Below are 53941 nucleotides of genomic sequence, written 5' to 3' on the forward strand. Positions count from 1 at the left end.
CCCTTGAACGCCACCCCTTGAATCCTTTCCCGCTGATACCCGCTCACCGCCCTTGAAACCATGACTCCTGCCCATTGACGGGCATTTCCTCAAAGGAGTCAGTCATGACCATCACCGTTACCACCACGACCCTGGACCAGGCCGTCGCCCAGAAGCGTTTCGACGATGCCTGCCGCTATCTGCGCCAATCCGACCTGGCCAACTTCCTGATCGACGAACTGATCGCCGTCAAGGAAGAGCTGATCGTGGAAGTCACCAACTCGTCGGCAGCGGACAAGACCGACCGCTGGATTCCTCCGGCCGCCAACTCCACCACGTCCGCCGGACGCGTGGTGTGGAACCTCAAGTCCCAGGTGTACGCCATCGAGAAAAAATACAAACAGCCGGACCTGAGCAACTTCCAGAAATTCCTCGCGCTGTTCGCCAGTGACCGGGTCGAGCGCCTGTCCCCGGCCCTGGTGCTGATGCATGAACTGGGGCACGCCTGCCAGTTCCTCACCAACAAGGCCGAGTTCCGCAAGCAACTGGCGGACAAAAACATCCTCGAAGTGGAAAACATCAACGTCAATGCCATCGAGAACACCGTGGCCAAGGAGCTGACGGCGAAAAACAACAAGGAAGGCCTGCGTTGGGATTACCTCGACGCCCGCTGAGCCTTGTCCCCCGGCGATGCCCTGTCGCCGGGGTCCTCCCTGTGTTCATGTCGGGCCCTAGCGGCCTGCAAAAGGAGTTGCCCCATGTTGATTCTACGTTCACTGATCATCGGCCTGAGCCTGTTGGCCAGCGCCGCCCACGCCCTGGACACCACCAGCACCCCGGCCGAAACCCTGAAGGCCTACGCCGCCACCCTGGGGAGCACCGCCGGCAGCAGCCAATGGCAGCAGCTGTGGAAACGCGCCCGGGACCAGGGCGCTTTCAATACCGCGGGCGAACAACCGCGCTTCACCATCACCCAGGACAAACTGCCGGACATGGCTCGCACCACCTTGAGCAATGCCAGCAGCGTAACCGCGCAAAACACCACCCAGGCGCTGTACCGTCATGAGTTTGCCACGCCCATCGGCCAGGCCCGGGGCAAGTCCCTCAAGGCGCTGTGCCTGTTGGTGGATTGGCGTTCGCTGCCCACTGGCACCCGGCCCGATGACACCAGCCACATGGGCAGTGCGAGCCTGCTGCAAATCATCCCCTGCCCCTGAAACCGACAAACCGCCCAGGCCGTTAGCCTGGGCGGCAACGGCTCATGAAGCGATCTGCGAGCTCAGCAGATCGGCCTCCTTGCGCCGACGAGTGCCGTAGCTGTCGCCAAAATTGCGCAGGTTGGCCAGGGCACTCTTCCAGTCGCGGGCCACCACCTGGGCCCAGAACTTCGGCGTGCGGCTGGCCAGGTCGCCGTACTGAAAGGCCACCGAGGCGATCACGGTCTGCATCGGTGCCGGCAGTTGGGCGAAATCCACCCCGCTGGCCTTGGCGTAGTTCGCCGCCAGGCGATCGACAAAGGGCGCCTTGAACGCCTCATCGATCAGCTCGGCCTCGTCACTGCCGATGCTCAAGGGCTGGCCATCGAGAAACGCCTTGGCCTTGAGCCCCGTCAGGCCCAGGTAGGGCGTCAAGCGCCGCACCAGATCTGCCGGCAGATTGAGCGCCTGCAAATCCTTCACCCCTCGCTGCCCCAGATCGAAGCCCGTGCCCACCGTGACTCCGCTCTTGCTGTTGGCCGCATCGGGCACATAACCGCGGGTCATGGCACCGCCTTCCAGAGCGGCGATAAAACTGAAATCAATCGCATAGCGTGACATGGATATTTCCTCCTCCAGTTGAAGAAAATCCAGTGCATCACCAGCGACCGATACAACATCAGAATGTAATAGTTCCCTTTAATAGGGGGGAAATTTCCCACTGAACAGAGGACGACACACCTCCTTAGGATCGAACCAGCTGTATTCATAATTCCAAGGAGGTACCAAATGGACGTGAAAGACCTCAGTCTTATCGATATTCGCCAGCTACCCCATTCACTCCAGGCCCTCATCGACTGCATCGGCCTGGAAAACGCCTACCGCCTGACACGTGAATACGGCGGCCGTCCCAAGTACATCCCCAAGCACGCCGAGCGCACTTCGCTGGCGCTGATCCTGCCTCCCGATGCTCTCAACGCCCTGATCGAACGCTTCGCCGGACTGGCCCTGGAGATCCCCAAGGCCGACCACTTCTGCCGGCAGATCCGCAATCAGCACATCCAGCTGGAAAGCCTGGGAGGCATCTCCCGTAGCGTCCTGGCGGACAAGTACGGCCTGAGCCTGCGGCAGATCGGCAACATCCGCCGCCTGGAAGCCAACACTCACCGGTAATCGATTCCCGCTGAATCGGCGGCGCGGGCTTGCTTAAGGTGCAAGGGCGCAACTCGCGCATAAACGATAAGGAGATTGACCATGCCAGATATCGACAAGGGCTTGATCGGCGGCGTGATTGCCGCCCTGCCCCTGGACAAGATGATCACCGGTCCGTTGATGGCAATGATCCAGGCGCAGGTCGCCGCGAGCAAAGCCTATGCGGACTTCCTCATGGGTGTGTGTATCCAGAACGGCCAGGCGGTATCGGTGCAGTTCGACTACGACGAAACCCTGGTGGATGACCAGGGCGTCTACAAGGGTACGGTGAAGAAGTCGATGCGCATCCCGCTGCTGGCGGCCATCAGTCACCCCAACATCACCATCGAGGAAGGCTCCATCGAGTTCGAGCTGACCATCAGCCAGATGGCCGAGGACACCAGTTCCACTGAAGCCTCCGGCAGTTTCGAGGCGAAGATGGGCTGGGGCCCGTTCAGTGTTTCGGTCAAGGGTGCGGCGAGCCACAAATCCACGCAGACCCGCAAGACCGACACCCGGGCACGCTACGCCATCAGCACCAAGATCGTCCGCCAGGACCCACCGGAAGCCCTGATGCGGGTGATCGACTTCCTCACCGACGCCGCCACCAAACCGGTGATGCTGCCGAGCGCCACCGCCACCGACACCGACAAGCTGCCCACCGCCAACGCGCTGAAAATGCCCGATGCTCCGGCGCAAAACAGCGGCGACAAGCCCTGACAACCACGTTTGACCCACCCGCCCCGCCGCCACGGCGGGGCACTTCAGCCATCGAACAAGGAGCATGATCCATGGCGTTTTTTTCCCGTCGCAAGGAGCCCATGTCCGCCAGCGACCTGAGCCACATCACCCGTGGCATGCACCAGGCCGCCGCCGCGACCCACAACCTGATCGCCCAGCAATACATCAAGTTGTTCGACCAGTTCTTCGACTACAACGTCAACGACCTGGGTACGCCGATGAAGGCCAAGATGGTCGAGGTGGCCCTCAACGAACAGCACATCATCAACGTCCCGTTGATTGCCCTGGTCTCGCCCAAGGGCCTGGCCCTGCACAAGATGACCGTCGACCTATCGGTGCGCATGCAGGGCACCGAACTGCAGAAGGCCAGCCACGACCTGGAGAATGGCGAACTGCAGAGCGAGAAGTTTTTCGTCACCTTCGGCAGCGGCAAACGCGAAGGCCAGGAGCGCGACCCGGACGAAGTGCAGATCTGCATGGAGTTTCGCGACTGCGAGCCGCCGGAGGCGATCCAGCGCCTGATCGAGGAGTTCACCAATCTGATCAGTCCACAGCGGATCAATGAAGGTCCTGCGCCCGGCGCGCTGGCTCCCGCGGCACCCCCTCCCGCCGATCCGGACCTGCTGGCCCCCTGAGCCTGATCACCGGCCGCGACGGCCGGCCCCGGGGGCCGTCAGGGCTTGAGGTTTACCGAACGCCAGTCATTGGCCTCGATCATCCCGAGCATCTTCGGCGCCCCGTTGAGGGTATCGGTAGACACGAACAGCGAGGCGCCGTAACCCGGGGTCGGGGTCGACAGTTTCAGTTCCTGCTCCAGTTGGTCCATGCATTCACTGTGGGTCACCAGCACCAGATTGCGGCCAGCGACCTTATGCGCCAGCACGTCGCGCAGCAGGCCGTTCTTGCAGTTGTACAGCCAGTCATCGCCACTGCTGACCTTGCTGAACATATAGCCGGCCGTCTGCGCGGTGCGGGTCAGGGGGCTGTTATAGAGGTCGGTGCGTTCCAGGCCCAACTGCTCGAACTGCGCGCCAATGCTCACCGCCACCTCCCGCGCTCGATCGGTAATGCCATCGGCGGGCCCGAGACAGGTGGCACTGGAGCGATCGCAGCGCTCCACGTGACGCACCAGAACAATCATGTCGCCCTTGGCCCAACTGCGGGTCAAGGCCCTGATCCCGGCCACGTTGCCGTGGGCCAGGTCCGGCACCGCCGCCGGCTTGAGCAGGTACAGACTCAAGGGGAGTAGCAGCACCACGCCCAGCAGCGCCAGTGCGTTCTTGTAACGGACCAGGGAACGCCTAAAGGGCGGACGCTTGGCCACCGCCAGCACGAGTCTTGTAGCCACAGTCCTGTCGCCCTTTGAGAGTGATCCGGGGTTTTGAGCAGCGCGTAGCGAGGCTACAGAACCCGGATGACCATTGAGCGCGGCCGGGCACGCTGGCAGCAACCGGACCGACTCTAGGGCGCACACCGTGGGGGAGCGGTGAAATCAATGTGAAAAAAAGCTCAACGCACGGGTGGTTCATCCCGCAAAATAACCGTCCATCGCCGAAAACATTGTCTTGGGACAATGCGGACGAAATCGTTTCAGCTATGGCACATCCCGCCGATACACCCCCTACAAAACACCTTGCTGGTCACCAACAACAACAATCTTCCAGCCAACTCAAGATCAAGAAGAGCTACGTTCCTGGAGGAATTCAATGAGTAGTTGGTTTGCCAACATCAGCGTCAACCTTAAGCTGGGCCTGGGTTTCGGCCTGGTTCTGGCCCTCACCGGCATCCTGGCACTGACCGGCTGGACCAGTCTGGGCAACCTGATCGACCGCAGTAACTGGATGAGCGACATCACCCAGCTCAACAGCGGCCTGACCAAACTGCGGGTCACCCGCCTGCAGTACATGCTGGCCAACGGCGACGAAACCGCCGCCCAGGGCGTGCAGAAGACCCTGGATGATTTCAGCGCCCAGCAGAAAAAACTCCTGGCCACGTTCCAGAGCCCGGAAAACATCAAGCTCCTGCAAGGTCTGGGCGCCACCATCAGCGCTTATCAGGACTCGCTGAACAAGATGCGCAATGCCTACCGCACCGGCGACGCTGCGCGCCTGGCCATGAACCAGAACGCCGAACGCGCCAATGACCTGATCAATGGCATCAACACCTGGGTCAAGCAACTGCCCCTGAGCGACGCGCGCTTCGAACAGTTCCAGGCCATCACCCAGGCCAAGGAAGCCTTCCAACTGGCGCGCTATGAAGTGCGCGGCTACGTCACCACCAACAACCCGGACACCGAACAGAAAGCCGTCACCCAGCTCAACGCGGCCATTGCCGAAATGGATCAGCTCAAGAGCCATTTCAGCAGCACCCAGCGTGATGCCCTGCAACAGCTGGAAACCGCACTGAGCGGCTACCGCAGTTCGTTGCAGGCCTTCAAGGTCGCCTTCACCGACGCCGTGCAGGCGCGCAAGGAAATGACCGAACAGGGCGCCGACATCGTCAGCCGCAGCGACGCCCTGTACCAGATCCAGCTGGAGCGCCGCGACATCGAAAGCGCCCAGGCCCGCAGCCTGCAATTGATCAGCACCCTGCTGGCCCTGCTGGTGGGCGTACTGGCTGCCGTGATCATCACCCGGCAGATCACCCGTCCGCTGCGGGAAACCCTGGCCGTGGTCGAGCGCATCGCTTCGGGCGATCTCACCGAAAACCTGCGGGTCACCCGTCGCGATGAACTGGGCGTGCTGCAACAAGGCATCGTGCGCATGGGCGTGACCCTGCGCGAACTGATCGGTGGCATCCGCGACGGCGTGACCCAGATCGCCAGCGCCGCCGAAGAACTGTCCGCCGTGACCGAAGAAACCAGCGCCGGGGTCAACAGCCAGAAGGTCGAGACCGACCAGGTGGCCACCGCCATGCACGAGATGACTGCCACCGTGCAGGAAGTCGCGCGCAATGCCGAAGAAGCTTCCCAGGCCGCAGCCGCCGCCGACGGCGAAGCCCGCGAAGGCGACAAAGTGGTGGCCCAGGCCATCGAGCAGATCGAGCGCCTGGCCAGCGAAGTGGTGCGTTCCACCGACGCCATGACCGTGCTGCAACAGGAAAGCGACAAGATCGGCAGCGTCATGGACGTGATCAAGGCCGTGGCCGAACAGACCAACCTGCTGGCGCTGAACGCCGCCATCGAAGCCGCTCGTGCCGGTGAAGCCGGGCGTGGTTTCGCCGTGGTCGCCGACGAAGTGCGGGCCCTGGCCCAGCGCACCCAGAAGTCCACCGAAGAGATCGAAGAACTGGTGGCCGGCCTGCAGAACGGCACCCAGCAAGTGGCCACGGTGATGAACAACAGCCGCAGCCTGACCGACAGCAGCGTCGAGCTGACCCGCAAGGCCGGTGCCTCGCTGGAAAGCATCACCCGCACCGTGTCCAACATCCAATCGATGAACCAGCAGATCGCCGCTGCCGCCGAACAGCAGAGCGCCGTGGCCGAAGAGATCAGCCGTAGCATCATCAACGTGCGCGACGTGTCCGAACAGACCGCCGCCGCCAGCGATGAAACCGCCGCCTCCAGTGTTGAACTGGCGCGCCTGGGCGGCCAGTTGCAAATGATGGTCAGCCACTTCCGCGTCTGATTCGCGGCGGCCCCTTCGGTCCTGTAGCCGCTGCCGCAGGCTGCGACAAGGACCGAAGGGCCTTCCTAGGCCCTCAAGAGCGGCGTTCCCTTCGGGGCCGTTCGCAGCCTGCGGCAGCGGCTACAGAGGGTTGTTCGGCACCGTCGAGCAGCGCATCCACCACCGCCCGCGCCATCTCCACCGAATGAATCATCGACCAGATCAGCCCACGCTCAATGCCGCTGGCGCTGGTGATTTCGTCGGCCGTCTCTTCCGCGCACTTGAGCAGCAATGAAACGTGCAGCAGCGCCTCTTCGGCATTGACCCCTTCGCATACCGCAAACAGCGGACGGCCCTCGCCATCCCGACAACCAAAGCGGGTGCTGCCAGTGGCAGTGAAGTGCTCATGCAAAGGGGGCGAAAGCGCGGTGTTTTGCAGCGCCTGTAGCAAGGTCTTGTTGGGTTCTTCCAGCGCAGTGATCAACTCACGGCTGGGTTGCAGAACGGGTGGATCGGGAACGATCTTCTTCACGGCAAAACTCCTGGAGAAGTTGAACCGCCACGCATCGCTACCAAACGATCAAGGTGGCGGCCATACGCAGGTTGGTAGACCGGGACTCCAGGAAACCCAGCGCACACGAGGTGCCCTGCGCACAGCCGCCATAACACGTCGACAGATTAAGGCCTGTCGAAAGTCAGCGGCGCTTGTGCCTGAAGTGATGCGGGCTACCAAACCCGATCGCTGAAATGCAGCGACGGCCGAAGACTAGCCCTGGACATTCGATAGGCACAAGCCATGCAAACAGTTGAAATGTAACGGGTGGATTCTCGCGGAAATGCCCTACAAATCAAAGCGAAAATCCGCCATCAGAGGCAAACTTTATCGCATCCCTGTAGCCGCTGCCGCAGGCTGCGACAAGGCCCGCAGGGCCTTCAGAGGCCCTCAAGGGCGGCGTCCCCTTCGGGGCCGTTCGCAGCCTGCGGCAGCGGCTACAAGAAGCGGGGGCGCCGGCCATTTACAGCGCTTGGGGTTTGCCCTTACCTTTCCCGGTCCGCGTCCTGCTGTCCGAAGGATCTGTCACCAGGAATATCTCGATGCCCAGCCTCGGTTTTACCTCGGTCCCACCCTTGCTCAAATATCTGCTCTATGCCGAGCAATTGGGTATTGCCACGGCGCCGGCGCTGGCGGCGGCGGGGCTTGAGGCCGCGCAGTTGAACGACACCAGCCTGCGCCTGCCGGTGGAGGTGCATGAGCGGTTGCTCGACTACTTCTGCCAGCACTCCGGCGATCCGCTGTTCGGGCTCAATTCGGCGCGCTTCGTCAAACCCAGCTCCTGGAACGTGCTGGGCTACATCACCATGAACTGCGCGACCCTGGGCGAAGCCATGGGCCGCATCATGCCGTTCGAAAAACTGGTGGGGGACATGGGCACCAGCCGGGCCGAGGTGGCGGGCGATCAGGTGCGGTTGATCTGGAGCTGTCGTCATCGGCGCCCGGACATTCGCCGGCATCTGGTGGAAAACGTCCTGGCCTCCTGGCTGCTGTATGCGCGCTGGATCGCCGACTCGCAGCTCTCCCCCACTGCGGTGTGGTTCGAGCATTCGCGGCCGGAGTCGGCCGAGGTGGCGCAGTACGAGGCCCTGTTCGGCTGCCCGGTGCTGTTCGGGCAAGCCTGCTCGGCCCTGGTGGCACCGCTGCACTACCTGCAGTTGCCCTTGCGCCAGGCCGATGCGCGGCTGCTCAAGACCCTGGAGGATCACGCCCAGGCGATGATGGCCTCGTTGGCCGATGCGCCCCTGGCGTTGCAGGTGCAGAACGTGTTGCGCCAGTTGCTCAAGGACGGTCTGCCGCGCAAGGAGCAGGTGGCGGAGCAGTTGCAGATGTCCGAACGCACGCTGCAGCGCCAGCTGCAACAGGCCGGCACGTCCTACCAAAAGATTCTCGATGACTTGCGCCAGGAGCTGGCCGAGCACTATCTGTGCCACAGCGAGCTGTCGATCCAGGGGATCGCCGATTGCCTGGGCTTTACCGAATCCCGTTCATTTCACCGCAGCTTCAAGAGCCGCACCGGGTTGACCCCGGGACAGTTTCGTCAGGCCGCGCTAAGCGCCGGCAAGGCCTGAGCCCGCTCAGACGCTGATGGCGTTGGTGAACACCAGCCGATTGCCGAACGGATCGCTGATGGCCATGTCCTGGCTACCCCAGGGCATGGCCTGGATCTGCGGATGGGAAAAACGGTACTGCTTGGCCAGCAATTGCTGCTGGAAGGCTTCCAGTTCATCGGTCTCGATCCGCAGCGCCGCGCCCGGGGTGCAATCGCCGTGATGCTCGGACAGGTGCAGCACGCAATCGCCCCGGGACACCTGCATGTACAGCGGGAAGTTGTCCTCGAAGCGGTGCTGCCAATCGAGGTTGAACCCCAGGAAGTCCAGGTAAAACTCCCGGGCCTTGGCTTCATCGAAGATCCGCAGGATAGGGGTGGTTTTGCCAAAGCTCATTGCATGACTCCCTGACTGAAATAGGCCGACTCTACAGGCGGCGATTCCCAGCACTTCGGCGCCGCGCAAGGATTCTTTAATGGCACAGCGCCATCGCTGTGACGAAGATCATAGAATCAGACTGCGAATGTGAAGCCCCGGCGCAAATCCCCCTCCCTCGCTAAGAAACGTCCCGAGCGCTGACCGTTGGCCTGGCCCTCGGCGTAGCTGCGCACGCCATTGACCCAGACCCCGTCGATCCCTTGCGCGGCTTGCTGCGGGTGCTTGAAATCGGCCACGTCGCGCACCCGCGCCGGGTCGAACAGCACCAGGTCGGCCCAATGCCCCTCGCGGATTTCGCCGCGCTGGTGCAGGCCGAATCGCGCCGCCGAAAGCCCGGTCATCTTGTGCACCGCGGTGTGCAGCGGGAACAGGCCCAGGTCGCGGCTGAAGTGGCCCAGTACCCGAGGGAAGGCCCCCCACAACCGTGGATGAGGGAAGGGATCTTCCGGCAGGCCATCGGAGCCGATCATCGACAGCGGATGGGCGAGGATGCGCCGCACGTCGCTTTCATCCATGCCGTAGTACACCGCCCCCGCCGGTTGCAGGCGCTCGGCGGCGACCAGCAGGCTGACGCCCCACTCGTCGGCAATCTCGTTCAGATCACGACCGCCCTGTTCGGGGTGCGGCGTGGACCAGGTGATGGTGATGCGGTACGCATCGGTGACCTGCTTGAGATCCAGGGTCGAAGAGCTGGCGGCGTAGGGATAACAATCGCAGCCCACCGGATGATCCTGGGCCGCCTGTTCCAGGGCCGCCAGCAGTTGCGGGCTGCGTCCCCAGTTGCCGGCCCCGGCGCATTTGAGGTGGGAGACGATCACCGGCGCCCGGGCCGCGCGACCGATCAGGAAGGCTTCGTCCATGGCCTCCAGCACCGGCTCGAACTCGCTGCGCAGGTGGGTGGTGTACACCGCCCCGAACGCCGTCAGTTCCTGGGCCAGTTGCAGCACTTCATCGGTCTCGGCGCAAAACGCGCTGGCATAGGCCAGCCCGCTGGACAGGCCGAGGGCGCCGTCCTCCAGGCTTTCGCGCAGTTGCTCGCGCATGGCCGCGATTTCGCCTGCGCTGGCGGTGCGATGCAGGTCCGAAAGGTGGTTGCTGCGCAGCGCCGTGTGCCCCACCAGGGCCGCGACGTTCACCGCCGGGCGCGCCTCATCCACCGCCGCGCGATAGTCGCGAAAGTGCGGATAGACAAACATCGAGCGCTCGCCCAGCAGGTTCATCGGGTCCGGCGGATCGCCCTTGAGGCTCACCGGCGCAGCGCTGATCCCGCAGTTGCCGACGATCACCGTGGTCACGCCCTGGCTGAGCTTGGGCAGCATCTGCGGCTGGCGGATCACCACGGTGTCGTCGTGGGTGTGCACATCGATGAAGCCCGGAGCCAGGACCCGGCCGCCGGCATCGATCTCGTGCTCGGCGGTGGCCGCGGACAGGTCGCCGATGCGCTGGATGCGACCGTCGCCGATCGCCAGGTCGGCGGGATAGCCCGGGCGGTCGCTGCCGTCGATGATCAGGGCGTTGCGGATCAGCGTGTCGTAGCGCATGTCAGTCTCCCAGGGGCAGGCAGTCGTCGCCGCCCCGGTAATGGTCCAGGGCCAGCTTGATTCGCCGCAGGCGTTCCTGGCTGTCATCGGGCAGGGCCAGGGCCAGCTCGGTGGCCAGCACATCAATGGCCAGCAGCATGCCGTAGCGGGCCGCGGTGGGTTTGTAGATGAACGAGGTTTCGGCGCTGTGCAGAGGCAGCACCACGTCCGCCAGTTGCGCCAGGGGTGACTCGGGCAGGGTGATGGCGAGGATGCCGGCACCGTAGTTGCGGGCCAGGGCCACCGCGTCCAGCAATTCGGGGGTGATGCCGGTCAGGGAACAGGCGATCACCGCGTGTTGCGGCCCCAGGGCGGCGGCGGTCACCCGCATCATCACCGGGTCGTGGCAGGCGGCGATGGGGTAGCCCAGGCGCACCAGGCGCACCTGCAGTTCATCGCTGCACAGCGTCGAGCAGCCGCCCATGCCGAAGGCGTGGATCATCCGTGCGCGCCCCAGCAAGCGCACCGCATCGGCAAACTGCGTTTCCTCGAAACCGGCCAGGTGCTGATGCAGCGCAGACTCGATATCGCCCAGGATCTGCCGGTAGAAACCGGACTGTTCGGGCGCCCCCGCCGGGTCGAGAAAGCGGCTACCGACACCGCTGGCCTGGGCCAGTTGCAAGCGCAGTTGGCGCAAATCGCGGCAACCGACGCTGCGGGCAAAGCGCGACAGGGTGGCGGCGCTGACTTCGGCGCGCTGGGCCAGTTCGTCGAGGCTGGCGGAGGCGGCAAAGCCCACGTCGTCGAGCAGCAAGCGGGCGATCCGCCCTTCCCCGGCGCTGAAGTCATCCAGGCGCGAACGGATCTGATAAAGAATGTCCATCTACAACAGCTCCGCGAGTCCCAGGGTCAGGCCGAAGGCGATCAGCGAAATCAGCGTCTCCAGCACGGTCCAGGTCTTGAAGGTTTGAATGACGGTCATATTGAAGTATTCCTTCACCAGCCAGAAGCCACCGTCGTTGACGTGGGACAGAATCACCGAACCAGCCCCGGTGGCAATCACCAGCAGTTCCGGGTGGGGATACCCCAGGCCGACGGCCACCGGTGCCACCACCCCGGAAGCGGTGGTCAGGGCCACGGTGGCGGAACCGGTGGCGACCCGCATCAACACCGCAAACAGCCAGCCCATCCACAGCGGCGACAGCTGGAATTCATGGGCCAGGCCGACGATCTGCTCGGTGACCCCGGAGTCGATCAGAATCCGGTTCAGGCCACCACCGGCCCCCACCAGCAAGGTGATGCTGGCCGTGGGCGCCAGGCACTCGTTGGTGAACTTGAGGATCGATTCACGGTTGATCCCCTGGGCCAGCCCCAGGGTCCAGAAACTCACCAGGGTGGCCACCAACAGGGCGATCACCGAGTTGCCGATAAACAGCAGGAACTGATTGAGCCCGGTGCCGGGCTCGGCCAGCAGGTTGGCCCAGCCGCCGATCAGCATCAGCACCACCGGCAGCAGGATGGTGAACATGGTCAGGCCAAAGCTGGGCAGGCGCGCCCGGGGTTCGCGAGCAATGAACTGACGCTCCAGGGGGTTCTCGGCCGGCAGATGAATGTGCGGCACGATAAACCGGGCATACACCGGACCGGCGATGATCGCCGTGGGCACGCCGATCAGGATCGCGTACAGCAGGGTCTGCCCCACCGACGCCTGATAGGCCTGCACCGCCAGCATCGCCCCCGGGTGCGGCGGCACCAGAGCGTGGACCACCGACAGCCCGGCGACCATGGGCAGGCCCACCATCAGCAGCGACACCCCCACCCGCCGCGCCACGGTGAAAGCAATGGGGATGAGCAGTACAAAACCCACTTCGAAAAACAGCGGCAGCCCCACCAGAAAGGCGATACAGACCATGGCCCAATGGGCGTTGCGCTCGCCGAAGCGGTCGATCAAGGTCCGCGCCACTTGTTCGGCGCCGCCGGATTCGGCCATCAGCTTGCCGAGCATGGTGCCCAGGGCCACCACCAGGGCGATATGGCCCAGGGTCTTGCCGACCCCGGCTTCATAGGCACCCACCACGCCGGACGGCGGCATGCCGGCCATCAGCGCCAGGCCGACGGACACCAGGGTGATGACGATAAAGGGATTGAGTCGGTAGCGGGCGATCAACACGATCAACGCAATGATGGCGACTGCGGCGTAGCCCAGCAGCCAATAACCCGTTGCGGGAGCCATGGTGTTCTCCTTGAAAACAGCGTCACTTTCGAATGGTTGTGAAACTCTTTAATCACTTAAGGAGTTTTGTTTCAAACCAAGTGAAACTAATTTTCGTAAAGAGGCAGGCCTTGTCGCGAACAGCTATGCAAAAGCGCGAGGGATGAAAATCGGTGGTGGCTATTTTCATCCCCGCGCATTGAAAAACGGGCAAGCGCTGCCACTCGCCCCCGGGCCTCAGTCGTGTTGCACCCGGGCTCGTTTCAGCAGCTTCTTGCAGCGCTGCGACAGGTGCAGCACCCGCAGTTGCTTGCCGGCCTTGGCATAGCGCTCGCGCAAGGTTTTCAGGGCGGCGATGGCCGAGTAGTCGACAAAGCTCAGGTGGCGACAGTCGACGGTGACATGCTGTGGATCACCCGCCGGGTCGAACTGATTGAGAAACGGCGTGGTGGAAGCAAAGAACAAAGTGCCGTGCAACTGATAGCGCTTGCTGCCGTCGGCCTCCAGGTGAGCGTCGGCGTACAGCTCCCGGGCCTGCTGCCAGGCAAAGTTCAGCGCCGCGATCACAATGCCGCAGAACACTGCTATGGCCAGGTCGGTGAACACCGTGATCACGCTCACGGCGAGGATCACCAGCACATCGTTCATCGGCACCTTGTTGATCACCCGCAACGAGGCCCAGGCAAAGGTCTGCTGCGACACCACGAACATCACCCCTACCAGGGCCGCCAGGGGAATGCGCTCGATCAGCGGCGACAGGAACAGCACGAACAGCAGGATCAGCCCCCCGGCCACCACCCCGGACAAGCGCCCGCGGCCACCGGAGCTGAGGTTGATCACGGTCTGGCCGATCATCGCGCAGCCGCCCATGCCGCCGAACAGGCCCGAAACCACATTGGCCGCGCCCAGGGCCACGCATTCGCGGTCCGGGTAGCCACGGCTCTCGGTGATTTCGTCGGTGAGGTTCAGGGTCAGCAGGGTTTCCAGCAGGCCGACCATGGCCATCAGCAACGCGTAGGGCGCGATGATGCCCAGGGTGTCCAGGTTCCACGGCACCTGGGGCAGCGCCAGGCTCGGCAGACCACCGGCGATGTGGGCCATGTCCCCCAGGGTGCGGGTCGGCAGGCCCAGCAGGTACACCAATGCGCCGACGCCGAGGATCGCCACCAGGGCCGGTGGCACAGCCCGAGTCAGGCGTGGCAGCAGGTAGACAATGGCCATGGTCAGCGCCACCAGCCCGGCCATCAGGTACAGCGCCTGGCCGCTGAGCCAGTGTTCACCGCTCTTGAAATGCTCCAGCTGGGCCAGGGCAATGACGATTGCCAGGCCGTTGACGAACCCCAGCATCACCGGGTGCGGCACCATGCGCACCAACTTGCCCAGGCGCAGCAGGCCAAAGGCGACCATGACCAGCCCGCCCAGCAACACCGTGGCCAGCAGGTACTGCACCCCGTGCTGCACCACCAGGGCGACGATCACCACCGCCATGGAACCGGCAGCGCCGGAAACCATGCCCGGCCGACCACCGAACAGCGCGGTCAGGGTGCAGATGAAGAAGGCGCCGTACAGGCCCATCAACGGGTTGAGATGGGCCACCAGGGCGAAGGCGATGCATTCGGGGAGCAAGGCGAAGGAGGTAGTGAGTCCGGCCAGGACATCGGCGCGCAGACGTTTTGCTTTCATGGTTGACCTGATCGACGGACCGGCGGACGCGGTCCTGGGGGAGAGCGGAAAAAGGCGGGCAATGGTACGGAATTGAAGCGCCGCCGAACAGCCGCTCGTCGGCGCGTGAACAACAAAGGTAGGAGCTGGCTTGCCAGCGAAGCGGCGCTCGATCGGGCGCCAGGCTGACGGGCCCGTTCGCCGGAAAGCCGGCTCCTACAGCGGTTCAGCGGTTATTTGACGACCTTGCCGACGCCACGACCACGCGGGTCGGAAGCGGTTTCAAGCGCGGTGCCGTTGACCCGGATCGCCTGGATGTCGCCCATCTCCCAGCCCTGGTCTTCCAGGGTGTAGCCCATGGTTTTCAGCTCATCGGCGACCTTGCCGGTGAGCGGCGCATAGGCGTCGTAGTAGATCGTGTCCTTGGGCAACAGCTGGTGATGCACGCGCTGCGCGGCCACGGCCTTTTCCAGGGGCAGGTTGTAGTCATAGAGGTTGTTCAGCACCTGGAAGATCGAGGTGAAGATCCGCGAACCACCGGGGGTACCCAGCACCAGGGTGACCTTGCCGTCGCGAGTCACCAGGCTCGGGCTCATGGACGACAGCATGCGCTTGCCCGGGGCGATGGCGTTGGCATCGCCACCCACCACGCCGAAGGCGTTGGCTACGCCTGGCTTGGCGCTGAAGTCGTCCATTTCGTCATTGAGCAAGAAGCCTGCGCCCTTGACCACCACGCCACTGCCGTAATCCCAGTTCAGGGTGTAGGTGTTGCTCACCGCGTTGCCCTGGGCATCGACGATGGAGAAGTGGGTGGTCTGGTGCGGCTCAAGCCCGGGACGCACTTTCTCGGTGGCCGAGATAGCGTTGGGGTTGACCTCGGCGGCGCGTTTTTTCAGATAGGCCGGGTCGGTCAGTTGCTTGACCGGCACGTCGGAGAACGCCGGGTCGCCCAGGTAGTCGGCACGGTCGGCGAACACGCGCTTTTCGATTTCCGCCAGCAAGTGGATGTACTTGGCCGAGTTCAGCTCGACGCCCTTGAAGTCCGCGGCACGCTCTTCCTTGATGCTGATCAACTGCGCCAGGGCCACCCCGCCGGAGCTGGGTGGCGGTGCGGTGTACAGGGTGTTGCCACGGAAGCTGACCTGCAGCGGCTGGCGCCACTGGACCTTGTAGTCCTGCAGGTCCTGCTTGGTGATCAGGCCCTTGTCGGCCTGCATCTGCGCCACCAGCAAATCGGCGGTCTTGCCGCTGTAGAACTCCTTGGCGCCCTGGTCGGCGATGCGCTCCAGGGTCGCGGCCAGCTCCGGCTGACGGAAGGTTTCACCGGGTTTCATGCTGCCGAAGTAGTCGCCGAAGTTGGTGCTGCCGTTGAACAGCTTCAACGCATCCTCGCGGTACTGGTACTGCTTGTCCGCCACCTTGAAACCGTTTTTCGCGTAGCCCACGGCCGGCGTGATCAACTCGCTCCACGGCAACTTGCCGAATTTCTGGTGGGCTTCCCACAGGCCCATCACGGTGCCCGGCACCCCGGCGGCGCGGGCGCCCACCAGGCTCAGGTTCTCGATCACCTCGCCCTTTTCGTTCAGGTACATGTCCCGGGTCGCGGCCTTGGGCGCGGTTTCCCGGTAGTCGAGGAAGTAGGGTTTGCCGTCGACGAACATCGTCATGAAACCGCCGCCGCCGATGTTGCCGGCTTCGGGGTAGGTCACTGCCAGGGCGAAGGCCGTGGCCACCGCGGCGTCCACCGCGTTACCGCCTTTCTTCAGGATCTGCGCCGCGACATCGGCGCCGTACTGGTTGGGCGCTGCCACCGCGCCGCCTTCCAGGGTCACGGCGAACGCCGAACTGCTGGCGGCGATGGCGGCCGTCAGGGCCAGGGTCTTGAACAACAGGATGCGCATAAAGTCCTTCCTTTTCTTGTTTTTGAACGGCAAGAACATAGGCCTGCTATTGCATTTCGAGCAATCGCCAATCGCAGTACGTTCGTACCAACTGGGCTCAGCCCTGGAACTCGGGGCTGGCGTAGTCCGCGAGCTTGCCCTGGATGAAATCCAGGAAGCACTGGATGCGCAGGGCCAGTTGCGAGTTGCGGTAGTACACCGCGTTGATCGGCTGGCGGTAGCCGCTGTTGAACGAGGCCAGCACCGGTTGCAGGCGCCCGGCGCGGATGTCGTCGATGGTCATGAAATGCGACAGGCAGGCAATCCCCTGCCCCTCCAGCGCCAGGTGGCGCAAGGTCTCGCCGCTGGAGGCACTGATGCCCGGCTGGATCTGCCAGCGATCACCGTGCACATGGCGCAACGGCCAGTGGTTGAGGGTTTCGGTCTGGGTGAAGCCGAGCAAGGTGTGTTCGGCCAGTTCGGCCAAGCTTTGCGGCGTGCCGTGGCGGGCCAGGTAATCGGGGCTGGCCAGAATGTGCAACGGGCTACAGCCCAGGGAGCGGGCATGCAGGGTCGAGTCCGCCAGCACGCCGATGCGGATGGCGATGTCGGTGCTCTGCTCCAGCAGGTCGATGATCAGGTCGTTGCTGTTGAGTTCCAGCTGGATATCCGGGTACAGGCGACGGAACTCAGCCACATGGGGAACGATGGCGTGCAGCATGAAAGGCGATGCGGCGTTGATCCGCAAACGCCCGGACGGATTGCGCTGGCGCGAGGACAGGCGCTCTTCGAGCTCGTCCATCTGGTCGAGAATGCGCTTGGCCTGCTCGAAGAAATAGCGACCTTCTTCGGTCAGGTCCATACGTCGAGTGGTGCGGTTGATCAGCGTGGTGTCGAGCTTGGCCTCCAGCCGCGACAAGGTGCGACTGACCGCCGAAGGGGTCTGGGCCAATTGCTCGGCAGCGGCGGAAATCGAACCGCACTCGATGACGCAAACCAAGACTTGCAACTCGTCGGATCGGGCTTTCACAGGAGTCCTTTATCGGCGCGGGTGGGCCCTGGATAAACCGCAGGCCCGCTTCAAGGCGCTCAATAGTAGCCGGATTCAGCCCTGGAGATTGAACACCGCCTTGAGGTGCTCCGCGTAGCGCTGCACGTCGGCTTCGATGTTCGGGCGCTTCATCACGTCGACACAGAGGAAGGTCGGCAAGCCGCGCATGCCGAGGAACTGGTTGGCCTTGTGGAACGGGAAGTACACCGCGTCCACGCCCTTGGCTTCGAAGAAGTCGGTCGGGTCGTCAAAGGCCTGCTGCGGCGCGTTCCAGGTCAGCGACAGCATGTACTGCTTGCCCTGGATCAGGCCGCCGCTGCCGTATTTCTGCGAGGCGTCGGAACGGGTCCGGCCATCGCTGGCGTAGAGGCTGCCGTGGCCTTCGGTGAAGACTTCGTCGATGTACTTCTTGACGATCCACGGCGCGCCCATCCACCAGCCGGGCATCTGGTAGATGATCACGTCGGCCCAGAGAAACTTCGCCACTTCTTCCTGAATGTCGTAGCCCTCGTCGATATGGGTGACCTTGACCTCCAGGCCGCCGCGATCCAGCACCGCCAGGGCGGTGTCGTGCAGGGTGGCGTTGTAACGGCCATCGGAGTGGGCAAATTGTTTGGCGCCATTGAGCAGCAGTACTTTTTTCATGATCCGGCCTCATCGGGGACAGCCCATCGCGCATCGGCAGCGACGGGTTGTGAAGGTTGCAAACGATGGCGGCAGGTTAATCAGGCAGGACGCGGAGAATAAGCCCGGGTTGCTCAAAATACATTTGACTAAAACGCACGAATCGATAGCCGATCTTTGCCCTAGGATCTTCAGCACCTTCCCCGTCAATGAGTGCTTTGCGCATGTCCACGCCCCAGGCCTTTATCCTTCACGCCAAGACCCGTCCCGAGCGCGCCGACGCCTTCCAGGCGTTCTTCATGAGCCATGTCGCCGCCAGCCGCGCTGAAGCCGGCTGCATCGAGTACCACATGCTGCGGGACCGGGAAGACCCGAGCCTGTTCATCTTCTATGAGGTCTGGGCCTCCCAGGAGGCGCTGGATAGCCACTCTGGCCTGCCGCACATGCAGCAGTTTCTCGACGCGCGCATGGACTACCTGGAGCGCGACTTCGAGATCCGCGCCATCGACATGCTCAGCCCGGCCGCGGCTGGCCGCTGAGCCGAAGGTCTAGCCGCTGATCAACAGATGCCCGCCCAGCAGCCCCAGGCCGATGAAGAACACCCGCTTGAACAGCAAGGCGCTGATGCGCTGGCGCAACCATTGCCCCAGCCACATGCCCAACAGCGCCGGGGCCAGGGTCAGCAAGGAAGCCCCCAGCTCGGCGCTGCCCAGGGCGCCGCGCCACAGCAGGCCGGCGGCCAGGGCCAGGGTCGACACCGTGAACGACAGGCCCAGAGCCTGCACCAACTGATCCTTGTTCAAGCCCAGGGCCTGCAGATAGGGCACCGCCGGGATCACGAACACCCCGGTGGCCGAAGTGATGACCCCGGTGATCAGCCCGCATAGCGGCGCCAGCCAGCGCTCCTGGGCCGGCGACACGCGCAGGGTCGGCAACAGCAGGCCGCTCAGGGCATACAGCAGCAACGCCGCGCCCAACCCCCGCACCACCCAATGCCCGCCCTCGATGCCCAGCCACAATGACCCGGCGGCCGTGCCGACGAAGATCGCCAGCAACATCGGCCACAGGCGCTTGAGCAAGCCCGGCAGGTGCCCGCCAAAGGCCAGTTGCCAGAGATTGGTCAGGGTCGCCGGAATGATCAGCAAGGCTGCAGCCTGCGCCGGAGCCATAGCCAGTCCCAACAACCCCATGGCGATGGTGGGCAGGCCGAGACCGATCACCCCCTTGACCATACCGGCCAGTACGAAGGTGCCGATGACCAGCAGAGAAAGGGCCATGCCAAGATTCTGGTAAAACGCGAGAGAGCTGTTCATGGGCCTATCCTGCGCCCTGCACGCCGCGCTGAAAATCTGCCATATACTGAGCCAGCCTCTTGCCAGGCAATAGGCACATACCAAAACCTATTGCCCGTACCTCCGTAGGAGCTGGCTTGCCAGCGAAGGCGCACTCAAGCCCGATGCAAAATCCGAAGGCCTCTTCGCCGGCAAGCCGGCTCCTACAAAAACATCTGCACGGCCTCCGTAAGAGATCCCGTTCCCCGAGGAATGCCCCATGCACTTCGACCTGATCGACCTGCGGCTGTACCTGAACATTCTCGACGCCGGCAACATCACCGCCGGGGCCGCTCGCAGCCATCTGTCCCTGGCCGCCGCCAGCGCTCGAATCCGCGCCATGGAAGCCTCCCTGGGCATCGAGTTCCTCGAACGCGGGCGCCGCGGCATTCGCCCGACGCCCGCCGGCAAGGCCCTGGCCCAACATGCCCGGACGCTGTTGCTGTACGCCGAACACCTGCAACAGGACCTCGCCGAATACGCCAAGGGAATCAAGGGCCAGGTGCGCTTGCTGTGCAACACCACCGCCCTCAGCGAGTACCTGCCGGAGCTGCTGGCGGACTACCTGCACAACCAGCCCCAGGTGGATATCGACCTGCAGGAACTGCCCAGCCAACGCATCACCCACGCCCTGCGCCAGGGTGCGGCAGACCTGGGTATCGTCTCCGACGCGGTGGACATTCAGGGACTGATGAGCCGGCTTTTCCGTGATGATCCGCTGGTCCTGGTGATGCCCCAGGATCACCCGCTGAACCTGCAGCCCAACCCCAGCTTCAACGACACCCTGGCCCACGACTACGTTGGCCTGGCCAGCCATAGCGCCCTGGCGGTGTATCTGGAGGAACAGGCCCTGCACCTGGGACGACGCATGCAATTGCGCATCCGCGCCGAAGGTTTCGACGCCCTGCTGCGCATGGTGGCCCGTGGTGCCGGGCTGGCGCTGGTGCCCCTGGCGGCCCTGGAGCGCAACCGTCACCTGCCGTTGCAGTCGCGCCCGCTGAGCGAAGCCTGGGCCCGGCGCCGGTTGCTGTTGTGCGCCCGTGACTTCGCAACGCTGCCGCTGTATGCCCAAGGTTTGTGCGCGGCACTGCTGCCGCCTTGACTCTCCCCTTAGGGGCAGACTTTAGCCTTGGGGTTTATCCCTCAAGGACCACGGCAATGAGCAAACGCATCCTGGTGATTCTCGGCCACCCCTCGCGCAACAGCCTGTGCGCGGCATTGAGCGAGCGCTATGTGAAGGCGGCGCAGGAAGCCGGGCATGACGTGCGCCAGCTCAGGCTCGGCGAGCTGCGCTTCGATCCGGTGCTGCGCGAAGGCTACCGGCAGATCCAGCCTCTGGAGGAAGACCTGCAACGGGCCCAGGCCGACATCCTCTGGGCCGAGCACCTGACCTGGGTCTTCCCCATCTGGTGGGGCGGGATTCCAGCCCTGATGAAGGGCTTTCTCGACCGTGTGCTGCTGCCGGGCTTCGCCTTCAAGTACCGCCCCGGCAAGGCCTTTCCCGAGCAACTGCTCAAGGGCCGCACCGCCCACCTGATGGTGACCATGGACACCCCGCCCTGGTATTTCCGCTGGTTCTATCGCATGCCCGGCTTGCAGCAGATGCGCCGCACCACCCTGGCCTTCTGCGGCATCAAGCCGTTGCGCACCCTGACCTTTGGCCCGGTGCTGGACGCCAGCGAAGAACGCAAGGCGGATTGGCTGATGCAGGCGCAATACCTTGCCAGGCACTGAATCCACCGGATAATGCGCAAGGCTGTCCACCGCCCGAAATCAGTACTGAACAAGGAGTTTTCATGTACATCGGCCAAGCCGCGCAACTGTCCGGGACCACGGTCAAGAGCATCCGTCACTACGAAGCCATCGGCCTGTTGCCCGAAGCTCCGCGTCAGGGTCGCTACCGTCTCTATGACGCCCAGAGCGTCGAGCAACTGATGTTCATCAAGTGCGCGCAGCAGTTGGGTTTCAAACTCAAGGAATTGCAGCAGGTGTTCGCCACGCACCAGGGCCAGGCCTTTCCCTGGGACCGCGCACAGGCCGCCCTGGCGCAAAAGAGGCGCGAGCTGCAACAACAGATCGATGACTTGCAGCAGTTGCAGGGCCGGCTCGAAGTCTTCGAGACCAGCCTGCAACAGGCTCGCGAAGAGTGCCCCCTGGGCAGCCTCTAGCGGGTCGTTGAGAAAGGAGCAGAAAGGTGCATTCCGATAGAAAATTCAATTAATTAGTGACGCCAATCAGGCTCAGCGGCTCGCACGAACAAGTCCGCTGGCACCGTCCAGACCTCCGGACTCGCTCCACCAGCTCCGCCCTTAGACTTTCGGAGGCAACTTGGGGCACCAAACCAAACTGCGATGTGTTCCTCGGGGACATTTGGGTCCCCCTCAATGCCGACCACGACCGCAAGAAGGCCGTCCAGCTCGACTAAGTCACCACGTTGCCAATTTGTCATGCGCAGCACCTTTGAAGGTTTTGGATTTTCAAGTCGGCTCGTTCGTCGCAAGCGCGACACTCACCACAACTCATGTCGGGGATGGCTGCCACCACCCAGCGATTGCGCCCAGGCGGATCGCATTGTAAGCCGCTAAGGCCCAGGTGACCCAGCCTCGCAAGGTGGCGGGCCTCACCACCCTCCTTAGTCGCTCACTACGCACGCTATACACAACCTGCACCAGCGATGCCCGGAGAATCCGCTCAGACGGATTCGACGGCCGCCCAGCGTCCGCATGGCGGGTGTCCAGCAGATCGCTCAGCTCGCGGAGAATCGTATCGACCAGGATGCGAAGCCCATGAATGGGGTGATCGGCCGGTACACCGGCCTCCACGTATACGAGAACACGCCAAGCTGCTGGACATCCGGGAGGCGTGGCCTCAGACCTCGGACAGTCCTGCGACCGTCCTGGGCTTACGGAAGCACAGGTAGTAGACCAGGGTCAGCAACAGCAGGAAGGGTACCCCGAACACCAGGGTCATCTTGAACGCCTCGGTGAAGAAGGTGGTGATCATCACCGCCCCCATCAGCACCAGCCCCAGCAGGGTGCTGTAGGGAAACAGGCGCATGCGGAATGACAGTTGCTGTTCACCGTGGCGCTGGTGATAACGACGGAAGCAGTAGTGGGTGAGGAAGATCATGAACCAGGTGAAGATCGCGCCGAACATCGAGATCGCCATCATCAGGACGAATGAGCTCTCCGGGTACAGCACGTTGATCAAGGTGGCCAGGGCAATACCGGAGCTGGACAGCAACAAGGCATTCAGCGGAATCCCGGTCTTGCTCAGGGCGCCCATGGACTTGGGCGCAAAGCCGGCGCGGGACAGGCTGAACATCATCCGCGTGGTGATGTAGAGCTGGCTGTTCATCGCCGACAGGGCCGCGATCAGGATCACGAAGTTCATCACCCCGGTGGCCCCGGGAATGCCAATGGTCTGCATCACCGTGACGAACGGGCTCTGGGCCTTGCCCGCCTGGACCCAGGGCACGATGGCCAGCATCAGGGCCAGGGTCAGCAGGTAGAACACCACCAGGCGCACGATGGTGGCGCGAAACGCCTGCTTCACCGCGCGCTGCGGGTCCTTGGCCTCCCCCGCCGCCACCGCGATCATTTCCACGCTCAGGTAACTGAAGATCGACACGATCACCGCGATCCACATGCCCTGGAAACCATTGGGAAAGAAGCCGCCGTGGGCGCTGTAGTTGTGCACGCCGTAATCGGGGTTGCCGGAGCCGAACACCACATACACCGCAAGGATGATAAAACCGACGATGGCGGCGATCTTGATGGTGGAGAACCAGTATTCGAAGTTGCCGAAGGTCTTCACGCTGATGGCGTTAAGCAGAATCAGCACGCTGGAGAAGGAAACAATCCACACCCACTCCGGAACGTTGGCGAACCAGTACTTCATGTACATGGCGATGGCCGTGACCTCGGCGCCCACCGCCAGCACGATGGCCGCCCAATAGGCATAACGCACCAGGAATCCGGCCAGCGGGCCGATGTAGAACTCGGCGTAGGCGCCGAAGGAGCCAGAAGTGGAATGGGCCACGGTCATTTCCGCCAGGCAACCCATCAGCAGCAGAGTGATCAACGCGCCGATGGCATAGCTCAGCAGCACGCTGGGACCGGCATAGCCGATGGCATAGGCACTGCCCATGAACAGGCCGGTGCCGATGGCCCCGCCGATGGCGATCATGCTCATCTGGCCGGCGGTCAACTGCCGCCTGAGGCCGTGCTCGCGATTGGAAATCGCTTCGAAACCCTTGTTGGAGGTGGTCACTTTGAGTGCCTCTTTATTGTTGTGTGCACGTATGAATCGTTGTGACGGCCCGTCCTTGTGCCGCTGCCCTGGTTGCCGCATGCAGCAGCAACCAGGGGATAAAGCGCGTCTCAGGTCACGCTGTGACGCACCTGGAACTGCGCCTGGGCCCAGGTTTTCTGATCGAGGATTTCACCGAGAATCTGCACCGCGTCCCAGACTTCGCTGAAGCGGGTGTACAGCGGGGTGAAGCCGAAACGCATGATGCGCGGCTCGCGATAATCACCAATCACGCCCCGGGCGATCAGGGCCTGGATCACGGCATAACCTTCAGGGTGTTCGAAGCTCACGTGGCTGCCACGCTTGGCGTGATCGCGTGGGGTCACCAGCTTCAGGTCGTGGCCGGCGCAACGCTGTTCCACCAGTTCGATGAACAGGTCGGTCAGGGCCAGGGACTTGCGCCGCAGGCTCTGCATGTCGGTCTGTTCGAAGACCTCCAGGCCGCACTCGACCATGGCCAGCGAAGTGATCGGCTGGGTGCCGCACAGGTAGCGGGCGATACCGCTGGCGGGCTCGTACTGGGTGGCCATGTCGAACTGCCGGGCATGGCCGAACCAGCCGGACAGCGGCTGGGTCACCAGATTGCACAGGGCAGGAGCAACCCAGGCGAAGGCTTGCGAACCCGGGCCGCCGTTGAGGTATTTGTAGGTGCAGCCGATGGCGTAGTCGGCGCCGCTGCGATTCAGCTCCACCGGCACTGCGCCGGCCGAATGGGCCAGGTCCCAGAGGCTCAGGGCGCCGGCTTCGTGGATCAGTCCGGTGACGGCCTGCATGTCGTGCATGTAGCCGGTCTTGTAGTTGACGTGGGTGAGCATCACCACCGCCACGTCCTGGTCGATGGCGGCTGGCAGTTGTTCCGGGCTGTCTACCAGGCGCAGGGAATAGCCCTGCTCAAGCATCCGGGTCAGGCCCTCGGCGATGTACAGGTCGGTGGGAAAGTTGCTGCTCTCGGAAACGATCACCCGCCGCTCGGGGGCACGCTCGGCCTGCACCTGCAGGGCGGCGCTGAGGACTTTGAACAGGTTGATGGACGTGGTGTCGGTGATCACCACTTCGCCGCTGCCGGCGCCGATCAGCGGGGCCAGGCGGTCCCCCAGGCGCTGGGACAGGTCACGCCAGCCGGCGCTGTTCCAACTGCGGATCAGGCCGTCGCCCCACTCCTGCTCGATCACTTGCCGGGCCCGTTCCAGGGCGGCCACAGGGCGAGCACCCAGGGAGTTGCCATCGAGGTAGATCACCCCCTCGGGCAAGGCGAACTGTTGGCGCAGCGGCGCCAGTGGGTCCTGTTCATCGAGACGCAGGCAGTGGTTTTTATCGATCATTGGAAGTCCTGTCTTGGTCAAGGTCATGCCCGCCTGGAACAGGCCGGGCACGGGGTCTGGACGACCCGAAAACTCAGGAAATAATGGACGAAGCCAGCTAGAATTTTCGTGCAAAGTGCAGCGCGTTATCGTACTAATCTCGAATAAAATTCTAATCCTCCAATAAAAAACGCGGATTTATGCCAGCCATGACCCTCGACTCCACCGACCTGCGCATCCTCTACTTCCTGCAACAGGATGGACGTATCAGCAACCAGGAACTGGCGGAGAAAGTCGCCCTTTCACCCTCCGCCTGCCTGCGCCGCCTGCGCATGCTCGAAGGCGACGGGATCATCAGCGGCTATCGCGCCCAGCTCAACGCCGAGCGCCTGGGGATCGAGTTGGAAGCCATCGTCCATGTGTCCCTGCGCCAGGATGTGGAGGGCTGGCACGAGACCTTTATCAGCAAGGTCCAGCAATGGCCGGAAGTGGTGGCCGCCTACGTGATCACCGGCGCCAGCAACTACGTGCTGCGGGTGCAGGCGCGCAACCTCAAGCACTTCTCGGATTTCATCGTCAATCACTTGAACCGCGCGTCCGGGGTTACCGATATCCGCTCGGAAATCGTCCTGCAGAAGATCAAGGAACAGGACGGCCTGCTGGATCTGGTGCTGCGCAAGTAGTACGTCCTAGAACCCCACCGGGCGCCGTGCCTGGTGACGCTGGACTGTGGCGCTCGGCGCCTCGTCGAACAGCTTGCGGTACTCCGCGGAAAACCGCCCCAGGTGGGTAAAGCCCCAGGCCAGGGCAATCTCGGAAATATTGCGCGCCGCGCCGTGTTCGAGAATGTCCTGGCGCACGCCGTTGAGCCGATAGCGCTTGAGATAGGCCATGGGCGACAGGGCAAAGTACTTGCGGAAGGCCTCGAACAGCTTGAAGCGTGAAACACCGGCGGCGGCTTCCAGGTCCTCCAGGTGTACCGCCTCTCGGGCATGCTCGTGCAGGTACTGGCGGGCCCGCACCAGGTAATGCGGCAGCTTGACCCCGAGCATCGCCTGCAGCTCCGCAGAGTAGTTGTTGGGCTGGGCCAGGATCAGGCCCTTGATCAGGGAGCTCTCGATTTCTCGGGTGAAGGCCAGTTGCTCGTAAAGTTCGTTGCCCTGGGCCAGTTCGCCAATGAAGTGATGCGCCATGCGCCACCAGGCCGCGGCGGCGCCCTGCCGTGCGTCCATGGCAGGCTCGAAGCGCAGCGGCTGCTCGACCGGGCGTTGCAGCAATGCCTCCAGGGCTTCGCTCATGGCCGGCCGGGAGATCACCACCTGCAACTTGCGGCAGTCGCCGGAGATGGCCAGCACCTGGCTTTCGTTGGGAGCAACGATCACCCCCTGGTCCGGGTCCGAACGCAGCAGGCGACCGTCCTTGCTCAGCTCCTGCTCGCCGCACAGGGGCAGGCTCAGGCTGTAGCTGCTGAAGCGCTCGGTGTCCTCGATATCGACGACCACATCGGTGCCGTATTCGATGATGCCCAGGGTCGTGGCGCGTGACCTGAGGACGTTGGCACTGTGGTGGAAACGAATGCGTTCGGGGTTAGCGGTTTCCAGGCGGTGCGGCCCACAGATACCCGCCATCCAGTTCCTGGCCCCTTCAAGGTCATAGCGATCGATACGAATCTCGCGAAACAGCCCATCAGCCTTGCTATTCATCACGGCGCACCCACGGCAATTATTATTCAGCGCGCTCTGACGGCGCGTCTTGTGTGACAGGGCAAGTTTTGCGCCAGCCGGCAACGCTGCCAACCCAGTGGATAGCAATCGCCCACTAAGTGGATAACCCGCCCCCATCGTCCTCATCTGGCCGGGCCCACAGTAGCCCATCGGCGCCCCGTGGTGCAGCTGTCGATCGCCGATCCGCTCAAAGGTGGGTCGCAGCTGGGTCACAACTACCCAGGCAATTTTATGGATGGCCTTGGCCGACTAAGCGGATAGCCACCGGCGCCCCGCACTCTCTCTAATGACGGCACCCGATTGACCTGAATAAAAAAGGTACCGACTCATGAGTGGTGCAAGAAGCGTCGAGCAGTGGCAGGACTTCATCCACGGCTGCCTGGATTTTCGCCCCGCGGACGGAGTGTTCCGTATCGCCCGGGAGATGTTCACCGAGCCCGAGCTGTTCGATCTGGAGATGGAACTGATCTTCGAGAAGAACTGGATCTACGCCTGTCACGAAAGCGAACTGCCCAACAACCACGACTTCATCACCCTGCGCGCCGGGCGCCAGCCGATGATCATCACCCGCGATGGCGAGGGCCGGCTCAATGCCCTGATCAACGCCTGCCAGCACCGCGGCACCACCCTGACCCGGGTCGGCAAGGGCAACCAGTCGACCTTCACCTGCCCGTTCCACGCCTGGTGCTACAAGAGCGACGGGCGCCTGGTGAAGGTCAAGGCGCCGGGGGAATACGACGAAGGCTTCGACAAGGCCACCCGCGGCCTTAAAAAGGCCCGCATCGACAGCTACAAGGGCTTTGTCTTCATCAGCCTGGACGTGGCCGCCGACAACAGCCTGGAAGACTTCCTGGGCGACGCGCGGATCTTCTTCGACATGATGGTCGCCCAGTCCCCCAACGGTGAGCTGGAAGTGCTGCCGGGCAAGTCCGCCTACACCTACGACGGCAACTGGAAGCTGCAGAACGAGAACGGCCTGGACGGTTATCACGTCAGCACCGTGCACTACAACTACGTGGCCACGGTGCAGCACCGTCAGCAAGTCAACCGTGACAACGGCAGCGGCAGCAGCGCCACCCTGGACTACAGCAAGCTCGGCGCCGGCGACGCCAGCACCGACGACGGCTGGTTCGCCTTCAACAACGGCCACAGCGTGCTGTTCAGCGAAATGCCCAACCCGGCGGTGCGCTCCGGCTACGCCAGCATCATGCCGCGCCTGGTGGAAGAGCACGGCCAGGCCAAGGCCGAGTGGATGATGCACCGCCTGCGCAACCTGAACATCTACCCCAGCCTGTTCTTCCTCGACCAGATCAGCTCCCAGCTGCGGATCATCCGCCCCATCGCCTGGAACAAGACCGAGATCATCAGCCAGTGCATCGGGGTCAAGGGCGAGAGCGATGCCGATCGGGAAAACCGCATCCGCCAGTTCGAGGATTTCTTCAACGTCTCGGGCATGGGCACGCCGGACGACCTGGTGGAGTTTCGCGAGGCCCAGCGCGGCTTCCAGGGACGCCTGGAGCGCTGGAGCGATGTCTCGCGCGGCCATCACCGCTGGGCCACCGGCCCCACCGCCAACAGCGAGAACCTGGGCATCCAGCCGGCCATGACCGGCACCGAAATCACCCATGAAGGGCTGTACGTCAACCAGCACCGCAACTGGCAGAAATTCCTCCTCGACGGCCTGCAGCGCCAGTCCCTGAAACTGCGTGAGGTATGAACATGAATGCGCAATTGCAGTACCAGATCGAGCAATTCTTCTATCGCAAGTGCGAACTCTGCGACGCCCAGGACTGGGACGCCTACCTGCAGCTGTTCGCCGTGGACAGCGAGTTCCACCTGCCGCAATGGGACTCGGAACACGTCTACACCCGGGACCCGAAGCGCGAGATGTCGCTGATCTACTACGCCAACCGTTCGGGGCTGGAAGACCGGGTGTTCCGCCTGCGCACCGGCAAGGCGGCCTCGACCATTCCCATGCCGCGCACCCTGCACATGGTCAGCAACCTGCGCATCGCCGAGGGCGCCAACGGGCTGCTGCAGGTGCGCCTGAACTGGCACACGCTGTTCTATCGCCTGGCCACCTCCGAGGACTTCTACGGTCACGCCACCTACGACCTCAAGCCCCATGGCGACAGCTGGCTGATCCAGCGCAAGCACGTGCTGCTGCTCAACGACACGATCAACTCGGTGCTCGATTTCTACCACCTCTGACTCGACGGACATCCCTTCATGACGCACAAGGTCGCGTTCAGCTTTGCCGACGGCAAGACCCTGTTCTTCCCGGTCAAGGCCAATGAAATACTGCTCGACGCTGCCCTGCGCAACGGCATCAAGATCCCCCTGGACTGCCGCGAAGGCGTCTGCGGCACCTGCCAGGGCCGTTGCGAGTCGGGCCAGTACAGCCAGGACTACGTGGACGAGGAAGCCCTCTCGCCCCAGGACCTGGAGCAACGCAAGATGCTCACCTGCCAGACCCGGGTGCAGTCCGATGCAGCGTTCTACTTCGACTTCGATTCCAGCCTGTGCCACAACGCCGATCCGGTGCGACGCACCGGCTCGGTGATCGACGTGCGCCAAGTCTCGGACAGCACCGCCATCCTGCACCTGGACCTGGGCAGCAGCGAGGCACCGCTGGAGTTTCTCCCCGGCCAGTACGCGCGCCTGCAAGTTCCCGGCACCGACAGCAGCCGGGCCTACTCCTTCGCCAACCGGCCGGGGGCGGACAACCAGTTACAGTTCCTGATCCGCCTGCTGCCCGACGGGGTAATGAGCAACTACATCCGCGAGCGTTGCCTGGTGGGCGACAGCATCGAACTGGAGGCGCCACTGGGGGCTTTCTATCTGCGCCAGATCAGCCGGCCGCTGCTGCTGGTGGCCGGCGGCACCGGGCTGTCGGCGCTGCTGGCGATGCTCGAACAGATCGTCGAGCAGGGCTGCCAGCAACCGGTGCACCTGTACTACGGCGTGCGCCAGAGTGCCGATCTGTGCGAACTGGAGCGTATCCAGGCGCTGGGCGAGCGCCTGCAAGGTTTTCGCTTCACCCCGGTGATCAGCGACGTCGACCCGGATTGGTCGGGCAAGCGCGGCTACATCACCGAGCACTTGGACAGCAGCCAACTGCGCGACCAAGACAGCGACCTGTACGTTTGCGGACCGCCACCGATGGTCGATTCGATCCGAACCTGGCTGCAAGAACAGCAACTTAACCGCGTTCAGCTGTATTACGAGCGGTTTACCGAGAGTAATATCTGATCCCGTCAGCATTGAGCCGCGATCGGTCCCGTTCACCACGGGATCGGTCCTGATAACAACTAGAAGAGAGCGCACATTAGTGGATCAAACCTTGCAACAAGGTGAACTCAAGCGTGGCTTGAAGAATCGCCATATTCAGTTGATCGCCCTGGGCGGGGCGATCGGCACCGGACTCTTCCTCGGCTCGGCCGGGGTGCTCAAGTCCGCCGGACCTTCGATGATCCTCGGCTATGCGATTGCCGGATTCATTGCCTTCCTGATCATGCGCCAGTTGGGGGAAATGATCGTCGAAGAGCCGGTGGCCGGCTCCTTCAGCCACTTCGCCCACAAGTACTGGGGCGGCTACTTCGGCTTTCTCGCCGGCTGGAACTACTGGGTGCTGTATGTCCTGGTGGGCATGGCCGAGCTCACCGCGGTGGGCAAGTACGTGCAGTTCTGGTGGCCGGAAATCCCCACCTGGGTCAGTGCGGCGGTGTTCTTCGTGCTGGTCAACCTGATCAACATGATGAACGTGAAGTTCTTCGGAGAAGCCGAGTTCTGGTTCGCCATCATCAAGGTGGTGGCCATCGTCGGCATGATCGTCCTCGGTTGCTACATGTTGTTCAGCGGCAGCGGCGGCAGCCAGGCGTCGGTGAGCAACCTCTGGTCCCACGGCGGTTTCTTCCCCAACGGCGGCACCGGCCTGCTGATGGCCATGGCCTTCATCATGTTCTCTTTCGGCGGCCTGGAACTGGTGGGCATCACCGCTGCCGAAGCCGCCGAGCCGCGCAAAGTGATTCCCAAGGCCATCAATCAGGTGGTGTACCGGGTGCTGATCTTCTACGTCGGCGCCCTGGCCGTGCTGCTGTCGCTTTATCCGTGGGATGAACTGCTGGTGAGCCTCAACGCCGGCGGCGACGCCTACAGCAGCAGCCCTTTCGTGAAGATTTTCTCGCTGATCGGCAGTGATGCGGCGGCGCAGATCCTCAACTTCGTGGTCCTGACCGCAGCACTGTCGGTGTACAACAGCGGTGTGTACTGCAACAGCCGCATGCTCTATGGCCTGGCCGAACAGGGCGACGCACCCAAGGCGCTGATGAAGCTCAACAAGCAGGGCGTGCCGATTCTGGCCCTGGGCATTTCCGCGCTGATCACACTGCTCTGCGTACTGGTCAACTACCTGGCGCCCCATGAAGCGCTGGAGCTGTTGTTCGCCCTGGTGGTGGCTGCACTGATGATCAACTGGGCGCTGATCAGCCTGACCCACCTGCGCTTTCGCAAGGCCATGGCCGAGCAAGGCGTGGTGCCGTCGTTCAAGGCCTTCTGGTCGCCACTGAGCAACTACCTGTGCCTGGCGTTCATGGTGATGATCATCGGCGTGATGTGGATGATCCCGGGCATCCGCGCCTCGGTGTATGCGATTCCGGTGTGGGTCCTGGTGATTTGGGGCTTCTACCGCCTGAGTCATGCACGCAAGGCCGGACAGCCCGCCCTGCACTAAGCCTCAGGCTTGCAACACCCGAAAGCCCGGCCGGGATCAAGGCCGGGCTTTTTTGTCGGCGGCGCAAAAGCGGTCTGCCAATTAGGGTGAATGTGGCCTGAAACAACAGTCCGCCCTCTCTCTAGAATCGACTCCCTCCCGGCACCTGAGCCTGGGAGCCTGTTTCTGGATGGAGAACGGCTGATGAACAGAACGGCGACAAGCCTGCGCTGGACCGATGTTTTCTCGCCCACCGTGGCGGCGCTGATTTCAGTGCTGGTGAACTACGGCGGAACCTTTGTCCTGGTGTTCCAGGCCGCCGAGCTGGCGCGGCTGTCAGCGGCCCAGACCGCGTCCTGGGTCTGGGCAGTGTCGGTCGGTGTCGGCCTGACCGGGCTGTGGCTGAGCCTGCGTTACCGAGCGCCGATCATCACCGCGTGGTCCACACCCGGCGCGGCCTTCCTGGCCACGGTGATGCCCTTCACGCCCTACGCCGAGGTGATCGGCGCCTACCTGATCTCGGCCCTGGGGTTCATCATCCTCGGCGGCTGCGGGGCCTTCGACAAACTGGTGCGGATGATCCCCAAGGGCATCGCCGCCGGCCTGCTAGCGGGCATTCTGCTGCAGTTCGGGATCAATGCCTTTGGCGGCGCCAGCGCCGACCCGCTGCTGGTGATCGTGCTGCTGGTGTCCTACGCCTTGCTGCGGCGTTTCACCTCGCGCTTTGCCGTGGTGGGCATCCTGGTCATCGGCCTGGGGCTGCTCATCGCTCAGCAGCGGATCGACTTTTCTGCCGTGCACTTGAGCCTGGCCGTGCCGGTATTCACCGCGCCGCAGTTTTCCCTGCTGGCCTTGCTCGGAGTGGCCTTGCCGCTGTTCGTCATCACCCTCACCGGCCAGTACATGCCCGGCATGCTGGTGTTGCGCAATGACGGCTACGGCACCAGCGCCAATCCAGTGCTCACGGTCACCGGACTGGGTTCGCTGCTGATGGCACCGTTCGGCGCCCATGCCTTCAACGTGGCGGCGATTACCGCGGCGATCTGTACCGGCAAGGACGCCCATCCTGACCCGAAAAAACGCTACATCGCCGGTATCGCCTGCGGGCTGTTCTACATCCTGGTGGGCACCTTCGGCGTGACCCTGGCCAGCCTGTTCATGGTGCTGCCCAAGACCTTTATCAGCGCCCTGGCGGGCCTGGCGCTATTGGGGGCCATCGGCGGCAGCCTGGCCAATGCCATGGCCGACGCGGCCACCCGGGAAACCGCGTTGATCACCTTCCTCGCCACCGCGGCCAACGTCACCCTGCTCGGGGTCGGCGGTGCCTTTTGGGGGCTGGTGGCCGGCTTGACCGCGCACCTGCTGATCCATGGCCGGGCCACTCTGTTGACCGCCCGTACCGTCAAACCCTGAAGGCCAGCGCCTGGCTAGGCCTTTCTCAGGGCCTGGGCCAGGCGTGCCATGGTCGTTTCGATTTCATGGGCGCTGAGCGAGGCGTAGCCCAGCAACCAGCCTGGCTGCTTGTGCTCCCCGGCATACAGCCGGCTGAGCCCTGGTAACTGGATGCCGGCCCTGGCGGCTCGTTGCTGGGTCAACGCTTCGCTCCAGTCGGGCTCCAGCAGGCAAGGAATCTGCAACCCGCCCGGTGGCGGCAAGGCCACGGCAATGCCCTGCAAATGCCGCCCGATGGCATCGAGCATGGCTTGCCGACGCTCGGCGTACAGCTTGCGCATGGCCCGCACATGGGCGTTGTAGTGCCCCTCCTCCATGAACCGCGCCAAGGTCAGCTGGAGGATCTGCGGCGTGTGCCCGTCCATGATGCTGCGGGCCGCGCTGAAGGCGTTCACCAGCTCGCTGGGCAGGGCCATGTAGCCCATGCGCAGGCCCGGGTAGAGGGTCTTGCTGAAGGTGCCGATGTAAAGGGTGCGCTGATACGGGTCCAGGCCCTGGACACAGGCGGTGGGCAAACCGTCGTAGTGGAACTCGCTGTCGTAGTCGTCCTCGATGATCCATTTCTCCTGCTCGGCGGCCCAGCGGGTCAGTTCCAGGCGGCGCTCCAGGGACAGGGTGACGCCCGTGGGGTACTGGTGGGACGGCGTCACATAGACACAGCGGGCGCCACTGCGGTCGGCCCGCAGCAGGTCGGTGCGAATGCCCTGGCTGTCGACATCGATGGGCACGATGCGCGCCTCGGCGGCCTCGAATGCCTTGCGTGCGCCGAAGTAGCCCGGGTTCTCCAACAGGATCGGCTTGCCGGCGTCCACCAGCAGTTGCGCGCACAGAAACAGCGCCTGGCGGGTACTGCTCAGCACCAGGATCTGCTCGGGCTGCACCTTGGCTCCGCGTTCCAGGTTCAGGTAGGCGGCAATGGCCTTGCGCAGGGGCAGCGCACCCTGGGGATCGCCATGCAGCAGTACATTGGCGCGGTAATCCTTCAGCGCCTGGCGTTGCAGGCGTTCCCAGACATCCAGCGGGAAGCTGCGGGTTTCCGGCAGCCCGGTAGCAAAGGCGGTGACGGCCTGCTGATCGCTGACGCCGCCCCTTTGCAACAGCAGCGCGCCGCGCCGGCTCAGGCCCGCCCCAGGCTCTCGGCTGTGCCCAGCCTGCCCCTGCAACTGCTGGCGGCGGCGGACCGAACCGCGTAGCTGGGCACCGATGGCTTCACAAACATAACTCCCCGAACCTTCGCGGCGCTGGATAAAACCGTCGCGCTGCAACTGCACATAGGCGTTTTCCACGGTGTCCCGGGAGACCGCCAGCGACTTGGCCAGGGCCCGACTGGCCGGCAACTTCACCCCAGGCCCCAGGGCGCCATCGAGGATCAGCCCGCGCAATGCACGCTGGATGCGCTGGTGCAGGTCCAGAGGGCGGAACTCAGGGTCGCTGAGGCGCATCTTGAGGGTTTCAAGCTCGAAGGTCCGGGACATGTGGTCTGCCTGGGAGAGTAAAAAGTCTGCGCTGAAGGCAGCCACTTTATCTCCAGAGCGCAACTGTCGCCAATGCCTACCGCTCTGCAACGACCTCTGTAGCCGCTGCCGCAGGCTGCGCTAAGGTCCGCAGGACCTTCCAGACCTCAAGAGCGCGTCTGCTGCGCAGGCGATCGCAGCCTGCGGCTGCGGCGACATTAGGGATTCAGGCAATCAGACGCCGGCAGGCAAATGAAAACGCCCCGGCAGGCGGAGCGTTTTGCGGATCAGAGCGAGGATCGCACTCGCCACAACTCGGGGAACAGCACGGTGTCGAGCATCTTGCGCAAGTAGCCCACGCCTTCGGTGCCGCCGGTGCCAGGCTGGAAGCCGATGATGCGCTCCACCGTAGTCACGTGACGGAAGCGCCACTGGCGGAAGGAATCCTCCAGGTCGATGAACTTTTCCGCCAACTGATACAGGTCCCAATAGGCCGAAGGGTTGGCGTATACCTCGCGCCAGGCCGCCTCCACCGACGGGTCATGCTGAGTCGTGGTGGTGCTGTTCAGGGCCAGGCGCGCGGGGTCGATGCTCAAGCCGCTGCGAGCCATCAGGGCAATCGCTTCGTCATACATGGACGGCGTGGCAATCGATTCTTCCAGGGACTGCAGCAGCTCGGGACGGTGGGCGTGGGGCCGCAGCAGGGCCGCGCTCTTGTTGCCGAGGATGAATTCGATTTCCCGGTACTGGAACGACTGGAAGCCCGAGGACTGGCCCAGGTACGGGCGGATCGACTTGTACTCGGACGGCGTCATGGTGGCCAGCACGGCCCAGGCGTGCACCAGTTGGTCGAAGATCCGCGAGACCCGCGCCAGCATCTTGAACGCCGGGGGCAACTGGCCCTGGCGCACCTGCTCGCGGGCGGCCTTGAGCTCATGAAGCATCAGCTTCATCCACAGCTCCGAAGTCTGGTGCTGGATGATGAAGAGCATTTCGTTGTGGTCCGGCGACAGCGGATGCTGGGCGCTGAGAATACGCCCCAGGTCCAGGTAGTCGCCGTAGCTCATGGAGTCGGAGAAATTCAGCTCGGCGTTATGCCATTCATCCGGTGGGTTGCTTGAAAAAGGACATTGGCTCATGGCGTGGGCTCCTCGCCTCAGGCAGCGGTTACCACCCGCAGGCTGTGCAACCCGGGGCGGGATGCACAACGGCGCGGACGGCCAGCTGTGTATTTATTGTAGGAATCAATCGGCCAGGGGGCGCAGGATCGCCCGCACCGGACTGGCATCCAGGTGGGCAAAGCGCAGTGGCAGGGCAATCAGTTCGTAGTCGCCTTCGGCCACCTCATCCAGGACTATCCCCTCAAGGATCGCCATGCCGTGACGGGCCACGGTGTTATGAGCATCCATGGTCTTGGACTGCTGGGGATCGAGGGACGGGGTGTCGATACCGATCAGGCGCACGCCGAGGCTGGCCAGCAGTTCGATGGTGGCTGGAGCTACCGCGGTAAAGTCCGGGTCCCACGTGCTCAGCGGCGCCTGTGGATAAGTGCGTAGCAAGACTCGCGCAGGCAAGTTGTCCAAGCGTCCGAGCACGGCTTCAGGCTGCACCAGGGCGCCGCTGTCCAGGCAATGCAGGACCCGACACGGGCCCATGTAGACATCCAGCGACACCTCGCCGATGGGCAGGCCATCCGGCCGGTAATGCAGGGGTGCGTCGACATGGGCGCCAGTGTGGGGCGACAGGGTCACCCGCCCGACATTCACCGGGCATTCGGGCCCGAACTGCCAGACGCGCTCCTCCTGGAACGGTGTGTCCCCCGGCCAGGTCGGGGTCGCGGTACTCAAGGGCGGGCTGATATCCCACCAGCGTGGTGTATTTTCCATTCGTGCGGCTCTCGGTCACTCCGGACTGAATGATACGAGCGATACCAGTAAAGATTCTTGCGAAATAACTCGGGCATCGTCAGATATTTCGCAAATCCTGCTAAAAAACCGCCCTTTGTCGAGGGAATGTTTCAAGCGCCAGCCGCCCGTTATCCCCCAGCCGGCAGCGACTCTCGCATTGCGCTTCTGGATACCCCGAGGTCGAGAACAGACATCCCCCTGAACGTGGGCCGCTATAGGGTGCATCTTCAGTTCTCTGCCCGCTAGGAGCACAGCATGTCGCAACCCATTACCGTTCTGCGCGATACCCACCCACTGCCCGTCCTCGACGCCTGCAAGTGGGAAAAACTCGAGGGCGATCCCCACACCGTCAACCTCAACGCCTACACCAGCGAGGACGGCAGCAAGATCATGGGCACCTGGATCTGCACCCCGGGCAAGTGGCGGGTGGCCTATGAGAAGTGGGAGTACTGCCATTTCCAGGAAGGGTACTGCGTGATCACCCCGGATGGCCGCGATCCCATCCACTTGCGTGCCGGCGATATCTTCGTGGTGGAACCCGGGATGAAAGGCACCTGGGAAGTGGTGGAAACCGTGCGCAAATACTTCGTGTTCGCCTGAGTCAGAACACACCGGGGGGCCCCTTCGACCCGGGCTCCCCTTCCGGCATTGCCATTGAACACAACGCGCTCCGCCAAATGTCTATATAATCACTGCCAAATGGCAAAGGCAGGAGTAGCACTCATGGTTGCGCTGACAGGCACCGGCATTGCCCCCAAGCGGCGGGGCAAACTGGTATTGAAAGAACAGTCTGCGGACATCCTCCTGGGTGGCCGGGCACGGTTTGACGACCGCATTTCGATCTATCGCTTGACCGAGGAAGGTATCCCCCTGACGGCGATCATCAAGTTCGTCTCCTCGGTCCCCATGCTCAAGGACGAACAGGTCCTGGCCAAGATCATCGGCCTCTCCGAACGCACCCTGCATCGGCGCCTGAAAACCCCGGACGAACCCCTGAACCCGGAGCAGAGTGCCCGCGCGGTACGCTTTGCCCAGGTGCTGGCCAAGGCCCAGGACGTCTTCGGCAGCAGTGAAGAGGCACAGGACTGGATGGCCAAGCCGGTGATGGGCCTCGACGGCCATAAACCGGTGGATCTGCTGACCAACCCCATCGGCTTCGAACTGGTGGACGAGTTCCTCACCCGCCTGGAATACGGGGTCTATCAGTGATCAGTATTCCGGGCAGCAGCGAGATTCATTTCTGGCGACTGGACGCCGCCCGGCACGCCGATAGCTGGGACAGTGGCATCGGTGCCGAGCTGTGCGGCGGCCGCTGGAACTCCAAAGGGGTCAAGGCCGTGTATGGCAGCGCCGATCCGGCCACGGCGATTCTGGAAGTGGCGGTGCACAAGGGCTTTGCCGCACTGGATAACGTGCCCCATGTCCTCACTGGCGCCCTGATCCAGGACCCGTCGGCCATCTACCGCGTGGATGAACGCAGCCTGCCCAATCCCAACTGGCTGATCCCGGGCATCCCCAGTGCCGGCCAGCAGAAATTCGCCGACCAGTTGCTGGCCGACCATCCATTCGTGCTGGTGCCCTCATCGGTGTCCCGGCACAGCTGGAACATTCTGATCAATCCATTGCTGGCCAAAGGGCTGTACCAGGTGGTGATCCAGGAACGCTTCGGCCTCGACACCCGTCTCAACCCTCCCCCGCACACCGCTGCCAATCGCCCGAACTGAACCCACAAAAAAGCGGGAACCTGCCCGACGCAGATTCCCGCAAACGCCCCGGCTGAAGGGGCCGCGTTCAATACCAATCTTCGCCAGACTTGAAATCGCTGAGGCCCTTCGGGCCGTTCGCAGCCTGCGGCAGCGGCTACACCTATCCTTGTAGCCGCTGCTGAGCCCGCGAAGCTGCGAAAAGGACCGCAGGGCCTTGCTTGGCGCTATCCCGCTTTGAGATCGCTGCGTCTCCTGCGCAGCCGTTCGCAGCCTGCAGCAGCGCCTACACAATCTTTGCCTTACTGCGGCTTGCGGTAGCTGTTGACGATGGCCGAGAAGTCCTTGCCGCCTTCCCCACGCTGGCTCATGGCCTGGTACAGCTGCTGGGCCACGGCGCCGAGCACCACCGGCTGATGCGCCTGGCGCGCGGCCTCGGTGGCCAGCCCCAGGTCCTTGAGCATCAGCTCGGCACCAAAGCCGCCGGTGTAGCCCCGGGACGCAGGGGCGGTTTCAATCACTCCAGGCCACGGGTTGTAGGTATCGGAACTCCAGCAACGGCCGGTGGAGCTGTTGATGATCCCCGCCAGCACCTGGGTATCGATGCCCAGGGCATCCCCCAGGGCCATGGCTTCGCTGACACCGATCATCGAAATCCCCAGCAGCAGGTTGTTGCAGATCTTGGCGATCTGCCCGGTGCCCACTTCGCCGCAATGCACGATGTTGCGCCCCATCTGCGCCAGCACTGGCTGCAGGGTGGCGAACAGCTCGGCACTGGCGCCGACCATGAAGGTCAGGGTCCCGGCCTGTGCACCACCGGTGCCGCCGGACACCGGCGCATCGGCCATGGCCACACCTTGCTTGGCAGCCACAGCGGCCACTTCACGAGCGGTCTGCGGGTCGATGGTGCTGCAGTCCACCGCAGGGACACCACGGCCAATCCCTGCCAGCACCCCGTCTTCACCCAGCCACACACTGCGCACATGGGCCGCAGCCGGCAGCATGGTGATCACCAGTTCGGCACCTTCGGCAGCCGCCTTGGGCGAGGCAGCAACGCGCCCGCCCAGTTGCGCCAACTCCGCCAGCACGCTCTGGTTGAGGTCGAACAGGTTCAGCTGATGCCCGGCCTTGATCAGGTTGCGGGCCATGGGTGCGCCCATGTTGCCCAGGCCGATAAATGCAATGTTCATGTCAGGCTCCTCAACGCAGGCTGATGGTGGTGTTCACACCGTCGTTGACGCTGTCATCGTCGAACCAGCGGGCGGTGACGGTCTTGGTCTGAGTGTAGAACTGCACCACTTGCTTGCCGTACGGGCCCAGGTCGCCGAGCTTGGAGCCGCGGGAGCCGGTGAAGCTGAAGAACGGCACCGGCACCGGAATCGGGATGTTGATACCGACCTGGCCGACGTCGATTTCGCTCTGGAACTTGCGCGCCGCCGCCCCGCTCTGGGTGAACAGGCCGGTGCCGTTGCCGAAGGGGTTGGCGTTGACCAGGGCAATGGCCTGATCCAGGGTGTCGACCTCCAGCACCACCAGCACCGGGCCGAAGATTTCCTGGGTGTAGATCTGCATATCGGTGGTTACCCCGGAGAACAGGGTCGGGCCGATGAAATTGCCTTGCTCGTAGCCCGGGACCTGGATGCCGCGGCCATCGAGCTCCAGCTTGGCGCCTTCTTTCACGCCGCTTTCGATCAGCTCCAGAATCCGCGCCTTGGCGCGCTTGGACACCACCGGGCCCACATCGGTGCCCGGCTCGCTGCCGGCGTTGACCTTGAGTTTCTGCGCCAGGGCCTTGAGGTCCGGCAGCCATTGTTTAGCGGCGCCCACCAGCACCACCACCGAGGTGGCCATGCACCGCTGACCGGCCGCGCCGAAGCCGGCGCCCACCAGGGCATTGAGGGTCTGTTCGCGGTTGGCGTCGGGCAGCACCACGGCGTGGTTCTTGGCGCCCATCATCGATTGCACGCGCTTGCCGTGCTTGCCCGCCAAGTCATAGACGTGAGTGCCGACCGCGGTCGAACCGACGAAGGACACCGCCTTGATGTCCTTGTGGGTGCACAGCGCATCCACCACGTCCTTGCCGCCGTGCACCACGTTGAGCACGCCGGCCGGGACCCCGGCTTCCACCGCCAGCTCCACCAGCAGCATGGTGGACAGCGGGTCCTGCTCGGAAGGCTTGAGGACGAAGGTGTTGCCGCAGGCGATGGCCATCGGGAACATCCACAGCGGAATCATCGCCGGGAAGTTGAACGGGGTGATCCCGGCGCACACACCGATCGGCTGGCGCAGGGTATAGGTGTCTACACCGCCGGCGACGTTCTCGGCGAACTCGCCCATCTGCAGGGTGCCGATGGAGCAGGCATGCTCCACCACTTCCAGGCCGCGGAAGATGTCACCCTCGGCGTCGGCGAGGGTCTTGCCCTGTTCGGCGCTGAGGACTGCGGCAATGCGCTTGGAATGCTCACGGATCAAGGCCTGGAGCTTGAGCATGATGCGCATCCGCGCGCCGATCGGAGTCAGTTTCCAGGTCTGGAAGGCGCGCTGGGCGGCGGCGATCGCGGCATCGACTTCAGCGGCGGTGGCAAAGGGCACCTTGGCCAGCACTTCCTGGGTCGCCGGGTTGACGATGTCGTGCCATTCCTGGCTCTGGGACTGGACCCATTCACCGTCGATCAGCAATTTGACCTGTTGCAGGGTGGTGCCGTCGGGCTTGAGGGATGCGTTCATGGGGTCTCCTGACTTCTTGAGTTCTTATGCAGGGAACCAAGGCGGGCAAGCGCCTTGAAAGAGGGGCTGTCGCGAGTTGGTGTCGGACGGTTTTTGGAGTATAGATGTGCAAATTCCTAATAAGAACGCACATAAAATCCGGTCCAACATGCAAAAAAACATCACCTCGCTGAGCACCCTGAACTGGGACGACCTGAAGTTTTTCCTCGAAGTGGCGCGCACCCGCAAGGCCAGCAGCGCGGCCAAGCGCCTGGCGGTGGACTACACCACGGTGTCGCGGCGCATCGGCTCGCTGGAAACCGCCCTGGGCACCCTGTTGTTCGAAAAGTCCCGCACCAACGGTTTTGTTCTGACCGCCGAGGGCCAGCGCCTGCTGGGTTATGCCGAGTCCATCGAAAGCACCCTGCACATGGCCTGCGAGCAGGTCTCGGGTTCCGGGGTGGCGTTGTCCGGGCATGTGCGCATGGGCTGCACCGAGGGCTTCGGCAGCTTCTTCATCACCCCGCAGTTGAGCCACTTTCTCGATGAGTACCCGGCGATCTCAGTGGACATCCTGCCGCTGCCGCACTTCATCAGCCTGTCCAAGCGCGAGGCGGACATCGTCATCGCCCTGGAGCGCCCGGAGCACGGCCCCTACGTGTGCTGCAAGCTGTGCGACTACCGCCTGCAGCTGTACGCCACCCAGGAATACCTCGACCGTCACCCGCCGATCCGCCGCCCCAGCGACCTGGGGGAACATCAATTCATCAGCTACGTGGACGACCTGGCGTTCAGTTCCGAGCTGCTGTACCTGGCCAATGTGGTGCCCGGGGCCAGCGCCAACCTGCGCAGCACCAGCGTCATCGCCCAGTACGTGGCGGCGCAGCAGGGCCGCTCGCTGGCGATCCTGCCGTGCTTCCTGGCGGCCCAGGACCCGCGGCTGCTGCCAGTACTGCCCAAGGAGATCAACCTGACCCGGCAATTCTGGATGTACTGCCGCGAAGACCTGCGCAAATTGAAGCGCATCACCCTGTTGTGGGATTACATCCGCGAGGTGACCGAGCAGAATCGGCCGCTGCTCATGGGGGACAGTCGCAGCATGCTGTTCGCCGCCCCCTGATCTTTAGCGACCGCCAAGCTAAAGCCGCGAAAATGTGGATCGCCGATCAGTCGGCGATCACCACGATCGACACCCGGCGGTTCTCGGTGCGCCCGGCTGCGGTGCTGTTGGAAGCCACCGGCTCGCTGCTGCCCAGACCGCGCAGCTGGATGTTCTCTTCACGCATGCCGACCTGGGTCAGCACCTTGACCACGCTCTTGGCCCGGCGCATGGACAGCTGCACGTTATAGGCTTCCTTGCCCGAAGCGTCGGTATGGCCGTCGACCCGGACCTTCTGGATATCCACACTGAGCAAGGCCTTGCCGATGCGCTGGACGATCTCGGTGCTGGCCTGGTTCAGGGTTTCCACATCGCTGCCAAACAGCACCTTGCCCGACAGGCCGAAGGCCCAGCCTTCATCCGTCAGTTCGAAGCCCTCCTGTTTCAGTACCGCGATCTGTTTCGGGGTCAGACCTTTGGGCGGCACGCTCTGGCAACCGGTCAGGGCCAAGAGGGCCATCAATACCAGGGTGCTGAACAGTCGAACCGTACGTTGCGTCATTGAGAACAAGGGAATTAGCTCCTGTTTTGAACCTGAACGATAGGGAGCTCCGCCCCCACTGTGTGTTGCCCGCCTCGCGAACCGCGCTTGGCGTGGTACATGGCCTCATCGGCAGCGTTCAACAGGCTGCCGGGCGTCACGCCATGATCCGGGTACACGGCAATGCCGATGCTCAGCGACGTCATGATCGACAGGTTGCCAGGCAATTGAATCGGCACGTCCATGCTGTGGATGATTTTGTCTGCGATGCGCTGGGCATCTTCAACCCGGTGCAGCGGGCTGAGCAGCACGGCGAATTCGTCGCCGCCCAGCCGGGCCACCAGATCCTCTTCACGCAGCTGCGCGCGAATTCGCGTGGCCACCGCCACCAGCACCGCATCACCCGCGGCGTGGCCGAAGTTGTCGTTGATTTCCTTGAACCGGTCACTGTCGAGAAACAGCACCGCCATGCGCTCGTTGAGCTTGTTGGCGCTGCGCAGTGCACGAATCAGCCGCCCCTCGAAAAACGCCCGGTTGGGCAGGCCGGTCAGGCTGTCGTGACTGGCCTGGTGAGCCAGGGTCTCATTCTCGCTTTGCAGGTGAGTCTGCCAGGCTTCCAGCTCATCGAGCAGGGCATTGAAGTCGTTGCCGAGGTTGTCCAGTTCAGCGATTTCCGCAGGCGGTACCCGCTGATCGAAGGCCCGCTCGCGCCGCGCCGCGTGGGCCACTTCCGCCAGGCTGCGCAAGGGCCCGGTGATCCCCCGCAGTTGCCGGCGTGCCAGGTACAGCGACACCCAGGCACTCAAGGCAGTACAAAGCACGATACCCACCAGACCACTGAGCAGAAAGCGCAGCAGACTGCCGCCATGGCCGGTGACGTTGACGCTGCCCACTTCTCGGTTCTGATGAAGAATCGGCAAGCTGATGGGCTTTTCCAGGATCGCACTGGCAACGTGCATTTCCAGGCGGGTCAGCAGACCGCTTTCCGGACGTTGCCAACTGGCCAGCAGACGGCCCTGGTTGTCATAGACCTTGGCATCGGCCACCTCTTCGGTTGAGGCAATCAGGGCCAGGGCCTCGGTGGCCACCACACTGTCGTTGAACACCACCGCCGCTTCCACGGTGTAGCTGATGGACCGGGCAATCAGGTGCAGGTTGTGATCGGCATAGACGCGCAATGCCAGGACCCCGAGGAAGGTCAGGGACAGGCTGGCCATGGAGATCGCCAACAGGGCGACGATCAGGTGACCGCGACCTATAACCGACCGCAGGGTCGGGCGGGCGTTGGGCTTGAACAGCTTCATGGCGCCGCCGGGCGACGACGCGACAGTTGCAGCACGCTGGGATGGATCTTCACCCCGCTGCGGGCCACTGAATCCAGGTTGACCTCGAACGACACTTGGTTGTCGCTGACCCGCAGGCAGAACAGGCTGCCAACGGTGCACTGGTCGCCACCCTCGCTGATGCTCAGCACGGGTTGGCCGATCAGCGAATTGAACAGGCGACTCCGTTCATCGTTGCTCAGTTTGCCGACATAGACCGAGTCGCATTCACTGACGATTGCCGGGCTGCTGGCCAACAGGCGACGCACCAGCACCGGACGGCCGGTAGCCTGAGTAGTGCCCTTGAGCAGATCGTCGGTGTATTCGGTCGGGCCCACCACGCACAGGCGCAGTTCTGCAGGTTCCACCGGCCAGCGAGCGTAGCTGAGGATACCCAACACCACTTGCGTCACTGCCTTGGCCCGCTGTTCCGCCAGGCTGGTAGAGGCTGACGGCTCTGGTTGCGCAATGGCAAGCAGACTGAACAGGCAAAGAATGGTCGACAGTACACACTGCCTCCACCCCAAAATGCGCTCTGTCCTGAAGACAGCCACGTCCATGCAGGGATTCTCTTTGAATTTCACGGAAATGATGCCGCAACGATAGCACAGCCCGGGAAAATGCAGCGAGCCCAGCGCCCCAATACGGTGCTGGGCACTGGACAGCAACGCAGTGCTCAGTCCAGTTCCAGCATCAACCCGCTAAGGCGCTTGACCTTGCGCCGCACCGCCTCTTCAAACACCCCGGCCCGAGGCTCGATCAGGCTGAACCAATCCTTGGCCCGGGTGATTCCTGTATAGATCAATTCCTTGGTCAGCACCGGGTTCAGGGCGTCGGGCAGGATCAGCGCAGTATGGGCGAACTCCGAACCCTGAGACTTGTGCACGGTCATGGCGTAGACCGTTTCCACGTCATTGAGCCGGCTCGGCAGTACCAGGCGTACCCCGCCCTGGCCATCGTTGCGCGGGAAAGCCACCCGCAGCACCTGACGCCCGGCTTGCGGCCCCTCATGTTCCGGCAGCTGGAGGGCGATGCCAATATCACCATTCATCAGGCCCAGACCATAGTCGTTACGGGTCATCAGCACAGGGCGACCTTCGTACCATTGCTGGTCGCTGTCGATCAGCCGAGCCTTGAACAATGCCTGGGTGATCCGCAGGTTCAATCCTTCGACACCCCACGGCCCCTTGCGCACGGCACAGAGCAACTGGAAGCGATCGAAGGCCTGCAGGACGTTGCGCGCCCAATCGGTCCAGCGGCGGTCTTCCAGGGCGGTGTCCGCGGGTGGACGCTGACTGCGCAGCACATTCAGGTAATGCCGATAGCCTTGTGGCCCCTCGCCGTGGCCTTCCAGCAACAGGCGCTCAAGGGCTCTGTCCTGCTCGCCCTTGAGACTCAGGCTGTACAAGTCCGCATGGCTGCGAGCCGCCAGCAGGCGCCGGGCCTCCTCGGCCTGTTGTTGATTGACCCAGCGCGCCAGCTGGCCAATGCCACTGCCTTCGCCGAAGCGCCGGGAGTGGCGCAGCATCACCACCTGCTGTGCCAGGGGATGCTGGTGCCCGGTGTCTTCCTGCAAGCCGCTGGCGCCCAGGTTCTCAGCGCTGACCGCTTCCAGCCAGGCGCGAGTCTGCGGGTTGTACCAGCCGGCCTCGGCATCGCGACACAGGTCACCGAGCACCGCCCCCGCCTCCACCGACGCCAGTTGATCCTTGTCCCCCAACAGCACCAGGCGGGCATGAATGGGCAAGGCGTCCAGCAGATTGGCCATCATTTCCAGGTCGATCATCGAAGCTTCGTCCACCACCAGCACATCCAGGGGCAGGCGGTTGCCGGCGTGGTGGCGGAAATGCCGGGTGCCCGGGCGATTGCCCAGCAAGCGGTGCACCGTGGTCACCTCGCTGGGGATCTTTTCCCGTACCTCGTCGGCGACTGCCAGGGACCGCACTTGCAGGCTGATGGACTCGGTGAGGCGGGCCGCGGCTTTGCCAGTGGGCGCCGCCAGACGAATGCGCAAGGGTTTGCGCGCCTCCACCGCCGGGGCCTGGAGCAACGCCAGCAGACGCACCACGGTGGTGGTTTTGCCCGTGCCGGGGCCACCGGTGATGATGCTGAAGGCGCCTCGGGTCGCCAGGGCACAGGCGAGTTTCTGCCAATCGATGGGCCCGGCAGCCTTGGCCGGGCCAAACAGCCCGTCCAGGCGCTGGGCCAGATTCTCCGGAGTCGCTTCCGTCGACGCCAGGCGCTGGCGCAGGGCGTTGTCGATCCGCCGTTCATAGGCCCAGTAGCGCCGCAGGTACAGGCGCTTTCCGGACAGCACCAACGGCCGCTGCTGGGACGCCTCGCCGTGATCAGCCGACAGGGCCACCAACCGACTGCCGGCCAGGACCTTGCACCAGTGAGCCCCCTCCAGATTCGCCAACACCTGGGAAGGCAGCACCGTGGCACCGCCTTGCGAATCCCCTTCCGGCGGCAGCGACAGGGCGAAGTCCGGCTCCTTGAGGGTTTCGAACAGGTCCAGGCAGACATGCCCATGACCCAACTGGTGACTGGTCAGGGCCGCGGCCATGAGCACCAACGGATCGCAGCCGGGGTCCAGCTCATGGAGGAAGCCGACAAAAGCCTTGTCCAGGGCCCGCAGCCAGCCGCGCTCGACCCAGCGCTCAAGCAACAACAGCAGGTCTTCGGCGCGAGCCAGGGGCGCCAGCGCTAACTGGGGCGCTGGCGGCTCGGCCAACTGGGCAAACAGATCCTGGGTCATAACAGCACTCCCTGTTCCCAGGCGGGCTCGGCCTTGGGCGGCTCGGGCTGGCCCTGGAACATGCGGTCGAGGCGTTCGATCAACTGCCGTGGCGGCCGGGCAAAGTACGCGCCCTGGCTCGCGGAACGGCTGCCACGCAAAAACAGGTACAAGGCGCCGCCGATGTGCCGATCGTAATCGTAGTCCGCCAACCGGGCCTTCAACTGCCGATGCAGCGCCAGCAGGTAGAGCACGTATTGCAGGTCGTAGCGGTTGTCGAGAATCGATTGCTCCATGGCCTGCTCGGTGTAGGCCGCGTCGTCCACGCCCAGCCAGTTGGATTTGTAGTCGGCCACGTAATAGCGGCCCTGATGTTCGAATGTCAGGTCGATGAAGCCCTTGAACATGCCATTGAGCAGCACCGGCTCGGCGGTGACCCGAGGCGCGCCCTGGTGGGTCTGCTGGCGCACCAGCTCGTCGAGCTTGAGCACGTCGACCTTGTGACTGGCAAACCAGAACTCCATTTCGACCCGGTACTGGGTCAGTCGCCCCAGCACCACTGGCGGTTGCCCATCCCCCACAGGCAGGGACGCCTGCAACAAGTGCTGCAGCCAATCGCTGAGGGTCAAAATCCAGCCTTGCCAGCCGCGACGATTGCAACGGCGGGCGATGGCATCCTCGATCACCGCGGGGGCGGCGGCAAAACCCTCCTCCCCGGCCCATTCCAGCAGACCGTGGAGGAAGGTGCCGGGGTTCGGGCCCCGGGGAAACCGGTGAATATCGCCACCACTGGCGACGACTTCCCGAGGGGCCTCGGGGTCCAGCCGCTCATCGTCGAAGAGCTTCTGTGCCTGGGGATTTTCCGGTGCTTCGGTGCTGCCGCTGCCCAAGGTATTGCTGATGCGCAAGGCACTGTAGGAGGCGATCCACCAGTTCTCCGCCGCCCGTCGAATCGGCTGTAACGGGGCCAGCAGCCTGGCGTCATTGCGCGGCGGGTAAAAGCGCTGGTCATCGGCCGCAGGCAGCTCGCTGACACCGATGGCCTCACAGCCTTGCTGCAAGTCCAGGAGCCAGCGCAGCAATCCCTTGGACTCGCCCAACAGGGCACCGCCGCCAAGCAGGTAGCCCAGGGCCGACAAGTGCAACACCGAGCTGCTGTGGTTGCCGCGCTTGAGATCGGCCACTCCCAGCCAGCAGGCATGCTGGGCCCGGGTCAGGGCCACGTAGAGCAGACGCAGATCTTCCGCCAGACGCTCCTCATCGGCTTGGGCGATCAGCTCCGGCGTCGGTCGCAAACTGACCTGGGCCTTGCCGGCAGCATCGTGGTAATGCAGCGGCAGGCGACTGCCATCCACCGGTTTGGTGGAGCAGATGAAGGGCAGGAACACCAGGGGGTATTCCAGGCCCTTGGACTTGTGGATGGTCACCACCTTGACCAGTTGCTCGTCGCTTTCCAGGCGCAGGATCTGCTCTTCACCGGCCTGCCCGGACAACGCCAGATGCTCGGCCAGATGGCGGATCAGTGCCTGCTCACCGTCCAGTTCCGCAGCGTTTTGCTGCAACAACTCAGACAGGTGCAGGAGGTTGGTCAGCACCCGCTCGCCGTCGCTGCGGGTCATCAGCGCCTGGGGCAGCTGGAAGTCATGGAGCAAGCGTCGGAGCATCGGCAGCACGCCCTGGCTGCGCCAGATCGTGCGGTATCCGCGGAACTGCATGACTCGGGCTTCCCAGGCCAATTCGTCCTGGTTCAGCCGCTCCAGTTCCACCAGGGACAGGTTCAGGGTCAGGGAGGCCAGGGCGGCTCGCAGCGGACGCTCCACATCCGGTTCGGCGCAAGCCTTGAGCCACACCAGCAGGTCCCGGGCTTCCTGGGCGGCGAACACCGAGTCCTTGTCCGAGAGATACACGCTGCGCACCCCGCGGGCGGCCAGTTCACCGCGCACCGCCTGGGCCTCCTTGCCGTCGCGGACCAGAATGGCGATATCCGCCGGCAACAGACCCTTGAGTTCCTGCTGATCGCGGGCAAAACCACTGCGCCCCTGCTGACCGCCATTGAGCAGATCGACAATGGCACTGGCACAGGCCGCGGCCTGCTGCTGACGATACTGGGCCCCGGACAGCGGTTGCTCCGAAGGCAGTTGCCAGAAGTTCAGCGCTGGCACCGCTTGGCCATCCACCTGCAGGCGCTCCTTGCGGCCCTGAGCGGCTACCGCCAGGAAGGGCACCGGATTCTCGCCATCCTCTTCGCGAAACAGGAAGGCCCCCTGCCCTTGCTGGCGCTGTTCGGCTTGCAGGAACACATGGTTGACCGCACTGACCATGGCCTGGCTGGAACGAAAGTTGGTGCCCAGCGTATGCAAGCGTCCCGCTGTGGCCTGGCGGGCCCGCAGGTAGGTGTAGATGTCGGCGCCACGGAAGGCGTAGATCGCTTGTTTGGGGTCGCCAATCAGGAACAGCCCGGTTTCGGGGTCGTTGGCCTCGATGCGGTAGATGCTTTCGAAGATCCGGTACTGCACCGGATCGGTGTCCTGGAACTCGTCGATCAGGGCCACCGGAAACTGCTCGCGGATCAAAGTCGCCAGGCGCTCGCCGCCGTCGCTTTGCAGGGCGCTGTCCAGACGCAGCAACATATCGTCAAAGCCCATTTCGGCGCGGCGACGCTTCTCTTCCTCAAAACGCGCACCGACCCACTGCGCAGCATGCTGCAGGACCGCGGCGTCCGGGCTGGGCAAGGCGTCGAGGCTGGCCTTGAGTCCAGCCATGGCATCGAGCCCCGGGTGCTGCGGAGCTTCACCTTTCCAGGCCTCGCTCATTCCGTCTGGGGTCAGGCGGGTGAAGCCGGTGCCAATATCCAACTGCTCAACGGATTCGTCCTCGGCCCAGGCCGTGATCTTTTCAAACCAGGGCTCGAAGAAACGAGCCTGCATCTTGCGGCCGTCGACACTCTTGCTGGCAACGCCTTGCAGACAGATCTCCCGCAACTCCACCGCCCATTGCCGCCAGGGCGCCTTGAGTTGTACCAGCGCTTCCCGACGCTCCTGCAGACAGGCTTCGATCAATTCACTGGGGGTCTGTTCCGACGGCTCACGACACTCGCTGCCGAACATCGCCCGCACCCGGGGCAGCAATTGGGCCGGGCCGACCCAGTTGGAGCGCACCCAGTTAAGCGCATCGCCCTGCATCGGATAGCAGAACAAGCGCCAGTAATCACGCAGCACCTGACCCAGCAGATCGCTGTGGTCGGTCTCCAGGGTCTGGGTAAACAGGCTGCCGCTGTCGAAAGCGTGCTCGCGGAGCATGCGTTGGCACCAGCTGTGAATGGTGGAGACGGCGGCCTCATCCATCCACTGCGCGGCGATGTCCAGGCGGTTGGCGCAGGCGGCCCATTGTTCGGCGGAGTACTGCTCCCGCAGCTCGACGATCAGGCTGTCGGGGGCGCTGGTTTCGTCACGGAAGAAGCGTGCGGCCTCCGCCAGACGGGTGCGGATGCGTTCGCGCAACTCCTTGGTGGCCGCATCGGTAAAGGTCACCACCAGGATCTGCGGTGGCAGCAATTCGCGACCAAAGCCTGCGGACTCGCCACCGTGGCCCAGCACCAGACGCAGATAGAGCGCGGAGATGGTGAAGGTCTTGCCGGTGCCGGCACTGGCCTCGATCAGTTGGCTACCCCGTAGCGGGAAGGCCAGGGCCAGAGGGACTTGTTGAGTCATGCGCCGGCCTCCTCGCCGAGGGCTGAACGCCAGGGGGCGTCCAGCAGGGGGCGATAGAGTGTCTCGGCCCAGCCGCTGAAGGTTTCATCAGCGATCAGGGCGTTGTAGTCGGCGAATTGCCGAGCCAATGCCGGGCTTTCTCGACGCTCGCCTTCACTGTTCTGGCCATCGCCATCGTAGGTCTTGCGGGCCGCGGCAGCGGCTTTGTCAGGATCGGTCTGGCCCAGCCAGGCGAAGGCAGTCTTGACGGCCACCGGCAATGGCTGCCGCATGCCCGATTGCCAGGCCAGCAGCAGATTGCCGAGGATCGCCCGAGCCTGATCCTGTTCCAACGGCGGTAACAGCAGGCTGTCATCGCTGGCCACCAACGCAGTGGTCAGGGAGTAACCGCTGGCGCAGGCCAGCAGATGGTTGATCCAGGGCTTGATCAAGCGGTGCCATTTGCGGGTTTTGAGCGAACCTATGCCGTTGGGAATGGTGGTCACGGCCAATAGTCCGCCATCCGCCCGTTGATGCAGGTGGCTCAACCAGCCTTCCAGGCGCACGCCCTGCAATTCCAGGCTGACAGGCAATGCACTGGTGACCGGGGTTGGCCACAGATCCAGCAGTTGCCGGTAGCGCTGCAACAAATCCGGCAGGGGCTCCATGAGTTCGCGTTGCAGGCACTCGCCGAAACCGGCCATGGGCAACAGGCCGCTGGCTTGCAGCCTCTGCGCCTGGGCCTGCAAGGCCTGATCCGGGTGTGCGGCATCACTCAATGCGGCCTCCAGCAAGCTGTCGCTGAGGCTGTAGCGTTGCAGGGCGTCGAGGACAAAGGGCTCCTCGTCAGCCAGTGGTGCTTCCATGGCTTCAAAAAACACCTTGAGCCGTTGGCTGAAAAAGTGCCGTACCGGGTTGCGCAGAAAATCTTGCAACTGGGCCAGGCTCAAGGGCTCCTCCTGTACATAAGGCTCGAGGCGTTCGGTGGTGCCGGTTTCTGCCGGGGCCTGATGCAATACCTGCCACTCCCGGGCGTAACTGAACAGGACGTCATTGTCATGAAAGTAGCGGGCACTGAAGGGCTGCAGCGGGTGCTCCTGGGTCAGGGCCTCGAGCAGGGATTGCTGCGCATCGGCCAATCGCCAGCCGCCGGCCAGATGATCGCGCAACTGGCCGATCAGCACCGAGGCAGGCCGTTCGCTGTTATCGCGGATGCTGCGGCCAACCCAACTGACATAGAGTTGGTCCCGGGCTGAGAGCAACGCTTCGAGCAGCAGATAGCGGTCATCTTCGCGTCGGGAACGGTCGCCGGGGCGGTAGTCGCTGCCCATCAGGTCGAAGTCCAGAGGCGGTTGCGCCCGTGGATAGTCACCGTCATTCATGCCCAGCAGGCACACCAGCTTGAAGGGGATTGCGCGCATCGGCATCAGGGTGCAGAAATTCACGGCGCCGGCGAGGAAGCGCTGGGACAAGCGGCCCTGATCAAGGCCCGCCAGCCAGGCTTCACGCACCACGGTCAGGGGCAATTGATCTTGCAGACCGACGGAGTCGCAGGTTTCCAGCCAGTTTTCCCGAAGGTCCTCGAGCTGGCCCAACAGGTAATCGTCATGCTCGGTGCTAGCCAGGAAGAACTGTTCCAGCAAGTGCTGCAGGCGCTCGCCCCATTGGGCTGGCACAGCAGGCTGGGTGAGTTGCTGGTAGGCAATCTGCAGGGCATCCAGCAGTGCGACCAAGGGGCCGATCAGCGCGGCATCCAGGCCGCCGATTTCGTCATAAGGCTCAATGCCGTCGCAGGCATCGGAGCGGCCGACCGCATATCCCAGGAGCATTCGGCGCAGGCCGAAACGCCAGCTGTTTTGCTCAAGCTCCTGGGGCAGTCCCAATTCGGCGCGTTGTTCGGCGTTCATGCCCCAACGGATGCCGGCACCTTCGATCCAGCGGTGCAAGGTGGGCAGGTCGGCTTCATCGACACCAAAACGCGCACGCAATGCCGGGACGTCCAGCAGGTCGAGAATCTCACTGACCGGGAAGCGGCTGTCGGGGAGTTTGAGCAGGTGTTCGACGGCGATCAGCAACGGGTCGCGACCGCGCTGTCCCTGGTCGGTGAGGGTAAAGGGAATGAAACGTCGGTCATCACGCTCCAACTGGCCGAATACTGCACGGATATGCGGGGCGTAGCTGTCGATGTCGGGGACCATGACGATCACATCGCGAGGCCGCAGGTCGGGCTCGGCGCTGAAGCGTGCCAGGAGCTGGTCGTGGAGGATTTCCACCTCGCGCTGGGCACTGTGAGCAATGTGAAAACGGATCGACTGGTCCTGCTGGAGATCGACTTCGGGCCACAGTTCGCGAGTCTCGTTGAGGGGACGCAGCTCGAGGATATCGTCCTGCAGCTGCTGAAGCATAGTGCGTGGCTGGCTGTCGCTGAACAGGTCGATGCGGCCATCGCGGAAAGCCGCGCGATAACTGTTGGGGTCGTCGTAGCTGTCCAGCAGGTTGATGTAGTCACGGCCCTGCTTGCCCCAGGCGGCCAGCAACGGATGGGCATGCTGGTGCAGGGTTTGCGGGTCCAGGGCCAGTGGCATACCGGCTTTGCGCGCCTGGCGTTTGTACTGATGGCGCAGCAGATCCTTGTCGGCAACGATGTCCGCCCAGTGATGGCGACAGGGGTTGTGCACACAGAGAAGGACTTGGCTGAAACGGGCCAATCCGGCCAAAGCCTCCAAGGCCTGGGCCGGCAAGGAAGAAATACCGAAAACGATCACTCGTGACGGCAGGCCAGCGGGAGCTTGATCCAGGTTATTGATCCGCTCGATAAAGCGTTGGTGGACTCCGGCTCGGCTCTGGGCCATGCCTTCGGTACCCACATCCAGAAGCAGTGCTCGCCACAGTTCGGCTTGCCAGCAGTTGGCCGGGGTCAGGGCTTTGGCTTCGCCACGAACGTTACGCAGTGAATGGCGTCCAGCGGCCCAGTCCTCCAGCCAATCGGCCCGATAGACCTGGTACTGGTCGAACAGGTCGGCAAGGCGCTCTGCCAGTTGGTAGCGTTTACGCAAATCACTGTCGTGGGTCAGGAAGCGCTGCAGGGGTTCGAAGTGGGGCTCATCGATCAGCTCTGGCAGCAGGCGCATCAGACGCCAGGTCAGCGGGGCTTTGTCCAAAAGGGATTTAGGCGGGATTTCATCGCGTCCCAATACCAGGCGATAAAGCTGCCACATGAAGCTGCCAGGCAATTGCACATCGATGGCGGCGGCAATACCGCAACCGCCGGAGTCATCCTCTTCAGGATCTTCAGCCAGGGCCAACTTCAGCCATTGCGCGATGCCATTGCTCTGCACCAGGGCGATTTCATTTTCCAGAGGAGCCAGCGGGTAGCGCCGCATCCAGCTGACCACCAGGCTGCGCAACTCGTCCAGGCGGTTACCGTGAACCACCATAAAACCTGGGGTGAGGGACGAGGCGTCCGGCATAAGGGCTTCCTTGGAGAATACAAAAAGCTAGGCCGGAACCTTAGCACTGTCACGGGGTGGTGGCAGCCGGACCGAGCAAACAGCACAAGAGAAACCGCTGCAGCTTTTCTCCGCGCAAAAACAAAACCCCAATTGCTTTCGCAATTGGGGTTTTGGAATTTAATCTTGACGATGACCTACTCTCACATGGGGAAACCCCACACTACCATCGGCGATGCATCGTTTCACTTCTGAGTTCGGGATGGGATCAGGTGGTTCCAACGCTCTATGGTCGTCAAGAA

General features: G+C 63.4%; 46 protein-coding genes, 1 rRNA gene and 1 pseudogene. 21 read left to right on the plus strand and 27 right to left on the minus strand.

Going from position 1 to position 53941, the window contains the following annotated elements:
* Positions 1 to 104: 104 nt before the first annotated feature.
* Both J5M73_RS31970 and J5M73_RS28630 read left to right on the plus strand, forming a co-directional pair.
* Positions 105 to 653: a hypothetical protein gene (locus J5M73_RS31970; protein ID WP_243433976.1), complete on the plus strand. Its 549-nt coding sequence runs from the start codon at positions 105 to 107 to the stop codon at positions 651 to 653.
* Between the two features lie 84 nt (positions 654 to 737).
* Complete coding sequence (locus J5M73_RS28630; RefSeq protein ID WP_102861055.1) at positions 738 to 1196, plus strand: hypothetical protein; 459 nt, start codon at positions 738 to 740, stop codon at positions 1194 to 1196.
* A gap of 42 nt (positions 1197 to 1238) precedes the next feature.
* Here J5M73_RS28630 and J5M73_RS28635 read toward each other — a convergent pair whose 3' ends face one another.
* Positions 1239 to 1796, minus strand: a complete 558-nt coding sequence (locus J5M73_RS28635; protein WP_102861054.1) for a pesticin C-terminus-like muramidase — start codon at positions 1794 to 1796, stop codon at positions 1239 to 1241.
* Positions 1797 to 1964: 168 nt separating this feature from the next.
* Between J5M73_RS28635 and J5M73_RS28640 the strand changes: the two genes are divergently transcribed.
* The 3 genes from J5M73_RS28640 (at position 1965) to J5M73_RS28650 (ending at position 3742) form a co-directional block, all read left to right on the plus strand.
* On the plus strand, positions 1965 to 2348 hold the full coding sequence (locus J5M73_RS28640) for a transcriptional regulator (RefSeq protein ID WP_102861053.1): 384 nt from the start codon (positions 1965 to 1967) through the stop codon (positions 2346 to 2348).
* Positions 2349 to 2429: 81 nt separating this feature from the next.
* Complete coding sequence (locus J5M73_RS28645) at positions 2430 to 3086, plus strand: DUF2589 domain-containing protein (RefSeq protein ID WP_102861052.1); 657 nt, start codon at positions 2430 to 2432, stop codon at positions 3084 to 3086.
* 71 nt (positions 3087 to 3157) lie between these two features.
* Positions 3158 to 3742 (plus strand): DUF2589 domain-containing protein, encoded by a 585-nt coding sequence (locus J5M73_RS28650; RefSeq protein WP_102861051.1) that lies wholly within the window; start codon positions 3158 to 3160, stop codon positions 3740 to 3742.
* A gap of 38 nt (positions 3743 to 3780) precedes the next feature.
* On the opposite strand, the gene J5M73_RS28655 is transcribed toward J5M73_RS28650, so the two are convergent.
* A complete protein-coding gene (locus J5M73_RS28655) occupies positions 3781 to 4455 on the minus strand; it encodes a histidine phosphatase family protein (RefSeq protein WP_102861050.1) in 675 nt (224 codons plus the stop codon).
* A 358-nt stretch (positions 4456 to 4813) separates the two neighbouring features.
* Here J5M73_RS28655 and J5M73_RS28660 point away from each other — a divergent pair, with 358 nt between their 5' ends.
* Positions 4814 to 6733: a methyl-accepting chemotaxis protein gene (locus J5M73_RS28660; protein WP_102861049.1), complete on the plus strand. Its 1920-nt coding sequence runs from the start codon at positions 4814 to 4816 to the stop codon at positions 6731 to 6733.
* Between the two features lie 73 nt (positions 6734 to 6806).
* Here J5M73_RS28660 and J5M73_RS28665 read toward each other — a convergent pair whose 3' ends face one another.
* Positions 6807 to 7244 (minus strand): DUF3077 domain-containing protein, encoded by a 438-nt coding sequence (locus tag J5M73_RS28665; RefSeq protein WP_102861048.1) that lies wholly within the window; start codon positions 7242 to 7244, stop codon positions 6807 to 6809.
* 563 nt (positions 7245 to 7807) lie between these two features.
* Here J5M73_RS28665 and J5M73_RS28670 point away from each other — a divergent pair.
* On the plus strand, positions 7808 to 8836 hold the full coding sequence (locus J5M73_RS28670) for an AraC family transcriptional regulator (protein WP_102861047.1): 1029 nt from the start codon (positions 7808 to 7810) through the stop codon (positions 8834 to 8836).
* A gap of 6 nt (positions 8837 to 8842) precedes the next feature.
* On the opposite strand, the gene J5M73_RS28675 is transcribed toward J5M73_RS28670, so the two are convergent.
* The 8 genes from J5M73_RS28675 to J5M73_RS28710 form a co-directional block, all read right to left on the minus strand.
* Entirely contained in the window at positions 8843 to 9211 is a 369-nt protein-coding gene (locus J5M73_RS28675) for a glyoxalase superfamily protein (RefSeq protein WP_102861046.1), read from the minus strand.
* A 116-nt stretch (positions 9212 to 9327) separates the two neighbouring features.
* Positions 9328 to 10794: a D-aminoacylase gene (locus J5M73_RS28680; RefSeq protein WP_102861045.1), complete on the minus strand. Its 1467-nt coding sequence runs from the start codon at positions 10792 to 10794 to the stop codon at positions 9328 to 9330.
* A gap of 1 nt (position 10795) precedes the next feature.
* The gene (locus J5M73_RS28685) at positions 10796 to 11656 is read right to left on the minus strand and encodes a MurR/RpiR family transcriptional regulator (RefSeq protein WP_102861044.1); all 861 of its coding nucleotides are present in this window, start codon (positions 11654 to 11656) and stop codon (positions 10796 to 10798) included.
* Complete coding sequence (locus J5M73_RS28690) at positions 11657 to 13006, minus strand: gluconate:H+ symporter (RefSeq protein ID WP_102861043.1); 1350 nt, start codon at positions 13004 to 13006, stop codon at positions 11657 to 11659. It abuts the gene before it with no gap.
* A 216-nt stretch (positions 13007 to 13222) separates the two neighbouring features.
* Complete coding sequence (locus tag J5M73_RS28695; RefSeq protein WP_102861042.1) at positions 13223 to 14668, minus strand: SulP family inorganic anion transporter; 1446 nt, start codon at positions 14666 to 14668, stop codon at positions 13223 to 13225.
* 212 nt (positions 14669 to 14880) lie between these two features.
* Positions 14881 to 16548 (minus strand): gamma-glutamyltransferase, encoded by a 1668-nt coding sequence (gene ggt, locus J5M73_RS28700; protein WP_102861041.1) that lies wholly within the window; start codon positions 16546 to 16548, stop codon positions 14881 to 14883.
* 97 nt (positions 16549 to 16645) lie between these two features.
* Positions 16646 to 17557, minus strand: coding sequence for a LysR family transcriptional regulator (locus J5M73_RS28705; protein ID WP_207816714.1), 912 nt, complete (start codon positions 17555 to 17557; stop codon positions 16646 to 16648).
* 75 nt (positions 17558 to 17632) lie between these two features.
* A complete protein-coding gene (locus J5M73_RS28710) occupies positions 17633 to 18223 on the minus strand; it encodes an NAD(P)H-dependent oxidoreductase (RefSeq protein WP_102861039.1) in 591 nt (196 codons plus the stop codon).
* A 203-nt stretch (positions 18224 to 18426) separates the two neighbouring features.
* On the opposite strand from J5M73_RS28710, the gene J5M73_RS28715 reads away from it, so the two are divergent.
* Positions 18427 to 18741, plus strand: a complete 315-nt coding sequence (locus J5M73_RS28715; RefSeq protein WP_207816716.1) for a putative quinol monooxygenase — start codon at positions 18427 to 18429, stop codon at positions 18739 to 18741.
* Between the two features lie 9 nt (positions 18742 to 18750).
* Here the strand turns inward: J5M73_RS28715 and J5M73_RS28720 are convergent, their stop codons facing one another.
* Positions 18751 to 19515, minus strand: coding sequence for a sulfite exporter TauE/SafE family protein (locus J5M73_RS28720; protein ID WP_102861037.1), 765 nt, complete (start codon positions 19513 to 19515; stop codon positions 18751 to 18753).
* A gap of 238 nt (positions 19516 to 19753) precedes the next feature.
* Between J5M73_RS28720 and J5M73_RS28725 the strand changes: the two genes are divergently transcribed.
* The 3 genes from J5M73_RS28725 to J5M73_RS28735 all read left to right on the plus strand — a co-directional run bounded on the left by J5M73_RS28725 (position 19754) and on the right by J5M73_RS28735 (position 21701).
* Positions 19754 to 20635 carry a LysR substrate-binding domain-containing protein gene (locus J5M73_RS28725; RefSeq protein ID WP_102861036.1) on the plus strand — a complete coding sequence of 294 codons (882 nt, stop codon included), beginning with the start codon at positions 19754 to 19756 and terminating at the stop codon, positions 20633 to 20635.
* 56 nt (positions 20636 to 20691) lie between these two features.
* Positions 20692 to 21267 (plus strand): NAD(P)H-dependent oxidoreductase, encoded by a 576-nt coding sequence (locus J5M73_RS28730; RefSeq protein ID WP_102861035.1) that lies wholly within the window; start codon positions 20692 to 20694, stop codon positions 21265 to 21267.
* A gap of 62 nt (positions 21268 to 21329) precedes the next feature.
* Positions 21330 to 21701 carry a MerR family transcriptional regulator gene (locus tag J5M73_RS28735; RefSeq protein ID WP_102861034.1) on the plus strand — a complete coding sequence of 124 codons (372 nt, stop codon included), beginning with the start codon at positions 21330 to 21332 and terminating at the stop codon, positions 21699 to 21701.
* 690 nt (positions 21702 to 22391) lie between these two features.
* Here J5M73_RS28735 and J5M73_RS28740 read toward each other — a convergent pair.
* Positions 22392 to 23805: pseudogene (locus J5M73_RS28740) on the minus strand (amino acid permease); the annotation flags it as partial.
* 110 nt (positions 23806 to 23915) lie between these two features.
* On the minus strand, positions 23916 to 25166 hold the full coding sequence (gene kynU, locus J5M73_RS28745) for a kynureninase (protein WP_102861031.1): 1251 nt from the start codon (positions 25164 to 25166) through the stop codon (positions 23916 to 23918).
* Positions 25167 to 25354: 188 nt separating this feature from the next.
* Here kynU and J5M73_RS28750 point away from each other — a divergent pair, with 188 nt between their 5' ends.
* Entirely contained in the window at positions 25355 to 25828 is a 474-nt protein-coding gene (locus J5M73_RS28750) for an Lrp/AsnC family transcriptional regulator (RefSeq protein WP_102861707.1), read from the plus strand.
* 6 nt (positions 25829 to 25834) lie between these two features.
* Here J5M73_RS28750 and J5M73_RS28755 read toward each other — a convergent pair whose 3' ends face one another.
* Complete coding sequence (locus J5M73_RS28755; protein WP_102861030.1) at positions 25835 to 26848, minus strand: AraC family transcriptional regulator; 1014 nt, start codon at positions 26846 to 26848, stop codon at positions 25835 to 25837.
* A gap of 349 nt (positions 26849 to 27197) precedes the next feature.
* On the opposite strand from J5M73_RS28755, the gene antA reads away from it, so the two are divergent.
* From antA to J5M73_RS28780, 5 genes are all read left to right on the plus strand, one after another.
* The gene (gene antA / locus J5M73_RS28760; RefSeq protein WP_102861029.1) at positions 27198 to 28586 is read left to right on the plus strand and encodes an anthranilate 1,2-dioxygenase large subunit; all 1389 of its coding nucleotides are present in this window, start codon (positions 27198 to 27200) and stop codon (positions 28584 to 28586) included.
* A gap of 2 nt (positions 28587 to 28588) precedes the next feature.
* Positions 28589 to 29080: an anthranilate 1,2-dioxygenase small subunit gene (antB, locus tag J5M73_RS28765; protein WP_102861028.1), complete on the plus strand. Its 492-nt coding sequence runs from the start codon at positions 28589 to 28591 to the stop codon at positions 29078 to 29080.
* An 18-nt stretch (positions 29081 to 29098) separates the two neighbouring features.
* Entirely contained in the window at positions 29099 to 30121 is a 1023-nt protein-coding gene (gene antC / locus J5M73_RS28770; RefSeq protein WP_102861027.1) for an anthranilate 1,2-dioxygenase electron transfer component AntC, read from the plus strand.
* 79 nt (positions 30122 to 30200) lie between these two features.
* Complete coding sequence (locus J5M73_RS28775) at positions 30201 to 31601, plus strand: amino acid permease (protein ID WP_102861026.1); 1401 nt, start codon at positions 30201 to 30203, stop codon at positions 31599 to 31601.
* Between the two features lie 183 nt (positions 31602 to 31784).
* Complete coding sequence (locus J5M73_RS28780; RefSeq protein ID WP_102861025.1) at positions 31785 to 32993, plus strand: benzoate/H(+) symporter BenE family transporter; 1209 nt, start codon at positions 31785 to 31787, stop codon at positions 32991 to 32993.
* 14 nt (positions 32994 to 33007) lie between these two features.
* Here J5M73_RS28780 and J5M73_RS28785 read toward each other — a convergent pair whose 3' ends face one another.
* The 3 genes from J5M73_RS28785 to kynB all read right to left on the minus strand — a co-directional run bounded on the left by J5M73_RS28785 (position 33008) and on the right by kynB (position 36372).
* A complete protein-coding gene (locus J5M73_RS28785) occupies positions 33008 to 34507 on the minus strand; it encodes a PLP-dependent aminotransferase family protein (RefSeq protein WP_102861024.1) in 1500 nt (499 codons plus the stop codon).
* A gap of 266 nt (positions 34508 to 34773) precedes the next feature.
* Positions 34774 to 35625: a tryptophan 2,3-dioxygenase gene (kynA, locus tag J5M73_RS28790; RefSeq protein ID WP_102861023.1), complete on the minus strand. Its 852-nt coding sequence runs from the start codon at positions 35623 to 35625 to the stop codon at positions 34774 to 34776.
* A 105-nt stretch (positions 35626 to 35730) separates the two neighbouring features.
* Positions 35731 to 36372 carry an arylformamidase gene (kynB, locus tag J5M73_RS28795; protein WP_102861022.1) on the minus strand — a complete coding sequence of 214 codons (642 nt, stop codon included), beginning with the start codon at positions 36370 to 36372 and terminating at the stop codon, positions 35731 to 35733.
* Between the two features lie 276 nt (positions 36373 to 36648).
* Here kynB and J5M73_RS28800 point away from each other — a divergent pair, with 276 nt between their 5' ends.
* The 3 genes from J5M73_RS28800 to J5M73_RS28810 all read left to right on the plus strand — a co-directional run bounded on the left by J5M73_RS28800 (position 36649) and on the right by J5M73_RS28810 (position 38117).
* Positions 36649 to 36993, plus strand: coding sequence for a cupin domain-containing protein (locus J5M73_RS28800; RefSeq protein ID WP_102861021.1), 345 nt, complete (start codon positions 36649 to 36651; stop codon positions 36991 to 36993).
* 123 nt (positions 36994 to 37116) lie between these two features.
* Positions 37117 to 37602 carry an antitoxin Xre/MbcA/ParS toxin-binding domain-containing protein gene (locus J5M73_RS28805; protein WP_102861020.1) on the plus strand — a complete coding sequence of 162 codons (486 nt, stop codon included), beginning with the start codon at positions 37117 to 37119 and terminating at the stop codon, positions 37600 to 37602.
* The gene (locus tag J5M73_RS28810) at positions 37599 to 38117 is read left to right on the plus strand and encodes an RES domain-containing protein (protein ID WP_102861019.1); all 519 of its coding nucleotides are present in this window, start codon (positions 37599 to 37601) and stop codon (positions 38115 to 38117) included. The genes J5M73_RS28805 and J5M73_RS28810 overlap by 4 nt, the downstream gene beginning before the upstream one ends.
* Before the next feature lie 281 nt (positions 38118 to 38398).
* Here J5M73_RS28810 and mmsB read toward each other — a convergent pair whose 3' ends face one another.
* On the minus strand, positions 38399 to 39286 hold the full coding sequence (gene mmsB, locus J5M73_RS28815; protein WP_102861018.1) for a 3-hydroxyisobutyrate dehydrogenase: 888 nt from the start codon (positions 39284 to 39286) through the stop codon (positions 38399 to 38401).
* A gap of 10 nt (positions 39287 to 39296) precedes the next feature.
* The gene (locus J5M73_RS28820) at positions 39297 to 40823 is read right to left on the minus strand and encodes a CoA-acylating methylmalonate-semialdehyde dehydrogenase (RefSeq protein WP_115581548.1); all 1527 of its coding nucleotides are present in this window, start codon (positions 40821 to 40823) and stop codon (positions 39297 to 39299) included.
* Between the two features lie 148 nt (positions 40824 to 40971).
* Here J5M73_RS28820 and J5M73_RS28825 point away from each other — a divergent pair, with 148 nt between their 5' ends.
* Positions 40972 to 41922, plus strand: a complete 951-nt coding sequence (locus tag J5M73_RS28825; protein WP_115581547.1) for a LysR family transcriptional regulator — start codon at positions 40972 to 40974, stop codon at positions 41920 to 41922.
* Between the two features lie 46 nt (positions 41923 to 41968).
* On the opposite strand, the gene J5M73_RS28830 is transcribed toward J5M73_RS28825, so the two are convergent.
* The 7 genes from J5M73_RS28830 to rrf all read right to left on the minus strand — a co-directional run bounded on the left by J5M73_RS28830 (position 41969) and on the right by rrf (position 53939).
* Positions 41969 to 42463, minus strand: coding sequence for an OmpA family protein (locus tag J5M73_RS28830; RefSeq protein WP_102861015.1), 495 nt, complete (start codon positions 42461 to 42463; stop codon positions 41969 to 41971).
* Between the two features lie 14 nt (positions 42464 to 42477).
* A complete protein-coding gene (locus tag J5M73_RS28835; RefSeq protein WP_102861014.1) occupies positions 42478 to 43746 on the minus strand; it encodes a diguanylate cyclase in 1269 nt (422 codons plus the stop codon).
* On the minus strand, positions 43743 to 44324 hold the full coding sequence (locus J5M73_RS28840) for a YfiR family protein (protein ID WP_102861706.1): 582 nt from the start codon (positions 44322 to 44324) through the stop codon (positions 43743 to 43745). Before J5M73_RS28840 ends, J5M73_RS28835 begins: the two co-directional genes overlap by 4 nt.
* 116 nt (positions 44325 to 44440) lie before the next feature.
* On the minus strand, positions 44441 to 46522 hold the full coding sequence (gene recD / locus J5M73_RS28845) for an exodeoxyribonuclease V subunit alpha (protein ID WP_102861013.1): 2082 nt from the start codon (positions 46520 to 46522) through the stop codon (positions 44441 to 44443).
* On the minus strand, positions 46519 to 50211 hold the full coding sequence (recB, locus tag J5M73_RS28850; RefSeq protein WP_207816719.1) for an exodeoxyribonuclease V subunit beta: 3693 nt from the start codon (positions 50209 to 50211) through the stop codon (positions 46519 to 46521). Before recB ends, recD begins: the two co-directional genes overlap by 4 nt.
* A complete protein-coding gene (gene recC, locus J5M73_RS28855; RefSeq protein WP_102861011.1) occupies positions 50208 to 53660 on the minus strand; it encodes an exodeoxyribonuclease V subunit gamma in 3453 nt (1150 codons plus the stop codon). Before recC ends, recB begins: the two co-directional genes overlap by 4 nt.
* Before the next feature lie 163 nt (positions 53661 to 53823).
* Positions 53824 to 53939, minus strand: a 5S ribosomal RNA gene (gene rrf, locus J5M73_RS28860).
* Positions 53940 to 53941 lie beyond the last annotated feature (2 nt).

This window comes from Pseudomonas sp. 50_B, assembly GCF_017491625.1.
Lineage (GTDB): Bacteria > Pseudomonadota > Gammaproteobacteria > Pseudomonadales > Pseudomonadaceae > Aquipseudomonas > Aquipseudomonas danubii.

Bases quoted from the DNA above. Each gene is read 5' to 3' on its own strand.
- J5M73_RS28690 (WP_102861043.1), bottom strand. From the start codon at position 13,006: ATGGCTCCCGCAACGGGTTATTGGCTGCTGGGCTACGCCGCAGTCGCC.
- J5M73_RS28785 (WP_102861024.1), bottom strand. From the start codon at position 34,507: ATGTCCCGGACCTTCGAGCTTGAAACCCTCAAGATGCGCCTCAGCGAC.
- mmsB (WP_102861018.1), bottom strand. From the start codon at position 39,286: ATGAACATTGCATTTATCGGCCTGGGCAACATGGGCGCACCCATGGCC.
- kynA (WP_102861023.1), bottom strand. From the start codon at position 35,625: ATGAGCCAATGTCCTTTTTCAAGCAACCCACCGGATGAATGGCATAAC.
- J5M73_RS28680 (WP_102861045.1), bottom strand. From the start codon at position 10,794: ATGCGCTACGACACGCTGATCCGCAACGCCCTGATCATCGACGGCAGC.
- J5M73_RS28650 (WP_102861051.1), top strand. From the start codon at position 3,158: ATGGCGTTTTTTTCCCGTCGCAAGGAGCCCATGTCCGCCAGCGACCTG.
- antB (WP_102861028.1), top strand. From the start codon at position 28,589: ATGAATGCGCAATTGCAGTACCAGATCGAGCAATTCTTCTATCGCAAG.
- J5M73_RS28645 (WP_102861052.1), top strand. From the start codon at position 2,430: ATGCCAGATATCGACAAGGGCTTGATCGGCGGCGTGATTGCCGCCCTG.
- J5M73_RS28820 (WP_115581548.1), bottom strand. From the start codon at position 40,823: ATGAACGCATCCCTCAAGCCCGACGGCACCACCCTGCAACAGGTCAAA.
- kynU (WP_102861031.1), bottom strand. From the start codon at position 25,166: ATGATCGATAAAAACCACTGCCTGCGTCTCGATGAACAGGACCCACTG.
- J5M73_RS31970 (WP_243433976.1), top strand. From the start codon at position 105: ATGACCATCACCGTTACCACCACGACCCTGGACCAGGCCGTCGCCCAG.
- J5M73_RS28695 (WP_102861042.1), bottom strand. From the start codon at position 14,668: ATGAAAGCAAAACGTCTGCGCGCCGATGTCCTGGCCGGACTCACTACC.
- J5M73_RS28840 (WP_102861706.1), bottom strand. From the start codon at position 44,324: ATGGACGTGGCTGTCTTCAGGACAGAGCGCATTTTGGGGTGGAGGCAG.
- J5M73_RS28750 (WP_102861707.1), top strand. From the start codon at position 25,355: ATGACCCTCGACTCCACCGACCTGCGCATCCTCTACTTCCTGCAACAG.
- J5M73_RS28800 (WP_102861021.1), top strand. From the start codon at position 36,649: ATGTCGCAACCCATTACCGTTCTGCGCGATACCCACCCACTGCCCGTC.
- antA (WP_102861029.1), top strand. From the start codon at position 27,198: ATGAGTGGTGCAAGAAGCGTCGAGCAGTGGCAGGACTTCATCCACGGC.
- J5M73_RS28710 (WP_102861039.1), bottom strand. From the start codon at position 18,223: ATGAAAAAAGTACTGCTGCTCAATGGCGCCAAACAATTTGCCCACTCC.
- J5M73_RS28825 (WP_115581547.1), top strand. From the start codon at position 40,972: ATGCAAAAAAACATCACCTCGCTGAGCACCCTGAACTGGGACGACCTG.
- antC (WP_102861027.1), top strand. From the start codon at position 29,099: ATGACGCACAAGGTCGCGTTCAGCTTTGCCGACGGCAAGACCCTGTTC.
- J5M73_RS28725 (WP_102861036.1), top strand. From the start codon at position 19,754: ATGCACTTCGACCTGATCGACCTGCGGCTGTACCTGAACATTCTCGAC.
- J5M73_RS28720 (WP_102861037.1), bottom strand. From the start codon at position 19,515: ATGAACAGCTCTCTCGCGTTTTACCAGAATCTTGGCATGGCCCTTTCT.
- J5M73_RS28670 (WP_102861047.1), top strand. From the start codon at position 7,808: ATGCCCAGCCTCGGTTTTACCTCGGTCCCACCCTTGCTCAAATATCTG.
- J5M73_RS28755 (WP_102861030.1), bottom strand. From the start codon at position 26,848: ATGAATAGCAAGGCTGATGGGCTGTTTCGCGAGATTCGTATCGATCGC.
- recD (WP_102861013.1), bottom strand. From the start codon at position 46,522: ATGACCCAGGATCTGTTTGCCCAGTTGGCCGAGCCGCCAGCGCCCCAG.
- J5M73_RS28675 (WP_102861046.1), bottom strand. From the start codon at position 9,211: ATGAGCTTTGGCAAAACCACCCCTATCCTGCGGATCTTCGATGAAGCC.
- recC (WP_102861011.1), bottom strand. From the start codon at position 53,660: ATGCCGGACGCCTCGTCCCTCACCCCAGGTTTTATGGTGGTTCACGGT.
- J5M73_RS28635 (WP_102861054.1), bottom strand. From the start codon at position 1,796: ATGTCACGCTATGCGATTGATTTCAGTTTTATCGCCGCTCTGGAAGGC.
- J5M73_RS28730 (WP_102861035.1), top strand. From the start codon at position 20,692: ATGAGCAAACGCATCCTGGTGATTCTCGGCCACCCCTCGCGCAACAGC.
- J5M73_RS28805 (WP_102861020.1), top strand. From the start codon at position 37,117: ATGGTTGCGCTGACAGGCACCGGCATTGCCCCCAAGCGGCGGGGCAAA.
- J5M73_RS28835 (WP_102861014.1), bottom strand. From the start codon at position 43,746: ATGAAGCTGTTCAAGCCCAACGCCCGCCCGACCCTGCGGTCGGTTATA.
- J5M73_RS28685 (WP_102861044.1), bottom strand. From the start codon at position 11,656: ATGGACATTCTTTATCAGATCCGTTCGCGCCTGGATGACTTCAGCGCC.
- J5M73_RS28660 (WP_102861049.1), top strand. From the start codon at position 4,814: ATGAGTAGTTGGTTTGCCAACATCAGCGTCAACCTTAAGCTGGGCCTG.
- J5M73_RS28735 (WP_102861034.1), top strand. From the start codon at position 21,330: ATGTACATCGGCCAAGCCGCGCAACTGTCCGGGACCACGGTCAAGAGC.
- recB (WP_207816719.1), bottom strand. From the start codon at position 50,211: ATGACTCAACAAGTCCCTCTGGCCCTGGCCTTCCCGCTACGGGGTAGC.
- J5M73_RS28780 (WP_102861025.1), top strand. From the start codon at position 31,785: ATGAACAGAACGGCGACAAGCCTGCGCTGGACCGATGTTTTCTCGCCC.
- ggt (WP_102861041.1), bottom strand. From the start codon at position 16,548: ATGCGCATCCTGTTGTTCAAGACCCTGGCCCTGACGGCCGCCATCGCC.
- J5M73_RS28715 (WP_207816716.1), top strand. From the start codon at position 18,427: ATGTCCACGCCCCAGGCCTTTATCCTTCACGCCAAGACCCGTCCCGAG.
- J5M73_RS28830 (WP_102861015.1), bottom strand. From the start codon at position 42,463: ATGACGCAACGTACGGTTCGACTGTTCAGCACCCTGGTATTGATGGCC.
- J5M73_RS28630 (WP_102861055.1), top strand. From the start codon at position 738: ATGTTGATTCTACGTTCACTGATCATCGGCCTGAGCCTGTTGGCCAGC.
- kynB (WP_102861022.1), bottom strand. From the start codon at position 36,372: ATGGAAAATACACCACGCTGGTGGGATATCAGCCCGCCCTTGAGTACC.
- J5M73_RS28640 (WP_102861053.1), top strand. From the start codon at position 1,965: ATGGACGTGAAAGACCTCAGTCTTATCGATATTCGCCAGCTACCCCAT.